The sequence below is a fragment of the Thermocrinis sp. genome (assembly GCF_036781485.1).
GTDB lineage: Bacteria > Aquificota > Aquificia > Aquificales > Aquificaceae > Thermocrinis.
The window spans coordinates 14,609-71,381 of sequence record NZ_DAIQAX010000002.1 but is presented as its reverse complement, the minus strand read 5'-3'; the positions used below and the strand labels follow the sequence as shown (position 1 = coordinate 71,381).

The window sequence follows — 56,773 nt, the reverse complement described above, 5'->3', positions numbered from 1 at the left end:
AAGGATTTTCTTGTTGTCAACCTCTAACAAAAAACAGCTGCCAGTAACACCTTCGACCCCACCATAAAAACCTACTCTCATTTGTAAAGGCCTTTGCTAAGTATATAACTTTCTACACACGCAGGAACAAGCCAAGTTATACTTTTTCCTTCTTTAACCCTACGCCTTATTTCCGTAGAAGAAATATCAATTCTTCTTATACTGAGGATGATGTAATCTGTATCCTCTATTAGCTCTGGGAACCTCTCCTTTAGGTAAGCCTTTACCTCTTTCCCCTTTGACCCTCTGTCTACAATTATGAACCTTGCTAACTTTACCAAAGTGGCTGGATCTTTCCAGAGGTGTAGGTTTAGGACACTGTCCACGCCTACCAAAAAAGTAGGTTTGTCCTTAAGCTCTTGAAAAAGCTCCTTTGCTGTATCCACTGTGTAAGATATACCCTTTCTGTTTATTTCTATCGAGCTTACAGAAAAACCATTAACATTCTCTATGGCAAGCTTTAGCATATGAAGTCTTTCCTCTGGACTTGCTTTGTGAGGTTCTTTGAGTGGTGCTTGGTAAGCAGGGACAAAGACCACCTCTTGCACTTTTAGCTCTTCCAGGACGTCCCTTGCCACTAAAAGATGTCCCAGATGAACTGGGTCAAAGCTTCCGCCAAAGAAGACTTTCATCTTTCCTCTTCCCTCGACCTAAGCACAAGCTTTATCGGAGAGTACTTTATATCTAAGTATTCCCTAAGCTTTCTCTCAAAGAATCTTTTGTAATTGCTCTTCCAGCCCTCTGGATAGTTCGTGTATAAAACTACGGTGGGAGGTTTTGTTGTTTCTTGATAGGCATAGTAGATCTTTACCTCCTTACCTTGATAACTTGGAGGGGCTTTTTCAGAGATAATCTTTTCGACTGCTCTATTTATGAACGAAGTTTTGTGCTGCTTGCAGTAATCTCTATAGACCAACAGGGCGCTTTCTAGCAACCGCTCTATCCCTTTGCGCTCCGTTGCCACTGTAAGCACCACTGGCGCATAATCCAAAAAGTAAAGTCTTTGTCTTATGTAAGCCTCTGCTTCTTTTTCTTTTAGATTAGTAAGGTCAAACTTGTTTCCTACTATTACGCATCCTTTGTATCTTCTTTCTACCAAGCTACCTATCTTTTGATCCTGATGAGTTACACCCTCCGATAGATCCACCACTAAGCACACTACATCAGACATTTCAATAGCCTTTATGGATCTTCCCACTGAGAAAAACTCTATGCCATATTCCACCTTTGAAGGTCTTCTTATTCCGGCGGTATCAACCAATATCAAAGACTCTCCCTCGTACTCAAAAAATATCTCTACGGCGTCCCTTGTGGTTCCAGCTATAGGGGAAACGATGACTCTGTCACTGCGGAGTATAGCATTTACCAAGGAAGACTTTCCAACGTTAGGCCTACCTACAAAGGATAGCCTTATACCTTCTTGTGGTATAACCTCTTTACTTTCTGCAACATGAGAGAAAACATCATCCAAAAGTTCTACTATACCTTTACCGTGTTGGGCTGATACTGGATAAACCTTTTCAAAACCTAAAGTGAAGAAATCATACAAGTTTGATTGTGCGACTTTTGTATCCATTTTATTCACAACTAAAAAGACCTTTTCTTTGTATGGATAAAGTAGTTTTGCCACCGACTGGTCCGCAGAGGTAATACCCTCTTTGCCATCAACTACAAAAAGAATGGCATCCGCTTCTTCTAAAAGTTTTTGTACTCGTTTTTTTATCTCCTTAGTTATGTATTCTTCACTTTCAACAAGACCTCCTGTATCTACCATCTTAAATTTTCTTCCCCTCCATTCTCCCACCGATTCTACAGCATCCCGCGTAACACCTGGCATATTATGAACTATGCTTATCCTTTTGCCCACAATACGGTTGAACAGTGTTGATTTTCCTACGTTTGGCCTTCCTACTATAACTAGTTTCACTTTTTAACTATATCTATTATAGCCATATCTGGTGGAGCAAATAGTCTCATGGGTGGTCCTCCCGTGCCTACCCCCTTGCTAACAAAAAGATGGCTTCCCTTTCCCAAATACACCCATCCTGCGTTTGCTTCAAAAAGCTTGGGAATTATAAACTTCCCTACTGGATAATAAACTCCCCCATGTGTATGTCCAGAAAGCATCAGGTCAAACATTCCCACAGCTCTTTTGTCCAACCTTGGTTTATGCTTTAGGAATAGCACAAATTTATCCCTTGTTGCATTTTTGATTAGGTCATACTCATTTATCGGACCTACGCAAGCATTGAAGAATCTACAGTCATCGTCATCCACGCCTGCCAACAGCATAAAGCCTAAATCTATTACCTCTCCCCTTAAAAGTTTAAACCCTGCAGACTGGGTAAACTCCACCGCTTGATCCACACCTCTGTAATACTCATGATTGCCAAGGACTGCAAACTTTCCCATAGAGGGATTGATATGCGCCAAGGCAAGCGCCAACCCGTCCTTCCTTTTCATATTTCCATCAACTAAATCTCCAGTGGATACCAGGATATCAGGTTTGTAGGTTTCATATACTCCTTTTATCAATTCTATCTTGTCCATGCCCATAACTGGTCCGAGATGAACGTCGGATATGTGCATTATTCTTACTCGTTCCAACGGAAGCTTCTGGGTTTCAAACTTAAAGTGATAGACCACTGGGTTCAAAGTTTCGTAATAGCTGTAAGCGGACAAGCTGAAGGATAGGATCAAGGCGATGGCGAGGGTTGTTTTTCTGGAAGGCTTGGGCAGAGGATTTATGCCAAAAACTCTGTGAGAGAATTTAACAAACAAGGCATAAAGGTCAAATAGAAGAAAGGAAAAGATCAAATATACCAAAAAGCCCATGTATAATAGGGCAAACAAACCCGCAAAGTAACTCAATTTAGGAGACAAATTAGCATCCGCATACCTCATAAGTAAAGGAGAAAGGTAGCCCAAAAGGATTATAGGAAGGAAAATTGGACGTTTTAGCTTTAAAAATACATAGAGGTTCATAAGAAAGTAAATTCCTAAGAAGGTTAAAATAAACCAACTCATAACGCTTCTAATTTATAACCCACACCTCTGATAGTTTTTATCCATTCGCCCTCTTTGCCTAACTTTTCCCTTAGGTTTTTTACATGAACGTCTATGGTTCTGTCGTAAACTTCTTTTTTTAGCACTTCTTCCAAAAGATACTCCCTACTTACAGGCTTTTGGTAATTTTCCAACAGAGTTTTTAAAATAAGAAACTCTGTTTTTGTTAAGTTAATCCTTTCGCTTCCTCTTCTGACTTCCATCTTTTCTAAATCTATGCTAAGACTTCCCAGATTGACAATTCCTCCACCTTTTAGTGTTCCGTATCTTTTTAAAACTGCCTTTACACGAGCCAAGAACTCCTTTATGGAGAAGGGTTTGGTTATGTAATCGTCCGCACCAAGCTCAAAGCCCTTTAGCTTGTCCTCTTCCATAGTTTTTGCAGTAAGAAAGATTATGGGCACATCCTTTGTATAAGGTAAAGATTTTAGAGAACTTGCCACTCTAAAACCGTCCAAAGAAGGAACCATTATATCCAAAACGAACAGATCTGGTCTTTCATCTTTTACCTTCTCTAACAGATCAATTCCTTTACTGAAACAGAGAACATTAAAGCCTTCCTTTTGAAGGTGATAGGCTATGAGTTCAGAAAGGTCTGTGTCATCCTCAAGCAGGAAAATCCTCATGCTTTAGGCTTGATCTTTACTACCACCTCGTCTGGGTTTATAGCTTCACCCACCTGAGCAAGCACCTCTTCCACGATCCCATCTATGGGTGAGTGGATTTCATTTTCCATCTTCATAGCCTCCACAACAAACAGAACGTCCCCTTCCTTTACCTCATCTCCAGGTTTGACCTTTATATTCACTATCCTACCGGATATAGGTGAAGCAACATCTCCCAGTCCTATGGGTTTGGACCTTTTGGGTTTTATTTCTGTACCAAGTGTGGAAATATCTCCGCTTACCACGTCGCTTGGCTTCATCTCCCTTATTGGTTTTAACAGCACCTCTTCCAACCTTCCGTCTAACCTTATAAAGAAAGTTTTTCCTTCCTGAGTGGGCTCTCCTCTTCCTGCTATTTGCACATGATACTGCTCTCCATGAACTGTGATCATGAACTCAACGGGAATGTTTTCCCTCTTTTCCTCTACCATTTCCTGCTCGGGTATGTAAGGCTCACCCCTTTCTCTCCACTCAAAAAACTCCTTTGCCACTAATGGAAACAGAGCGTAAGAAAGAATATCTTCCTCACTCTTTGCTCCAGCTTTTGTTGCCTCCTCTTTTACTTTATCCAACTCCGGCTCTAAAAGGTCTGCAGGTCTGATGTGATAGACGGGTTTTTCGTCTCCAAGGATTTTTTTGATGATTTCCTCCTTTATGGGTGCTGGTGGCCTACCGTATAGACCCTTTACGTAATCTTTAACTTCCTTTGTAACCACCTTATACCTCTCGCCGTGAAGCACGTTTAAAAAGGCTTGGGATCCCACTATCTGACTAGTAGGGGTTACCAAAGGTGGATAGCCAAGGTCTTCTCTGACCCTTATTACCTCTTCTAAAACTTCTTGTAGTCTTTCTTCCATACCCTGCTCTCTAAGTTGGCTTATAAAGTTGGTTATCATCCCACCGGGCACTTGATGCAGTAAAACTCCCACATCTGGATAGGGTGGTAGCACGTCGTATTTTTTATATTTTTTCCTTACATTTACAAAAAGGTCTCCTGCCCTTTGGTATAGCTTTTCATCCACATCCACTTTATATCCAAACTCCCTAAGGACGTATATCATCGTTTCTCCCGCTGGATGGGAAGTCTGAGAAGACAGGGAATAAAAGGCAGTATCTATCATGTCTGCACCAGCTTCTATACCTTTAAGTTGGGCCATCTCTGCCAAGTTTGCGGTGGTCTGAGTGTGAAGATGGACGGGGTATTTGGGAAATTCGGACTTTAACGCACTTACCAAGTCATAGCATACCTTTGGAGACAACAGACCCGCCTGATCTTTTATAGAAATAATATCTATTCCCATATCCACAAGCTCTCTTGCAACATTCACGTAATACTCCACATTGTGAACTGGACTTATGGTATAAGAGAGCACTCCCTTTACTATAGCCCCCACTTTCTTGGCAGTTTCTATCGCCTTTTTTAAGTTTCTGGTATCGTTAAGAGCATCAAATATCCTAAAGACCTCTATACCGTTATCGTAAGCCTTCTTAACAAACAGCTCCACCACATCGTCTGGATAGTGCCTGTAGCCAACTATATTTTGACCCCTAAGGAGCATTTCAAGTTTTGTGTTAGGTGTGCGCTCTTTGAACTTTCTTAAACGCTCCCAAGGGTCCTCTTTGAGGTACCTAAGACACACATCAAAGGTAGCCCCTCCCCAAACTTCCAAAGAGTAAAAGCCACACTTATCTAGGATCTCTATAACTTCAAGCATATCTTCTGTTCTCACCCTGGTGGCAAGCAGGGACTGGATACCATCTCTTAGAGATACATCTGTTATTTCTATTTTTCGCATCCTGAAAAAAAATTATAAATTAAACAGCTCTTCCAAAGCACTGGCAACCACCAAATATCCCTCCTCAGGCTTAACATCCAAAACAAACACTTTTTTAAACGGGATGAGCACTTTTCCACCATCTACTTCCAGATATAAGCTATCCTTTACTTCCACAACTCCGCTTACCTTTCCTAAGTATTTACCACTATCGCTCCTAACCTCTAAGCCTTCCAGTTCAAAAAAGTAATACTCTCCTTCTTTTCTCTTTGGGAGCTCCTCTGATGGAAGAAAAACCTTTGCACCTACTAATTTTTTTGCCTTTTCTTGGCTACTTATATCTTTTAACTTCAAAATGATCCACCTTTTACCGTGCACTTTTACTTTCTCAACTTCAAAAGGGATATAATCGCCACCCCTTTTTTTAAAGAATACTCTTCTTATATTCTTCCACTCCCTTTGGGGTAAGTATGCTTCCACCTTAAGATCTTGGTTCAAACCAAAGGTGTCTATCACCTTACCTACAACTACAAAATTTTCCATACTAAGCTTGCAACAGCTGTTAGTATTGATTAAATTATAGGACAATAAGCTTGTAAAGGAGTGCGATTATGTTAAAACCCTTAAAAATAGGAAAGATAGAGCTGGATGTTCCCATAATACAAGGTGGTATGGGAGTTGGTTTATCGTGGGAAAGGTTGGCGGGAGCTGTTGCAAGAGAAGGTGCGATGGGTGTTATATCTGCGGTTGGCACTGGATATAGATTTCCAGAATTAGTTAAAAGGGATAAATTTGGACGGCCCATAGGTTCAATATACACTCACAGCAAAGAAGCTCTTACATTGATGGTAAAGAGAGCCAAGGAAAGCTCCCAAGGCAAAGGTGCCATTGGTGTGAATATTCTTTACGCAATAACCGACTACGGCAGAGTGCTACAAGATGCAATAGAAGCTGGAGCTGATGCCATCATAACCGGTGCTGGATTACCTCTTAGAATGCCAGAGTACGCGCAAGGTGCAGATGTAGCTCTTATTCCCATAGTCTCTTCTGCAAGGGCTTTGAACTTAATATGCAGAACATGGGAAAAGAAATACAAAAGATTACCCGATGCGGTTATCTTAGAGGGGCCCAAATCTGGAGGACATCAGGGATTTAAATACGAAGAGTGCTTTATGCCAGAGTATCAATTGGAGAACCTTTTCCCTTCGGTGTTAGAAGAGAGTAAAAAATGGGGCGATATTCCCGTGATAGTGGCTGGTGGTGTTTGGAGTTATAAGGATATAGTATGGTATATGGAACGTGGGGCAAGCGGGGTGCAAATGGCAACGCGTTTTATCGCCACAGTGGAGTGTGATGCACCAGACATTTACAAAGAGATCATACTGAAAGCTGAGGAGGAAGACATAATTCTCTTTAAATCCCCGGTGGGTTATCCACTCAGGGTGGTAAAAACGCCTTTCATAGAGAGACTCTTGCTTGGATACAACGGTTGGAACGGGTGTATATCCCACTGTGTGATGCCTTGCAACAAAGGTGAAGAGGCAAAAAAGGTTGGCTTTTGTATAGCAGACAGGTTGGGCGCAGCATGGCTTGGGGATTACGAGGAGGGCATATTCATAAGCGGTGCCAATGGACATCTATTAAAAAAGCAAGGTATAATAACTGTAAGAGAATTAATAGAAATCCTTACTGGTAAAAGGGAAGATCCTGCATCGGTATAAGGATTATAATTACTAAAACTTTGGGTGAGAAATTAATTTAGAGCCAAAGTTTTGTAATAAAAACCTCTAACACCCAGCGGGATAAACAGAAATTCTTAAAAAAACAGGGATGCAGAAGATAAGGCGGCAGGGGTTTAACTTTGTGAGCGGATGGAGAAGGGGTATCACTTTGCTTGCTTGTTTGTATGCTTATGCAGTAGGCTACAGTTTATACAAAAAAATTATAATTATATTAAGCTGGAGTAAAGCTTAAGGGGGTCTAAGGTTGGATATAAAGTCCTGCCCACTGTATGAGAAACTCATTAAAAATGAGCCTCTGAATGAGTCTGAGTCTAAACTTCTGTTGGAGATTGTAAAAGAAGAGCTCAAGTTTTTATTGAAGAATAATATATTGCCAACTCCAAAAAACTACGAAAGATGGTTTTATATATTCTGTGCTTTAATTGCAAGTGGGCAAAAGTTAGAAGATGAAGCTATAATAAATATCTACAATACCTATAAAGAAGATGTGACAATTACGAACATAAAAATAGACATTAAACATACTATCCAAGCGTTAGGTGATATTGTTAATGAACTTCAAGGAACATTAAAAGAGAGCTACGAACATATTTCAATTAAGGAAGAGAAGTTGACAGAACTACAAGAAAAGAAAGAAACCAACCACTTTGTATCGTCAGTATTGTTAGATTTGCTGATGTACGTAAAAGACCTAAAGCAGCAAAATGAAAAATTCCTGAAGAGGATAGAGCAGCAGCAAAAAGTTATAAGTGAATTGAAAACTAAGCTTGAAATAGTTGAAGCTGAAGCAAATATAGATCCATTAACTAATTTGTTCAACAGACGATCTATAGAAAGATCTTTGGAAGAGTTTTTTAACCTTTGCAAAAAATCTCAGACCTCTTTTAGTATAGTAATGATAGACCTTGATAATTTTAAGCAAATAAATGACAATTACGGACATCATGTAGGTGATCTGGTCTTGGCAAAAGTGGCAAGAATTTTGAGAACCAGTATGCGGGCAAAGGACATAATAGGAAGGTGTGGAGGTGACGAGTTCATAGCTATTATGCCTAACACTAATATAGAACAAGCAACAGTCATAGTGCAGAGACTAAAGTCTAATTTAGAAAAAATGGAGATAATAGCAAAGGGTAAAAGATTTAAAGTATCCATAAGTGCGGGAGTTGTGGAGTGTAATCAGAGGTATAAGGATTGGCGTGATATGATAAAAGAAGTAGACGCCCTAATGTACAGAGACAAAAAGAAAAAGAATTAAACTAACTTAGAAATAGTCTTTTTATAAGCAAAGTAAAATATAGCTGCTCTTAGTGTGGTTTCTATACTCATAAAAACCCAGGGTACAAGGGGAGAAGGAAAAATTTTTAAAAAAATATATGATGGGATTATTCTGAAAAACCAGAAGGAGGTTATGTTAATTATAAGAGGGATTTGGGTTTTCCCCATGCCCTTTAAGGCTCCGGAGTATATGCTTGCATAAGCCATCTGAGGCTGGGACAGAGCTACAATTACCAGGTAATAAACTGCCAAATGTATGACCTCTTTGTCCTTCACGAGCAATTGCGAAAGCTTATCTGGGAATGCTATCAAAAAAACGCCAACCAGCCCCATTATAAAAGCGGTAAGGTGTGCGGTCGTAGATATTCCATATTTCAAACCTCTGTAGTTTTTAGCCCCAAAGTTCTGTCCAGATATCACCGTAGATGCAATCATAAAACCAAAGCCAATCATAAAAGATACACTTTCTACTCTAAGCCCCACTTGATGGGCTGCAAGAGCCTTATCTCCAAAGCTTGCTACCATACCAACGAATACATTAAAGGATAGACTGGTTATCCCTCTCTCCAACGCGGTAGGTGTGCCTATTCTGAGTATTCTAAAAAGAACCTCTTTCTCAAGACTAAACCGTATGGGAAAGGGTTTTTTATAGGATAGATAAAGATATAAGTAAGCTAAAAGTCCAAAGATTTCCGAGAAGGCTACGCCCCAGCCAGCCCCTTTCACTTCCAATTTCGGAAAACCAAATTTGCCGTAGATGAGCAGATAGGCAGAACTAATGTTTATAAAACTCATAAAGAGTGCTACTTTAAAAGGGCTTTTTGTATCTCCATAGCCATTGTAGGCGGCGTAAAATGTGTTTGTGATAAAACCAACGATGATAAACGTAAAAATGGGTTCTAAATATTCTGAAGATAGTTTGGCTACTTCCTCAGAAGCGCCAAACTTGACCATCAAAAAGGTTGTGAGATCTGTTCCAAAGAAGGTAAGGGGTAGGGCTATAAGGAATGATATGATCAAGCCCCATAGAAAGACGGGAGAGGGGTCTTTGCTCGCTCCGACCCTCTGAGCTACTAACACAGACGTACCAGTATAAGAGAGTGCCATAAGGGAGTATATAAACCACAGCATACTTGCGGAGTATCCCACACTGGCTACTGCGGTGGAAGAAATCCCAGACACTAAAACTATGGAAACCAAACTCTCTACTGTGTAAAGAAGGTTTGAAAGAATAATAGGTAGTGCAAGCTTTGTAACTTTTTTAGCTATTCTAGTCCTACTTTCTGAAGGATCTACAATAAGCTTATTACTCATATTTTAGTTCCTTCACAACCTCTAAACACTTCCTATAGCCAGCCTGATAAATTTCATCTATCTTCCACAAGTTATACAAACTATACTTTTCTAATTCTGGCACGATTAAGAGGTTGCATAATTCTCTCCTTTTCTCTGCGTTGGACCTGACGGCAAGCACAAAGCTCCTGAGTAGAATACTTATTATAGTTTTTGGTTTATCTATATTATCTGTGGGATTTACGTCCACACCTACCACCGGTATACCCCTTTCCAAAAAGGGTTCTACTGGCAGGTTATTAGTAATCCCTCCATCTACTAGTAGAAAATGTCTGTATCTGACAGGCTCAAAAATACCTGGCAAAGCACAACTTCCCAAAACGATTCTATAAAGATCACCTTCTGAAAAGTAAACGGTTTTTCCAGTAATTATGTCAAGAGCGCACACATGAAACTCTTTTTCCAAATCTTCTATCCTATCCACTTGCAAGTATTTTCTGAGAAACTTCTCTCCTTCCGAAAGAGAGAAAAAACCAAGCTTAGGTATCCTTGGTTTTATGTATTTAATCCACTCTTTAGCCTTTACTATCTCCAGCATCTCATCGGGTGTATAACCTGCGCAGTAGAATGCACCCACCAGAGCACCTGCGCTAACTCCGCTAACTCCGACTATCTCAAAACCAACCTCCTCCAAAGCCTTTATAACACCTATGTGGGCTACACCCCTTACTGCACCACCTGAAAGAACTAAGTTTATCTTCATAAAAGTTATAATTTTACCGAAACAATGATTATCCCAGAAGGAGAAAGATTTTTCAACTTTGAGGATTCTAAAAAACTCAAAGAGACCTTTGTAAAAGCCTGCCAACTTTTTGAAGATTACAAATTTATCCAGCTTCCTACTTTAGAGGTTTATTATCCAAAGGAGGCGGAGCTTTACAAACCCTTTCTGATAGACACTCAGTTTGATGGAAGTTATTTAGCTCTTAGATCCGATTGGACTATAAGCTTGATAAGGTATCTCAATAGCTTCAAAAAAGTTGATCTACCTCTAAAAGTTTTTTACTGGGGACCCGTCTTTACTCCAAAAGACTTAGAGAGGTTCCAAATGGGAGTAGAGTTGATAGGTTTTAGCTTTCCAGAGGGAGAGTATGAAGTCATAAGCAGGTTGGTGGAGTATCTTCTAAGTTTGGGACTGAAAGACCTATCCATTATACTGGGCCACATGGGCATAGTAGAAAGGCTTTGCAAGAGCGAGCAAAGCAAAGAAAGGCTGAGGAAAAAGAGCTTTTCTGGATTAGAGGAAGGGGACCCTTTGTATCACCTTCTGAGGGCTTACGGAGGGAGCGAAGTTTTGGACGAGTTTTCAAAAAAGTTTACTGAGTTTACCGCTGAATGTGAAGAGTTAAAGCGTTTGGGGGAGCTTTTAAAGGATTGCAAAGCTAAGGTTTTCTATGATCTTTCGGAAATTAGAAGGCAAGAATATTACACGGGTATAGTTTTTGAGATATTCCATCCAGGAGTGGGATACCCTATCGCTGGCGGCGGAAGGTATGATAATCTCTTTTTACAGTCTAAAGCCGTAGGTGGGGCGGTGTATCTTGAAGCCCTTTTGGACGTTTTATAATCTTTCTGTATGTTTTTAGAGTTTGAAAAAGAGCTGGCAGAGCTGAATCAAAAGATCGTACAACTTAAAAAACTTTATCAATTAGGGGAAAAAGACAAGGAAAGAGATCTTAGGAAACTTCAAAGGGAGTTTAGGAAAAAAAGTAAAGAAATATACTCAAAGCTTGATCCGTGGGAGAGGGTGCTGCTGGCAAGGCATCCACAGAGACCTCACACCTTAGACTACATAAAGCTCATCTTCAAAGACTTTATAGAACTGCACGGAGATAGAAAGTTTGGAGACGATAAGGCTATAGTGGCTGGCTTTGCCTATTTGGATGATATACCAGTAGCGATCATCGGACACGAAAAGGGAAGGACCACAAAGGAGAAAATGGAGAGAAACTTTGGCATGCCCCATCCGGAAGGCTACAGAAAAGCGGTAAGAATAGCCAAGCTTGCAGAGCATTACTGCTTGCCCGTTATTACCTTTATAGACACGCCAGGAGCTTACCCAGGTGTGGGTGCGGAAGAGAGGGGTCAGTCGGAAGCCATTGCGGATAGTCTTTACACCTTTGGATACCTAAAGGTCCCAGTGTTGGCAGTGGTTATAGGTGAAGGAGGTTCGGGAGGGGCTTTAGCTTTGGGTGTGGCAAACGTGGTTCTAATGCTTGAAAATGCCATATACTCTGTCATATCCCCAGAGGGTTGCGCTGCCATACTCTGGAAGGATCAGTCTAAGGTAAAGGAAGCTTCCAAAGCTCTGAAGCTAACCGCAAAAGACCTACTTGAGCTTGGTGTAATAGACGGAGTTATTCGGGAACCATTAGGTGGAGCCCATTGGGACTACGCAAGGATGGCAAGGCTTTTAAAACGATGTATAAAGGTTAATCTAAGAAGATTAATGGGTTTGAGCCAAGAGGAAATTGTAAGACACAGGATTGAGAAGTTTCGGAAAATTGGCTTTTTTGTGGAGCGATGAGGAACTTGATAATCCATGCCCATTTTTACCAACCTTACAGAGAAAATCCATACTTGGGCGAAATACCCATAGAGGACTCTGCCTTCCCTTTTGAGAATTGGAATGAAAGGATCTACAGGGAATGTTATCTGCCAGTAGCCTACGCCCATTACAGAGAGGAGGGTCTTACGAAGGACATAATAAACTGCTACCGTCACTTAAGCTTTAACATGGGATGGACCCTTTTGAGTTGGATAAAAAAGTATCACCCAGAGCTTATGGAAAAAATAAAAGAGGGGGCAGATCATAGTCTTGCCACATCCTTTAACCATACTATACTCCCCCTGGACCCTTTGGAGGACAAGCAGATACAGATATTCTGGGGCATAAGGACCTATGAGAAGTTTTTTGGTAGAAAACCTAAGGGGTTTTGGCTTCCAGAGCTGGCGGTGGATGAGGAAACCCTTGATCTTTTAAAAGAAAATGGCATAGAGTTTATTTTGCTCGCGTCCCACCAGGTTTCCGGTAAAGGAAATTACCTAAGGATTAACAATTTAGCAGTGTTTGTTTACGATGGGGAGCTTTCCCATGGTGTATCCTTTGGGGATTTACTCTGGGATGCGGAAAAGCTTTACAAAGCGATGATACACAAAGAGCCACCCGTTGTTATAGCTACAGACGGTGAAACCTTTGGCCATCACAAAAAGTTTGGAGAACTTGCCCTTGCTTACCTGTTTAAAAAACACTCAGAAAGCTTTACAACTTTGGAAGATTACTACAGATCTCACAAACCTACGGAAGAAGGCAAACTGGTCCCTTATACCTCCTGGAGCTGTCCTCATGGTGTGGAAAGATGGCGTTCAGACTGTGGATGCAGCACGGGAGGGCTGCCAGGCTGGCAACAAAAGTGGAGAAAGCCACTGAGGGAGGGACTGGAGGCAGTTAGGTATATGGTAAAAGAAAAGGCATACAGCATTTTGGAAAAGTACTTTAACGATCCCCAACTGGCAATTTTGTATTACATAGATGTATTACTTGAGGCTAATTCTAAGGAGGCAAAGGAAAATTATCTAAAAACCCACCTAAGGAAAAGTTTATCAGGGAGCGAGAGAATTAAGGTCTTTAAAGCGTTGTCTGCACTTACCTTTATGCAGTTTGCGTTTTCTTCCGACGGTTGGTTTTTTGCGGATATTTCTGGTATAGAAACGGTAAACAACCTCCTTTATGCCAAAAGGGCTATAGACTTGATGGATCTTAGGGAAGCGGAGGATGTTTTAACACAGTACTTAGCAGAGGCGCCCAGTAATCTTATAGAATACGGAAATGGTTTGGCTGTCTGGAACAAACTAGTCAAACCTAAGGTGTATAAACCAAGCGATATTGCTCACACAGCTCTCTTTCTTTATCTATCAGAAGCAAAGAAAGATAATCTTGGTTCTTGGAGTTTTAAAGTAAAAGAGAAAGGAGAAAGGTTTTTGGTTTACCTCAAAAACACTAACACGGAAGAAAGATTCTCATTTGAGTTTGGTTGGGACGAGCTCCACTTAGAAAAACTTCCTCCAAGCTACTTGAAAATGGTTCTAGAATCATGGATAAGGTCCTATGAAGACGCATACCTTAATTTTGTCTCTGATTATGCCTATCTTCTGGAAGAGATACTCTACTATGCTAAGTCTAAACATTTTTGGTCCTTAAAAGACGCTAAGACTCATCTTGAAACGCTTTACAAGTTAAAGCTGAAGAAAATGATAGAAAACAGAGACGTAAAAGGTATAAAACTTGTTATGCATAAAGCGGAGGAACTTGGTTTAGATTTGAGTATTCACGAATTAAAGCAGTCCTTTGTAAGGCTATGTATTGAAAAACTGGAGGAAGAGGAAGAACTTTTGGAACTAATAGAGCTTATAAAGAACTACAACAGAAAGGTAGGAAAATTTGAACTTATGATAGATCTTTGGGAGGTTCAGAACGCCCTTTGGGAAAGAAAAGAGAACATAAAAGACAGGAGAATTTTCAACGTCCTTAATCTTCAACCATATGCCACAGGATAACTAGCTCACCTTTTATTTCTCCTCTTCTGTTTAACTCGTCGAGCACTTCTACCACCCTTCCCCTTATATACTCCTCGTGGACCTTTGTGAGCTCCCTGGCTACGCACACGGTTGTATTGTCTCCATAAACCTCTTTAATATTTTCCAAGGTTTTTATTAGCCTATTGGGAGATTCAAAGGCAATTATGGTGCTCTCTTTGTAAGCCTTTAGCTCTTCTAAAAAGTTGGTTAATCCTTTTTTGGGTAGAAATCCTACGAAGGTAAAGCGATCGGTAGGCAGACCGGAACCTACCAAAGCGGCAATTACCGCACTTGGACCTGGGATTACTTCTACAGGTATGCCTTTTTCAATGCAAGCTCTTATGAGTTTGTAACCTGGGTCTGATATAGAAGGAGTGCCCGCGTCAGTAACCAAAGCTACATCTTCCTTTTCCAAAAGCTTGACTATCTTAGGCACCTGAACGCTCTCTTTTGGCTCATAATAAGAAAGCAGCTTTTTACCTTCTATCTTGTAGTGATTTAGTAGTATGGACGTTCTGCGCGTGTCCTCGCAGGCTATGAAATTTACAGACTGAAGAACTTCCAGAGCCCTTAGTGTTATGTCTTTCAAATTTCCAATAGGCGTGCCTACAACGTACAGTTTCCCCATTTTACTTCACCAAAAAGATAGGTATGTTTAAGTGGTGAATTACAAAACTTGTAACGCTTCCTAAGAAAAGCTCTTTCACCCTTCCCTTAGAGAACGCTCCCATAAACAACAAATCGATTTCCTCTCTCTTACAATATTCTACCAATTTTTCTTCTGGAATGCCCTGCACGGTTACGTATTGGACATCAACCCCCACCTCATCAGAAAGGTCCTTTTCTCCCACATGCACTGCATACACTTTACCTTCAAAAACCTTAGCCAAAGATTTTGCTATATCTAAGGCTTTTTTTGCCGAAGCGCTACCGTCGTATCCTACGCAGAGTTTTTTTATCTGCCTTTTCTCTTCCGGCACAACCAACACAGGACAGGGCGATCTTCTAATCACTATGTCAGTAGTTGAACCAAGTAAAAAGCCAGAGACGGGTTTGTGAGATTTTCTCCCTAACACTATCAGATCTTCTGGATCTGCTTGAGAAAGGATTATTTGATATGGTTTGCCCATGCTTTGGTAAGAAGACACCTTAACTCCTTTTTCCCGCCCCAGTGCTAAAAACTCATCCAAGAGCACGCTTGCCTGTTCTTCAAAAAAATCTTTTAACTTAGCAGATATACCCGCATAGTAGTTAAAACCTAAGACTCCAGCTATGTCTTCCAAAAAACCCTCCTCAAGAATACGCTCGTCTATGATGTGCATACCAACCACTGGTATGTCAAGCTTTTGGCCTATAGTAAAGGCGTAATCTGCTGCAGTCCAACTTGTTGGTGACCCATCCAAACCTACTAATATTCTCTTAAACATCTAAGTTCCTTACCTCTTTGGCATAGGCTTCTATGAATTCTCTTCTTGGTTCCACTTGTTCTCCCATAAGTATGCTAAAGATTCTGTCTGCCTCCGCTCCATCTTCTATGGATACCCTCAAAAGCCTTCTATTTTTAGGGTTCATAGTAGTTTCCCAAAGTTGTTCTGGGTTCATCTCTCCAAGACCTTTGTATCTCTGAATTTCAAAACTGGTTTTAGCAAGTTCTGTAATTGAATCAAGAATGCTATGCAGATTATTAACCACCTTACTCTTTTTCTCCACCCACACTTCCACCGGAAGCTTTAGACCTATGCCTTCCAAGATTTGTTTATACGTAATTGAAGACAGAAGATCTGCATCTACTATGATTTTTTTGCCCACACTCCTGTCGGTAAACACAAGCTCGTAGGCGCCTTCCTGCTGGTCGTATTTTGTGCTTATGTTATAGTTTTTCACGCAATCCTTCAAGTTGTTTAGCTTTGCCTCAAGATCCTTCTCTTGTCTTAGATCCTTTTCTGTAAGACGATGCCTTAGTATACATTCTATTATCTCCTCTCCTTTTTTTCTAACCAATATCCTATAACCTTCCTCTATCTCCTTTAGCTTTTTAAGAATGTCTATGAGCCTATCGCCTCTGTATTCTACACCATCTGCATCCTTTAAAAGACCTTCTTTTTTTATGTAGCCGTATAGAAAATTCTCTAACTCTCGGTCATCTTTAAGATAAAAAACCGACTTTCCTTTTTTGACTCTATAAAGAGGAGGTTGGGCTATGTATAAGTAGCCGTTCTCTATAAGCTTAGGAAGGTATCTGTAAAAGAAGGTCAAAAGTAAGGTCCTTATGTGAGAGCCATCCACATCTGCATCAGTCATAAGAATTATCTTGTGATACCTGAGCTTAGAAAGGTCCATCTCCTCCCCTATCCCTGAACCTAAGGAGCTGACTATAGCCTTTATCTCTTCGTTTGAAAATATCTTGTCAAGCCTTGCTTTTTCTACATTTAGAATTTTTCCTCTCAAAGGTAAGACAGCCTGAAATCTTCTGTCTCTTCCCTGCTTGGCAGACCCACCTGCCGATTCTCCCTCTACGATGAAGAGCTCGCATTTTTTCGGATCCTTTTCGGAACAGTCCGCAAGTTTTCCGGGTAGTGTGCTATCCTCAAGGGGTGACTTTCTTCTTACAAGCTCTTTAGCTTTCTTTGCCGCCTCTCTTGCTAAGGCTGCCTCAATGGCTTTTTCAACTATTAGCCTTAGGATGTCTCTTTTATCTTCAAAGTAAATGGAAAGATTTTCATAGACTATGGACTCTACTATGTTTTTAACGTTTTGATTTCCGAGCTTGGTTTTTGTCTGTCCTTCAAACTGTGGTTCTGGCACCTTGCAAGAAACCACCGCAACTAAACCTTCCCTTAGGTCCTCTCCCGTTATTGTTTCCTTAAGGTCCTTTTGTATTTTGAGGCTTGGCAGGGCTCTCATAACAGCCTTCGTAAGCCCGGATCTAAAGCCTGTAACGTGTGTGCCCCCTTCTACTGTTTTTATGTTATTTACAAAGCTTTCAACTATCTCCTTATAGTCCTTTGTGTAAGAGAAAGCTATATCAACTATAACACCATCTGCTTCCCCTTGAATTCTGACGATCTCTTCAAAAAGTGGCTCTCTACCTACTGAAAGATAGGATACGAGTTCTTCTATCCCTCTTGTAAAGTGATAAAGAAGTTCTTTGTTTATTCTTTCATCCTTTAGTAAAAACCTACAGTTGGGATTTAGATAAGCTAACTCTCTAACACGCTTTTCAACTATGTCGTACTTTATCTTTGTTGTTTCAAAAATCTCTGGGTCTGGTTTGAAGGTAACCTTTGTGCCTCTCTTGGTGGTTTTTCCTACCGGCAAAACTTCTGTTAATGGTTCTCCTCTTCTGTATTCTTGTCTGTATATAATACCATCCCTATATACTTCAACAACGAGCCACTCAGAAAGGGCATTAACCACCGACGCACCCACGCCGTGAAGGCCACCAGAGTACCTATAAACCTTCTTGTCAAACTTTCCCCCTGCTCCCAGCATAGTAAATACCATCTGAACTGCAGGAATACCAGTTTCGGGGTGGATATCCACAGGAATACCTCTTCCGTTATCCTCTACGGTTATGGAGTTATCGCTGTGTATTATTAAAGATATCTGGTCAGCATAGCCTGCCATATGTTCATCTACAGCGTTGTCCAGGATTTCCCATATCAGGTGATGCAGACCCCTCTCTCCCACATCCCCTATATACATAGAGGGTCTTGTTCTTACGTGCTCTAAACCGGTTATTGCTTTGATTGCTTCTGCTTTATATTCTTCGGAGAAAATTTCTTTATCGCTCATGCTGTGCTTTAAAACACCCCCGGCGGGATTTGAACCCGCGTTCTCCGCCTTGAAAGGGCGGTGTCCTGGACCTGGCTAGACGACGGGGGCTAACAACATTTTATTTTAGCATATATCTTATCAGCAGTCAAGCGTTTCTGGAGGCTGTTCGAAAAATCCTTTCAAAGTGCGGAGCAGGTTAGTTCCCTTAGAGGTTGGGGGGACGGCCCAATGAGGGATTTTTCGAACAACCTCCTGCCGGGAGTTTCCTGAAAACTAATTTATAATTTTCTCTAAGTTTTAATGAATTACTGGCGAGGAATTATTCACCACTATAGGGAATATTTGCCTGTCAGTGACAGGACGCCTGTAATAACTCTTTGTGAAGGAAACACTCCTCTGATAAAGGCAGATAACCTGGCTAAGGAAATCGGTTTTAAGGGAGAAATATACCTAAAGTACGAAGGGCTAAATCCCACTGGGTCTTTCAAGGACAGAGGTATGACCCTTGCCATATCAAAGGCTGTAGAAAGTGGGAAAAAGGCTGTTATATGCGCCTCTACTGGAAATACCTCTGCCTCTGCTGCCGCATACGCTGCCAAAGCTGGGCTAAAGGCCTACGTGCTTCTTCCAAAGGGTGCGGTGGCTCTTGGAAAACTCTCGCAGGCTGTTATCTACGGTGCGGAGGTTTTGGCAATTCAAGGAACTTTTGATGATGCTTTGGAAATAGTCAGGAAGTTAGGGGAGCTTCTTCCAGTAGAAGTGGTCAATTCGGTAAATCCGTACAGGATAGAGGGGCAAAAAACAGGTGCCTTTGAAGTGTGCGATGCGCTGGGATTTGTTCCAGATTATCACTTTATACCAGTGGGGAACGCAGGAAACATAACAGCCTATTGGAAAGGCTACAAAGAGTATTACGAAAGGGGAAAGATTGAAAAACTACCAAAGATGATGGGATGGCAAGCGGAGGGAGCGGCGCCCATAGTTAAAGGCTACCCTATAAAGAATCCTCAGACAATAGCCACTGCTATAAAGATAGGCAATCCTTACAGTTGGCAGTCTGCCCTTCAGGCTTCTAAGGAATCTGGGGGAATGATTGATGCAGTTAGCGATGATGAAATACTACATGCCTATAAGTTGGTGGCTTCTAAAGAAGGTATATTCTGCGAACCAGCATCCGCAGCTTCTGTGGCTGGACTTATAAAACTCTGTAGGGAAGGCTTCTTCCGCGGTGGTGAGGTGGTGGTCTGTACCCTTACCGGCAATGGGCTAAAGGACCCAGACACCGCCATGAAGGTATGCCTACAACCTAAGGTTTTACCACCAGTTTTAGAGGAGGTTCTAAAGGTTATACACGTATAGGGTAAGAACTTACCTCATAAGATATAATAGCAGTCTGTAATGCACAGATTTTTTATTCACAGACCAGTTACATCCTGGATGTTTATGTTTGCCTTCATCCTCTTAGGTCTTTATTCCCTCCGAAACATACCCATAGATAGACTGCCAGACGTGGATTTTCCCACAGTTAGCGTAGTTACCACCTATCCTGGTGCTGATCCTACGGTGGTAGATGTGAACGTAACCAGGGTTATAGAAGAGCAGATATCAACCATTAGCGGTATAGAGTCTATAGTTTCTCAGAGTTTCTCTGGCACATCCAGGATAACTATCACCTTCTCCCTTGAAAAGGATATAGACGTGGCAGCTCAGGAAGTCAGAGACGCGGTCCAGAGGGCTATGAGGAGACTCCCAGAGGGCGTGGATCCTCCCATAGTCAGAAAAGTGGACACATCTTTAGCACCCATACTGGCTATCCTTCTTCACTCAAAGACTGCGGACTATCAGACTTTGGCATACTGGGCTGACAAGATAATAAAGAGGGACTTTGAAAGGATAGATGGGGTCGGGCAGGTGGATTTGGGAGGATTCAGAGACAACGTAATGTGGATAAGGATAGATCCTGAGAAGCTATATTCAAGGAACTTAGCCATTCAGGAAGTTGTGGAAGCGGTTGTCAAAAATCACTTAGATTCACCTGCAGGTGCAATATACGGAAAGGAAAGAGACTACATAATCCGTTTTTACGGGAAGGCAAAGGACGCCAAGGAGCTGGAAAGTATTTTCATAAATCCCAACCTCAGACTTGGGGACATAGGCTACGCGGAGTTTGGGGAGGATGAAAAGAGGGGTATGGCAAGGTACATGGGAGAGCAAGCCATAGCTTTTGTGATTTACAAACAGTCTAAGACAAACACCGTCGCCACTGTGGATAGAGTAAAACAAAGAATGGAAGAGTGGAACAGACAGCTTCCACCTGGTATGAGGATGGACATAACCTTTGATGCCAGCGTGTTTGTCAAAGACAGTGTAAAAGCTGCGTTGGAGGAGATAATCATAGGAAGTCTATTAACTTCCTTAGTGGTTTACTTTTTCCTCGGTAGCGTGAAGCTTACCTTTGTTCCCGTCTTTGCCATACCTGTGGCTCTTTTGGGAACAGTTTTCTTTTTGTATCAGACAGACCAATCTTTGAACACCTTTACCCTTTTGGGTCTTGCTGTGGCGGTAGGCATAGTTATAGATGACGCTATAGTAGTCTTAGAGAGCATCTACAGAAGGCGAAAAGAGGAAAATCTACCTCCTTTAGAGGCAGCAGAAAGAGGCACAAGGGTGGTTATCTTTGCACTGCTTGCTTCAACGGCCTCTTTGATAATCGTATTTATACCGATCATATTCCTAAAGGGTGTGGTAGGCAAGCTCTTTGGGAGTTTTGCCCTGACGTTGGTGGTGGCTATAGCCCTTTCATACCTGGTTGCCATAAGTTTTACGCCTATGGCGGTTTCTAGGTTGGTAGATAAAGTGCCAGTAGAAAACCCTTTCACTAAAGTTTATGCAAAGTTTGAAGGCTACTTTGATAAAGCCCTTAGGTGGTCCTTGGACCACAAAGCTATTGTTATAGGCCTCTCTTTGGTCAGTGTGTTGGCTGGCTTTCAGCTCTTTAGGATGACCAAGAGAGAGTTCTTCCCACTGGTGGATGAGGGTAGGTTTTTGGTTAGGTTTGAAACACCGGTAGGATCGTCCTTTGAATTTACGGAGCAAAAGACGAAAGAGGTTGAGGAGATAATCAGAAAGAATCCATATGTAGACAGGTTTGGCTTAGCTATGGGTCAAGGAGTGGCAGGAAGGCCCACTGTAAACGGTGGTTTAGCCTTTGTTTATCTGGTGGAAAGGGGCAAAAGACCCCATCAAAGACAAGTTATGGAGATGTTAAGGAAAGAATTTGCAAAGTTAAGAGATGTAAAAGTTAGCGTAGAATCAGCGGGCATAATCGGTCCTGCTGGCGGAAGGCAGGTGGATATCCAGTATGTGATTAAAGGTCCAGACATAGAACAGCTTCAGAGTATATCAAACAAGCTTTTGGCGGAATTTAGGGGAAAACCTGGATACAGGGATGTGGATACGGACCTTAGGCTAAATGAGCCACAGGTGCATATAAAAGTTAACCGAGAGAGGCTTGCAGACCTTGGCATAAGTGTGGAGCAAGTGTCTATTACACTAAGGGTACTGTTTGGAAAGCTACAGATAGCAACCTACGAGCTTGGCTCAGAAAGCTACGACCTTTATATAAAGGCTATACCATCCTTTGTGCAGAACCTGGAGAATCTAAAAAAGGTTTATCTGAAAAGCCCCACAGGAGCCTTAGTGCCACTCACTGAGGTGGTGGAGATAGAACAGAGGACTGGATATCAGTACCTGAACAGATACAACAGGCAGTATGCTTTTTCCTTCTTTTCAAACCTATCTGGGGAAAAATCTCTGGCGGATGCAGTAAAGGATCTGGAGGATTGGTTTAAGAGTAATCTTCCTCCTGGCTACACTTACGAAGCCACAGGACAAGCTAAGGAATTTGCCAGAGCCTTTCAAGGCTTGGGCATGGCTTTAATAGCTGCTTTGGTTGGGGTTTATATGGTCCTTGCGTCCTTGTTTGAGAGCTACAGACATCCCTTTACCGTTTTGGTGATGGTGCCTTTGGCTGTAATGGGTGCCTTTGGGCTTTTGTGGCTAACAAACACTTCTTTGAGCGTCCCTTCTTACTTCGGAATAATACTGCTTGTGGGTATCATCGTCAGAGATGCGGTGCTTTTTATAGAGCGGATCATCCAGCTCAGAAAGGAGGGCCTTCCTACCAGAGAGGCTATACTTAACGCAAGAAGGGAAAGGTTAAGGCCTATACTTATGACAACAATAACCATAATATCGGCGTTAATTCCAGTAGCCCTTGGTCTTACTGCCGGCTCAGAGCTTAGAAAGCCTCTTGCCTTGGTGGTTATAGGTGGGATAATTACAGGACTACCTTTGAGTCTTTTCTTGCTTCCCGTGCTTTACGAAATCTTTGACAGGGTTGATTACTTCAGAAAGAAGGCTTTAACGAAGTCCTCGTAGTTCTTCTGATTTAACATTCTTCTGGCTCTTTGCATAACTTCCGAGGAAGCGCCTTTGGGAAGGTCGTAGGTCTTTAGCCAATTTAAAAACTCGTAGCGCGCCTTCATACTTGCACAGGCTACCTCTACTTTTTCTTCTGCCTTGTGTTCAAAGCTTGCCAAACTTCCGAAGGGATTTCGGTGAGAGTAAGCATCTACCGTTATCTTAGCCTGAGGATACTTTTTAAGAACCTCTTTTATAAGCTCTGAGTATCCCCAATCCAGTATGCGGTTAAGGTTTGGCTTTTCCCTGTAGATTTGGTTAAGTTCTTTTGGACTTAAGAGGATACATCTAAACTCCACCAAATTTTCCAACGCCTGAACCTTCCTAAGGAGCTCCTCGTCTTTGATTTTTTTGGAATCTTTTGGTGACAAGCTTAGGACTTTCTCAAAGTTTTCCGGTCTTAAGATGCAACAGCACAGCACCAATGGACCAAAAACGTCCCCTTTCCCCGCCTCATCACATCCAACAACCACATGCTCCAGTTTTATCAAGCCTAAAATCTCTTCTTTTAACCTCTCCGCCTCCTTACCTTGAATAAGAAGAATACCAGAAGCGTAGAAGTTTACGAAGTTATTCTTTCCGTCTGTCATTGATAGGATTGTATTAGCTACATCCCTTTTACAAAAGCCCTTTGACAAGAGAAAACTCACGACCAAATCCCAATACTCTTTTGGAAGCTTTAGGCTGACCTGAGCTTTGCTTGAAGACACGGCAGTAGTATTATAGTCTTCCCATTGCGTTCTGCTTCTTTCCGTAATACCTTCCACCCAGAGTTGTGTAGTTTAGTATCTTTTTTTGATTTCTGATACCTTTTAAGTCTTCTGGAGAGGTTAGCTTTCTTTCCCTACGTCTTCTTATAATCTCCTTTGCAGATGATAGTCTGCGGTGTTTAGTTCTATGGGGAAAAGGTCCCAGTTTAGAAGAGCCCAAGCCTCCTAAGACACTAAAGTAAACTCTGCTCAGCCTGTATTTCTTATGAAGAAAATGGACTACGTTTATTATCTCCTCGTCTTTTTCTCCATCAACACCTGTAATTCTGAAGAAGCCTAAGGTGTATGTAGCCCTTAAAATCGTATTTTTCTTCCGCATTTCCAAATATGCCAGAGGATAAGAATAGACCTTTCACTAAGCCCTTTCTGTAGAGTTCTATAAAACTTTTTGCCAGCTGTTCTGGCGGTATGTAAATCCTAGGAGTATGTTCCCTATCCCTCCTAAAGACGCAGTAAAGACAGTTTTTATCGCACATAGTAGTTTGCATAACTTTAAGTATAGGAACCCTCCCCTTAGGTGTGGAGGCCATGTAGATACATCTTTCCAAGTCCACATCCCCATCCCTTTCAAAGGTCGACAACCAAGATGTTAGAACGCGCAATTGAAATTTCACGCTAAACTTCTCAATCTGTTCTTTATCTGAAAACAGAATTATAATTTTATTTCTAACATGCTACCTGTTGAGATTGAACAAAGATTAGAAGCGTATGCAAATTATTTCCCAAAAAGGGAACAGGCTATACTGCTTTGTCTGCATGAAGTACAAGATTTTTATGGGAATATTCCTTCTTTTGCCTTAGAGAGAATAGCTCAGATCTTGAACCTTCCACTGAACCACGTGGAGAATGTGGTGTCTTTCTACGACATGTTTGACAGAGGCCAGCCTGCCAAACACAGAATAAGGGTCTGCGTTAGTATAGTTTGCAATCTGATGGAGAAGAAGAAGCTTTTGGACGCTATAAGGAAATACTTAGGAATAGGCGTGGGAGAGGTTAGCAAGGATGGTAAGTTTAAACTCATAGCCGTTCAGTGCTTAGGTGCCTGTTCTGAAGCACCAGTTTTCATGGTGGATAACGACACTTACAAATTTGAAAGCGAGGAGAAGCTCTATGAGATCCTATCCAAATACACCTAACATTTATGCAGAAACGACTTTAAACCTACTTCTTAGAAGAGCCAAAAAGCCAAAAGTCCATACCATAGAGGATTACCTAAAGGATGGGGGATACCAAGCATTAGAAAAAGCTCTTAATATGAGTCCAGAGGAGATAATAGATTGGGTGGATAAAAGCCAACTCAGAGGCAGAGGTGGTGCAGGTTTTCCCACGGGTAAAAAGTGGAAGTTTGCTGTCCAGAATCCAGCGCCTAGGTATTTAATATGCAACGCAGACGAATCTGAACCGGGCACCTTCAAAGACAGAATACTCATAGAGAGAGATCCCCATCTGCTCATAGAGGGTATGATAATATCCGCATACGCTATAGGTGCAAACCAGGCTTTCATATACATAAGGGGTGAATATCCTGCGGGATATTACATACTCAGGGACGCCATAGAAGAAGCAAAGGCTAAGGGCTTTTTGGGTAAAAACATACTAAACTCTGGCTTTGACCTTGAAATATACGTAGCAAGGGGTGCGGGTGCTTACATCTGTGGGGAGGAAAGTGCTTTGATAGAGTCTTTGGAAGGGAAGAGGGGTTTTCCCAGGATAAAGCCACCCTATCCAGTCCAGTATGGACTCTTTGGAAGACCCACAGTAGTCAATAACGTAGAAACTCTTTGCAACATACCGTTGATAGTCAGCATGGGCTGGGAAGAATACAGATACATAGGACCGAGTGACTATCCGGGACCAAAGCTCTTTCCGGTTAGCGGAAAGGTTAAAAAGCCCGGCGTTTACGAGCTTCCTATGAACACCACCCTTAGGGAGGTTATATACAAGTATGCTGGCGGAACCATAGGAAACAAAAAGGTTAAGGCTGTGTTTTCTGGAGCCTTAGATTGTTTTTCTGCCGAGGAGCTGGATACACCCATGGACTACTCTCCCTTTGGTTTTGGTGGCACTGGAACAGTTATAGTACTAACTGAAGAGGATGATATAGTCAGGGCATGCTTGGACATAGCCGAATTTTACGCTCACGAAAGCTGTGGTCAATGCACCCCATGCAGGGTAGGAACACATGAACAGGTTTATCTCTTAAAAAAGATCGTTGAAGGGAAAGCTGTAGAAAGGGATTGGGAAGGGTTTAATTTTGTAAATCAGCACATACAGCCAACATCTATATGCGGTTTGGGTGCGGTGGCAGGCAGGCTCATCAGACAAGCTATGCAAAAGTTTCCCAAAGATTGGGAAAATTACCTTAGCAAGCTAAAAAAAGAGGAGGTTGTTTATGGAACATCTTAAAAAGACAGATCCAGAGATTTACAGGGTTGTGGTAAAGGAATACGAAAGACAGTTCTACCATCTGGAGATGATAGCTTCAGAGAACTTCACATCCCTCGCAGTTATGGAAGCTCAAGGGTCTGTTCTGACGAACAAGTACGCGGAAGGATTGCCCGGTAAAAGATACTACGGCGGTTGTGAATGGGTGGACGAGGCGGAAAGGTTGGCTATAGAGAGAGTTAAAAAACTTTACGGTGCAGAGCATGCCAACGTCCAACCCCACTCTGGAAGTCAGGCAAACATGGCAGTTTACATGGCTGTTCTCAAACCAGGGGATACTATCCTTGGAATGGACTTAGCTCACGGCGGACACCTCACCCACGGGGTTAAGGTAAACTTTTCAGGAAAGCTCTATAATGCCATATACTACGGCGTAAACCCAGAGACAGAGCTCATAGACTACGATCAGGTCTACAGGCTTGCAAAAGAGTATAAGCCTAAGATGATCGTGGGGGGTGCGTCAGCTTATCCGAGGGTAATAGACTGGGAAAAGCTTGCGGAGATAGCTCAAGAGGTGGGAGCGTACCTGATGGTCGATATGGCCCACTATTCTGGGCTTATTGCAGGTGGGGTTTATCCAAACCCAGTCCCTTATGCCCACTTTGTAACATCCACCACCCACAAAACTTTAAGAGGTCCAAGAAGTGGGTTTATACTCTGTAGGCAGGAGTTTGCAAAGGAGATAGACAAGTCAGTATTCCCAGGCATCCAAGGTGGTCCATTAATGCACGTGATCGCAGCAAAGGCGGTAGCTTTTAAAGAAGCTATGACGGAAGAATTTAAAGCCTATGCCAGACAGGTGGTTCTAAACGCAAAGGCACTGGCAGAAGAATTGCAAAGGGAGGGATTTAAAATAGTTACAGGGGGAACAGATAGCCATATAGTGCTTGTGGATTTAAGAAACACCGGACTTACGGGCAAACAGGTGGAAGATGCCTTAGGAAAAGCTAACATAACTGTAAATAAAAACGCAGTTCCCTTTGATCCACTACCACCCACAAAAACGAGCGGTATAAGGTTGGGCACTGCAGCTTTAACCACGAGGGGTATGAAGGAAGAGGAGATGAAGCTCATAGCAAGGCTCATATCTCAGGTTGTAAAAAACTTGGAAGATGAAAGTGTTATAGAAAGGGTTAAGAGCCAAGTTTTAGAGCTCTGCGAGCAATATCCTTTGTATCCAGAATTAAGAGAAGATCTCCATGAGTTTTTTAATAACAAAACAGCCCATCTTTGACAAAAAGGGCAATATAGTAGCATACGAGGTATACCTTAAGAAGTTCCTTATAACAGAGCCGCTTACATAATAATAGAAATTCTAATGGAGCATGGTGTTAATAAAATAGGTGAAGGCAAGAGAATCATGTTAAATGTATCCATAGACTCTCTTCTTAATAAAGCTCTTGAAAATCTGCCCCCAGAAAAGCTGATATTTGAGCTGGTACCATCTCAGATACAAATAGGATCTGTTGTTATAAACCAGGCGCTTAAAAGCGCACAGAAATTTAAAGAAGCCGGAATACTGGTAGCTGCATCCTACGATATTCTTTTGAAAGACTCCTATCAACAATTTGTTGAAGAAGCCTTTCTTATAACCGTAGATTTTCGCCATCTGACTGATCCAAAGGTGACAAGCTTAAAGGCTAAAGGCAAAAAACTGCTAATTACAAAAATAGAAAATGAGAAAGAGTACAGTAAAGCGCTTGAAATTGGAGATTTTTTTCAAGGCAATTACTTAGAGTCGCCTTATGTTTTAAAAGAATTCGAAATAGCGCCCTATTTGAAAAATACTTTAGTAAGACTAATAGCTATGCTACTCTTTTTACTTGCCATGAATGATTACATAATCGCAGAAAACCCTAACCTTTGGAAGAAAGCTCTAACAAGGGCTTTCTTGGCAAGCGAGATGGCAAGGCGTATAATACCAGATTTAGAAAGTGCAGCCTACCTCATGGGACTTTTCTCGCTTATAGATGAAATTTTGAGAATTGATAAGATAAGGTTTCTGAAGGAAGTTAATATAGATAAGGTAATATTGGATGGATATACTGGTAAACATAAAAAACTAAGGGAGTTACTTGATTTTGCTTCTCAGCTGGAGGAAAAGTATTCAATTATTCAATCTTCGGAAGATCATTACGACTCTCCTATGCTAACCAACATAGAAAAGGTCAGTGGGATACATAGATTGGAACTTCTTCAGATGACAAGGGATGCTTACGAGAAAGCAGAATATGTTTTAAACCTTTAAAGGCATAAATTAATAAACTTATGAGAACGATTTTTAACAAAGAGCTAATAGAGAAGTATGATAAACCTGGACCAAGATACACAAGCTATCCGCCTGCCACAGAGTTTAACGCTGGGGTTGGAAAAGAGGATTATAAGAAAAAACTGCTGGAGAGCAATGGCAAGAAAAGACCGCTTTCTATTTACGTGCACATTCCCTTCTGCGAGAGTGCTTGCTGGTTTTGTGGTTGCAACGTGATCATATCCCATAGGAAAGATGTATCCAGAAGATACTTAAATTACGTATATAAAGAGATAGATCTCGTCAGTCAGTATCTTGACTTATCTAGACCTGTGGTCCAGCTTCATTGGGGCGGTGGCACTCCAAACTTTTTGACCAACGATGAAATGAGGGAGCTATACACTAAGCTAAGTCAGGCCTTCCTTATAGATAAAGAGGGTGAGATAAGCATAGAAATAGACCCGAGGTATCTTTCTGAAGGTCAGTTAGAGACAATAAAAGAGTTGGGTTTTAACAGAGTAAGCATGGGACTGCAAGACTTGGACGAAGATGTGCAAAGGGCAATAAACAGAATACAGCCAGAATCTCTGATGAGAGATGTTATGAAGAGATTAAGAGATCTTGGCTTTAAAAGCATAAACATAGACCTCATATACGGACTTCCTTATCAAACACCAGAAAAGTTTAAAAGGACCATAGAGAAAACCATAGAGCTTGACCCAGACAGAGTGGCAGTTTATAACTTTGCCTACGTGCCCTGGCTAAAGCCCCTGCAAAGGAAAATAGACCCAAATACCTTACCCCCTCCAGAAGACAAACTGACCATATTAGAAATGACCATAGAACTCTTTCAGAAAGCAGGTTATCTATACATTGGTATGGATCATTTTGCAAAGCCGGAGGACGAACTATCCTTAGCCCAACAAAATGGAACCCTTTGGAGAAACTTTCAAGGATATACTACCAAAAAGGGCGTGGACCTAATTGGTATAGGTGCCACATCCATAGGCATGCTACACGATGCTTACTTTCAGAACTATAAAACAATAAGAGAATACTATTTAGCTTTGGATCAGGGGGACCTTCCCACCATGAGGGGGTACCTGTTAAACCAAGAGGATCTGATTAGAAGAGAGGTTATCATGGACCTTATGTGCAACTTCCGATGCGATTTTGATAAGATAGAAAAAACCTTTGGCATATCCTTTGAAGATCACTTTGAGGAGGAGCTTCTCAAGCTTAGGGATATGGAAAAGGACGGGCTTTTGGAGATTAAAGACAGATCCATAAGAGTATTGCCGGTGGGACGCCTTTTAATAAGAAACATAGCCATGGTCTTTGATCAATACTTACCAAAGAAGAAAGAATTTAGCTTTTCCAGAACAATATGAATCTTTTGTCCATCCAAAACATAAGCAAGGCATACAGGTTGTATGTGGGTCCTTTTAAAACCAAAGATTTTTTCGCCCTCAGGGATGTTAGTTTACAAGTTAAAGCTGGAGAAATATTGGCTTTGGTGGGAGAGTCTGGCTCTGGAAAAACTACTTTGGGAAAGCTCGTTTTAAGGTTGGAAAAACCCACGAAAGGTAAAATTCTTTTTGATGGTGTAGAAATTTCAAACTTTGGCAAGGAGTACACACGCTACGTTTCTGTGGTCTTTCAAGATCCAGCTTCTTCTTTAAATCCACGTATGAGTGTAAAAGAAACATTGGAGGAACCTTTAATAGTTCATGGATACAAAGGAAGAGGGGAAAGAATTCTAAATGTTCTTTTAGAGGCTGGTTTAAGTGAAGAGTATCTACACAGGAAAACCTATCAATTGTCTGGGGGTCAAAAGCAAAGAGTTGCCATAGCAAGGGCTACTGTGTTGGGACCAAAGCTTTTAGTGGCTGATGAACCAACTGCTTCTTTAGATGCAAGTCTCAGAAGAGGTATTCTCGAGCTCTTTTTAAAGCTGAAGCTGAAGGGTGTGTCTGTCCTTTTGATAACGCACGATATAAGGTCTGTGGAGTACGTTGCAGATAGAGTGGCAGTCCTGTATAAAGGCAGACTTTTAGAGTTGGGGACAAAGGAGCAGGTTTTGAAAACACCTCTACATCCATATACTAAGTATCTTATACAGAACATACCCGCAGAGCATCCTTCCCAGAGAAAAACTATACAAGCTTTTGAATTGGAAACTCATACAGAAGAGGCTTGTCCCTTTTATCCTCTGTGCGAGCATAGGATGGAAGAATGCAGGACAGAACTAAAGGAGGCATTCATAGATGGAAGGCTCGTTCTTTGTAATATATACTGAGCTGGCTCTGTTTATATTCCTTTTATATCTTTCTGGTTTCTTTTCCTCGTCAGAGGTGGTCTTTTTTGGTGCTAATCGGTATCTTCTGAAGAAATACTCCGGAAACAGACTCTATAACTTAGCAAATAAACTTCTTTCAAAACCTCGCGAAGTTTTGCTATCTATCCTTATAGGAAATGAAGTAGTCAATGTGCTCCTTTCAGCTTATGGAACAAAGTTATTCGTATCGCGCTTTGGAGAGGGTGGAGCTACCCTTTCTGCGTTGCTTGTAAGTTTTCTGATATTTATCTTTGGTGAAGTTTTACCAAAAAACATAGTTTTACACTTTGCCACACGTTTATCCTTGTTTTATTCAGTACCTTTCTACTTAATACATACCTTACTTTATCCTCTGAGAGTTCTATTCAGTAGGTCAGTCCGTAATCTTTTACCTATGACCGATGGAGACGAGGGTGTGGATAAAGAAAGTGTCTTTTGGGATATATTTGACATGGGTTATGGAAAGGGATTGTTCAGTGAAGAAGAAAAAAAGATGGTAGAAAAGGCTATGTCTATAAAAGAAACTACAGCTAAGGAGATTATGACGCCAAGACCAGACCTTTTCCTATTGGACGAAGAAAAAACTGTGCAAGAAGTATATCCAGAAATCATAGAAAGAAAGCACAGCAGAATTCCAGTGTATTCCCAAAGTCCGGACAACATCACCGGTATTGTTCTTGTAAAAGAACTTGTTCCTTTTGAAGAAAACCTAAACAAAAGGTTAAAAGAATTCAAAAAAGAACCGCTGATCGTTCCTGAGGTAATGACCTTGAGAGATTTAATAGTAGAGATGCGTATAAATAACTCTCAAATGGTTATCGTGGTGGGTGAGCACGGTGAGCTTGCCGGTATAATAACCATAGGAGATATACTTGAGTTTCTCTTTGAAGAATTCCCAGAGAGTTGGGAAGAGGACTTTCAGCAAGTTGGCAAGGGAGTTTATAAGATTTACGGTTGGGTCGATGTGGAAACTGTTTCCAAAAGGCTAGGGATTGAACTCCCAGAAGATTATGAATATGACACAATTGGGGGCTTTGTTATGAAAAACCTCGCCAAAGTTCCAGAAGAGGGGGATGAGTTTGAATACGGCGGATATAAATTCGTGGTAGATAAAATGGAAGGCAACAGGGTAATAAGTCTACTGGCATTAACTTTGGAAGAGCAAAGAGTTTAGTCCATTAAACTTACCTTCTCCCAGATTATGGGAATAAAACCTCTTTCCTTTGTCCATTTCTTTGCTTCTGGGTAGTTTACTACGTTTAAATACTTTACTCTTAAGGATAGGTTTTTTTCCGACTCTTTTTTCAATTCCGCAATTTTGCTGACGTATTCCTTAGCCACTTTTATAGAATAGGCGGAATAAAGAAGATTCAAAGCTATAAGCATGAGTGAGAAAATAATATACTTCATATCTTCACCCCCGCTCTTAGTTTAGCACTTCTGCTTGCTGGGTTTTGCATTACTTCCTCCCTTTTTGGAGTTATCGGCTTTTTTGTGAGTATCTTAAACTGATTGGAGTGTTCTTTGAAAAAATTTTTTACTATCCTATCTTCAAGGGAATGGAAGGATATAACTACTAACCTACCACCACTTCTTAAATAGGCTGGCACTTTTTCCAAAGCTATTTTTAAATGTTCCAACTCCCTATTTACCTCTATTCTTATAGCCTGAAACACTTTTGTGGCGGGATGGATTTTCCCACGCCTTTTCAAGACTGAAAGTACTATATCCGCAAGCTCTTTAGTAGTTTCTATGGGTTTTTTACTCCTCTGCAGGACTATAGCTTTGGCAATAGCTTTTGCTTTTTTTTCTTCCCCATACTCCCTTATTATTCTCTCCAATTCCTTTTCTGAATATCTGTTGATCACCTCATAGGCTGTTAGTCTATCCTCTGGATCCATTCTCATGTCCAACGGATCATCCCTATGGAAAGAAAAACCCCTTGGGCTTTTCAGCTGATACATGGATACACCCAGGTCAAACAAAAAACCATCAACCAATGTTATACCCTCCTCTTCTAAAACTAAGTCAAAATCGGAATAATTGGCTTTGTATAGGCTAAATCTTCTTTCAAACTCCTTTAGGTTTTCCTTTGCAATTTCTAAGGCAAAAGGATCCCTGTCTATACCTATGAGAAATGCCTGTGGGTTTTTCTGCAGTACTCTTTTTGCATGCCCCCCAAGCCCTACGGTGCAATCTACAAAGAGCTTTCCACCACCCCCCAAAAGCAAATCTGTAGCTTCTTCAAGAAGAACGGGTTTGTGCATACATATCCATCTGCTTTATAGGCATAAAGCTCTTTCTGTGTATTGGGGTCGGTTTATACTTTCCAAGCTTTTCGATGTGTTCCTTAGTTGGATAGCCTTTGTTTTTTTGAAAGTTAAATTGAGGGAAGAGCTGATGATAATGATCCATAATTTTGTCCCTTAGTACCTTTGCTACTACAGATGCACACGCACAGCTAAGACTCTTTTCATCCCCTTTTGTTAGAGGTATGCAGTTATAGTTTTCTAACCTAACATGGTCTGTGATCACTACATCAAACTTAGTTTTTAGATCCTGCAGAGCCCTTTCCATCGCCAATTTTGTAGCTTTTAGGATGTTTAGCCTATCAATTACCACGCTATCCACTACGGCTGTGCCTATAGCCAAAGCTATCTGCTTTATGTATTCGTACGCTTCTTCTCTCTCCTTCTTAGACATATTTTTTGAATCGCCCTTTAAGAAATTTTCTGTAAAAGGGGGAATAATTATCGCACAGGCGACTACAGGACCTGCCAGGGGACCCCTTCCTGCCTCGTCTACACCCGCCACTATTAGTCCTTTTTCCCATAAAGGAAGTTCCCAGTTTAGCATTATTTTTTCTTTATTTCCCAAGCTTTTATTTCCTTGACCTTACCAAGTGCCTCCTTACCCCTATACTTTCTAAGGAAGTAGAGCTTTGCCCTACGTACTTTACCGTACTTAACAAGCTCTATCTTCTCAATGTTAGAGCTGTAATATGGGAACGTTCTTTCAATACCTACACCATACGATTCTTTACGAACTGTAAAGGTCTTGCCCAGGCCGGACCCCCTTATTCTTATCACCACACCCTCAAAAGGCTGTATTCTCTCTTTATCCCCTTCAACTATTTTGTAGTAAACTCTGACTGTATTTCCTACCTTTAGCTCCGGATACTCTTTGGCTGGAGTGTATATTTTTTCTATCTCCTGTACTAAACTACTCATGGCTTTACCTCCGCGTTTGAAGATATTTATTATAACACAACCTAAGGTCTAAACTTGATAAAATGCTAAAACTTAGAAGGAGAGTTAAAGTGCGCCTAAAAAAGCGCTATGGACAGCATTTGTTAATTTCAGCAGGCGTGGCTAAGAAAATCTTGGACGTGGCGGAGTTGGGAGATGGAGATATAGTAGTAGAGATAGGTCCAGGTACTGGAAGCCTAACAAAAGAGATTTTAAAAACTCCTATCAAAGAACTCCACTGCATAGAAATAGACCCAGAGATGATCAGCGAATTAAAAAAGTTGGAAGATGAAAGGCTAAGGATCCATCAAGCGGACGCTTCAGAGTTCGATTACTGCGAACTTGGAAAGGAACTAATACTCTTGGGAAATCTACCCTACAACGTGGCAAGCCTTATAATTGAAAAAACAGTATTCTGTCACCATTGTGTAAAGCTGGCGGTCTTTATGGTCCAAAAGGAAGTTGCGGAGAAGCTCATAAAGTGCTCTTCTTGGCTTGGTTGTTTTGTAAATACTCTTTTCCAAACCAACTACGTTATGACAGTGCCACCCAGATTTTTCCTACCCCCACCAAAGGTTCAATCTGCGGTTATAAAGCTTGTCAGAAAGGAAAATAAAACAGAGATAGATCTAAAGAAATACAAAGCCTTTCTGACTACGCTCTTTTCCTTCAGAAGAAAAACTCTAAGGAATAAGTTTACGGAGGATCTGCTACAAAAAGCTTTAATAGATCCTCTAAAAAGGGTTGAAGAATTGTCCTTGGAAGAAATACAAAGACTGTTCTTTGTATATCAGCTGGAGGGAGCTTAGGGTCTTCTTGTGCCCCAAAATCCCTTTCCTTCTTGCATAGCTCTTTTTTGAGCTTTCAGAAGTCTCTCTTGATATTTTACGTTTGGCGGTATAGTGTAAACCTGTGCCATCCCTTCCATTACCAACAGTTCGTTAATCATTCTACCATCCTTTAGCCACACGTAAGCTAAGACCCTACCGTACCTATCTGTAGGTTGGACATCCTGTTCCAGATAGACTACCTCTCCCTTCGGCAACAACTTCTTTGTATATTCTTTAGCCTCTTCTCCCATCTTTATGATCTCTTCCCTACTCAATCCGGTCCTATCTACATCCTTTTCCAACTTAGGACTTTCCCTAGTTTCTGGAGTATCCACTCCTATCATCCTAACCTTTATCTCTTCTCCATTTTTTAAGGTGCATGTAAAAGTGTCTCCGTCTATAACCCTTACCACACGACAGGGTGTTTTGTTTTTAACTTCTCCCTTATCCGCTTGTACGTCTTTGCTGCATGAATAAGATAACAGTAAAAACAAAATGGAGAAAAATAAAAGCGCTCTCATCTGGCTTTGTCCAGCTTTGCTCAACAATTCACCCGGTATTCCCGAGTGATGCCCCCGCAAACAGAGCGGGAACTAACGAACTTGTCCGCTCCCCTACGCCAGCCACATCTCCTCAGAACTTGCCAAAGACTTTGACTGGTTTTACCCAGTCCCTGTTTTGGATTCCTTCCCTTGGCTCCCTCACGGAAACTTGGCTCGCTCTGAGGGTTTTTAACAAACATCATATTTTAGTATAACACAGCTTTGGGGTTATAATTAGATGGGATGGGGAAATCACCCTCTGAGAATTATTGGACAGAGCCCAAAATGCCCCAAAACCTCACTAAGGAAGAAAAAAGAGTTATTTTAGGTATCTCCTTTGCGGTAGCAACCAGGATGCTCGGGCTTTTTCTGTTATTGCCCGTTCTCTCTCCTTATCTTAAAAATCTTGAAGGTTCCACACCCTTTTTAATAGGTCTTGCCATAGGTATATACGGCTTTGCGCAGGCCATTTTGCAAATACCCTTTGGATATATTTCAGACAAAATCGGAAGAAAGCCAGTAATAGTTTTTGGGATGATAACTTACATCTTGGGGAGTTTGATTGGAGGGTTTGCCAAAGGTATATGGATAATGATTTTGGCAAGGTTCATTCAAGGTTTTGGTGCTGTCTCTTCTGCCATGACTGCCCTCTCTTCAGACTTGACCAGAGAGGAGGTAAGGACCCGCGCTTTTGCCATAATAGGATCCTCCATCAGTCTTGTCTTTACCTTTAGTGTGGTTTTTGCTCCAGTTATTGCAGGAATGGTCGGCGTGCCAGTCCTATTTTACCTTACCGCCTTTCTAAGTTTGCTGGCCACTCTATACTTAGCGTTTTTTATTCCAGAACCAAAAAATCACCACAGAGAGATAGAACCATCTTTGAAAAACTTCCTTATAGTATTAACAGATATAAACCAAATTTTTCTGAACCTTTCAGTAGCTGTTTTGCATGCTTTTTTGGTTGCGATCTTTACCACCATACCTTATAAGTTGGTATATGAATACAGCATACCTAAAATAGAGCACTGGAAAATCTACCTGCCAGCCTTAACACTGTCCTTAGCTCTAATGGCTCCAGCTGTTATCTTGGCAGAAAAGAACAAAAAATTCAGAGAAGTTTTTCTGGTTGGTGTAGCTCTAATAGGTTTGGGCTTTTTGGTTTATAAAATTTTAAACTCCCTTTATGGAGCGGTCTTTTTTCTTTTCCTATTTCTGATAGGCTTTCACTTTTTGGAACCCATAATCCCTTCCCTTCTTACCAAGCTAACCCACAGAGACTTAAGGGGTCTATCTTTGGGATTTTTCAACACTTCCCAATTTTTGGGGGCCTTTTTGGGAGGTTTGCTTGGCGGATTGGCTATAAGGCACGATACTTTTCTTCTTACGTCCTTCGGCGTGCTACTTTCAGTGCTTTGGTTTTTTGGTGTTTATTTGTGGTTTAAAAACCTAAGATTCTGAACCAGGAACGGATTCCTCTTCAGGGATTTTACTAACCAAGTAAATTAGCTCATAAAGCACCGCATTAAGGGGAAAGGTATATTCGTGGTAGTTTCTTTTTATTTTCAAGTAGTGTGTCTTTTTTCTTTGCCAAAGGTCAAGTTTGCTGTATGGCGTTTGAAAGGCTTCGCTTTGATAAAAGGATAGAGCAAGCACTGTAAATAGGAACAAACTCTTTTCCTCTGCATAAACTTCTTCCTTTTCCCAGCCCGGACCCTTGGTGGAAAAAACTTGGAGTGCGGAATGAAAGTAAAGTTCGTTATTTGCTAATTTAAATCTTTCAATGGCACCTGGTTCTGCAGGTTTTAGAGCCAAAGCGGCAGAATATCTGTCGTCCCTTATCTTTAGCTTTTCCTTTAATTTTTCAAATTCACTCGTGTATATAACAAAACAATCTTTTTGGGCTTTGTCCGACACATAAGCAGTAGGAAACTCTGCATACTCAACAAACAGACTCTTTGATCTTATCGATTGCGACTGTTCCGATAGATTTATGACCTCTTCAAGGTAAGACTCTTCCCAAGACCCTGCGGTTATAAAGCAAAACTTCGTCTGCTGGTCCTTTACCTTCTCCTCTAACCACTTTCTGAATCTCTGCTTTTCCGCATCCACACCGCTGGTAAGCAGTATGCGTTTGTCCAAGAGTTCAACCTTAGCATTATTTTCGTTTATATCTATCAAATACACTTCATAAAGAAAGTGCCTACTGCCCCTGCTCTCTTTATCCCCTCTTTTGTAGCAAAAGCTTACCGACGGCTTTTCAAGAATTGCATAAATGTTAAGCTTGGAAGGAAGGTTAAAACCTTCAAACTCTAAATTTAGACTTTTGTAGTCCTTTAAAAGGCTTATAAAGAGATTTTTAAACAAGCCCGTCAGTTGTTTTGAATTAGCGCTTATTATCTCCTCTATTGTAGGTCTGTTTAGTGTTTGAACTGGTAGTCCAAAAAAGTCGTAGATAAAGCTAAAGTAATCCCAGAAGGAGTATCCTCCATTTTCTTGTCTAACATCCGTATCCAGCAGGATCAGAATGCTTACGATTTCTTTATTCTTCTTTCCGTAAGCCTCCCACAACTTTAACTTACAAGCAAAGTCCATAAGACTTAGAAGAAGCTCTACAGAGTCCTCGTGCCTGAGCTTTTCCATATCCTTGTTCTTTAGCTCGTTGAATTTGTATATGAGACGCTCTATAGGATACACTTTTTCAGCAAAGATTATTTTTGCGTTCCCTATATACTTTTCTAATGCATTTGCTACCTTTTCAAAACCTTTCATGAAATCTTTTACTTTGTCTTTTAGAGTGTCTTCGTAAAAAACAAAAAGTTTTATCGTATCGCATGGAGAATGGAATTCTCCGTAGCTGATCTTACCTTCTTCACTATTACTTTTGGCTACAAAAACAGAGAAAAAGTCTTTACTTTCTTTTTTGAGCACATCCTTTAAGAACTCCTTCCAGTCCTTCCTCAGCTCAAACAAAAAGTTCTCGTCTTCTAAGCGTTTTAAGAATTTCAAAAACTCTTCTTTACTTATTCCTTCCTTATTTTCCAAGTAATAGATAAAATCTTCCCAAGCGTTTTTGTCCAAAGTTTCCACTTCTTGTAAAAGCTCTTCTGCCTTTTTCTTTTTTTGAAACAGCCTTGCTCTACTCAGAAGTAAGCTGTCTCCAAAACTCTTAAAGTCAAAACTTGCTATGTATCCAAAAAGTTTTAAAATTGAAGGGGGAATAGCTGTGCCCTCAGGGTATAGTTCAGAAATTACTTTTCCAACACGCCTGACCCGAGCAAGGTATTCTTTCACTCGCTGATCCTTCGTCAAGCTTTCCCAAACGCGCACAACTTCTTTTCTTGCATAAAATAGTTTTTCTCTATCCACAGTTCCACCCTCTACCCCTAAAAGCTTTAAAAACACAAGCCCAGCCCTATTGTCTATTTTTGATGTATCTACTACTCTACCAGAAACAAGGTTTATTTTTTCGTTTTTTCTAAACCTATAAAACCTCAGTTTATTCTCTCTATCCCAGCTCTTTTTCCAAATTACCTTGTCTTTATCGTACAATGCCCTCCCTTTTAGACGGTAATCTGGGTACCTCAGGACATTGTCTAATTCTTTCTTAAGGTTTTCTTGTTTTTCCCTGTTTATCAGTTTGTGTAAGATTATGGAAAAGTTTTTGATGTATTCCTCACTTCCTGTCCAGAATAGTCCTCCGTAAATGAAATCTTTTGACAGCTCTTTAGCTTCAGAAAAGTAAGTCATACACTCTACTATCCCCTCACTCCTTATTTCAACCATTCAACAACCTCCTTATAAATTCTACAGGAAACTTAGCAAATCTGCCACTTAAAACCTCTTTATATGGATAATCTTCTCCCAAAGGTATGCACGCATATTCGTCTGGAATGTTTTCGCCTTTAAAACAATAAGTAGTAGGCCTTGTGCTTCCCAAAACCGTATCTGCCCCACCTCTTCCTACGGTTTTGCTTATTTCGAACCTTAGCTTTTCGTTTTTACGCAAAATGTGTTTGGTTAAAACATAAGAATATACAGGTATTAAAACTGGCATTTTGGTTTCGGTATCCAAAAAGTTCATTATGCGTTTTTTAGCAAGATCGGCTTTTTCTTCGTTGTGCTCTTTTAGAATGCCTTCCACCTTCTTAAACAGGTTGTATATGTTTCCTCTTAATCTATCCTCAAAGTAGGTCCTAACCTCTTGTCTTTCAAAAAGTATGTAAGGATGATAGTAGCTGTAGGAGTTTTTAAAGTCTATTTTTACCGCAGAGACCGACATTGCTTTGAGTATTAACTCGTATAACCTTTGTAAATTTTCTTCTTTTGTTAGTCTGCGGATGTTTTCTATGAAACTAAGGGTTTCTTCTATTTCTGCTATTGGGTTTGGTATGTATTGCGTTTTGTATTGCTTAGGGATGGGGATCAAAACCATCTTTTCACTTTCTGGACTTTTAACAAACTGTGCGATTATTGTAGATACCACATGATCAAGCTCAAGGATTTGCTCCAAAGCTTGTCTGTGGAGCAAGAGATTTATTAAATCCCTATCCACCTCTTCGTCTATGTATTCAAGGATACTGTCTGTTGCACTTTCCCAAAAATGGACTAAGTAAATTAGGTGGATTTTCTTATCTGATTTTTCCGTTATATCATCTCCCCTTGCCCTTGATATGGTTTGAATGAGCTCTACTAAATTACTTTCTATCCCCCAGCTGTGTATTATTACGTATATCTGATTTATTGGTTTGTGTTCTCTGGAAAGGTCTATACCTCTTGATAGCGTGGAAGTCGAAAGAAGCACGTCTTCGTCGCCTTTGTTTATTCTCTCCTGACTTTTGCGAGACTCTGCGGTAGCTATTAACGTTTTAAGACCCTCTTTTTCAAGCATCTCGTTTATTTTGTAAAGGATACTCTTATCTTGCACGTAAACAAAGGCTGTGCTGTTTTTGTCTGCGGTGCTTTTGATGTAATTGACTACTTCCTTGGCAACTTTTTCTTCCATTTCTCGTTTGTTTTTGACACTCAAAAGGTTTATAAACTTTCTTTTTAAGATTATTTTTGGAGAAGGGTATCCGTGTTTGGTATGCACATAAACCTTTATACCCTCGTGTTCAAAAATTTCGCTTTCCTTGTAATCACAAACAACTATAGCGTCTGGCATAACTTGGAATTCTTTATACTCTTCCAATAGCTTTTTCATAATAGAAGCGCTGTAGCCGTTAGCATCAAAGATGTATAACTTTGCTTTTCCTTGTGCCTTCTTTATTAATTTGAACATTTGTTCAATGGCAAAAAGCCCGTTGCTGTATCCTAAGAATTCGTCAAGAATTATGTGAAGGTTGTATTTATCTATTATTCTTGGAGTTATTAGATACTTCATGTGTTCTGCTGTGCTTTTGCCGTTTTCTGTGGTGGTCAGTGCTTGCTGGGTGCAAAGGGCCCATATAAACCTGTGTCCGTTTTCCGCGAGCATTTTAACTTGCTCCACGGTGCGCTTTATGATGCCTGGAGAAACTTGCGTATGTTTGAACGTATCTCCTATGTGTTCCACAAACTTAGAATTTTTGGTGTCCCTTTCTTCATATACCACAGCCACATTCTTAGCTTCCAGTTTTTCTTTCTCTCTGCTGAGAAGGACCTTTCTTGTTGCCATGTAAAACACTATGTGGTTTCCTTCCAGCTCTAAAATGGCGTCCCTGGTTTTGGACGTTTTCCCACTTCCAGCGGAGTGTAGAAGACACAAAGCTTTTACTCCGTCTTTTTCCTTTAAAAACTCCCTTATACGTTCTTCTACGTCCAACCTTGGGACTTCTTTATTGGTTGTTTCTATTTCATCTTCCTGAGACTCCAACTGCCTTATTTTTTCGTTTAGCTCTTCTATCTTTCTGAATGTTTCATTGTGAATTCTTTCAAATCTTACCGCTGATGGCTTTTCAAGGGCTGAGAAGCTCCAATCTTTTTCGCTGAATTTGTGGTAAATTTCTTTTATCTGTTCTCTGTATTGGTTTAGGTTTTCCCCTTTCCAGTAAAAGCGCGCACAAAAAGGCTCTGCTAAGGGATACAGCAAGAATACGTTTATTTCCGAAAGGTTTTTTTCTGGTTTTTCTTCACAAAGGTAATCCACCGCATAAGAGAGTGTTTGAAGAAAACCCTTGATTTCTGGATTTACGCTCTGAAGGTTCAGAAGTTTGTCTTCTAGCCTAATAAGACTGTCCAAAAAGCCTTCTAAACTCATTTCACCCAAAGACAGGTTTATGGGCACCCCCGGCGTTCTGAAAGGTATGTTTTCCTCCTGACCACTGAGAATATACTTAGCCTTGTGCTGTGCTCCTCCAAGTTTGAAATCCACAACATATAGAGCCGAACCGTCTATAAATATAAGGTCTGCATTTAGATACCTGCCCGCTTCAGCTTCTTCGCCTATGGCATACTTTATAAGGTGCGATTTTTCAAATTGCCCGCCAAAAAACAAACCTTCGTAAAAACCTGTTAAAAACAGAAAGTAGAGAAGTTTTTTATCCGTATAGTCACCAATTCCCAGCTCCCTAAGCTCTTCCAATCTATCTGGAACTATCTCTTCAAGCTCCATCCAAGCTCGGACCAAATCTTCCAAGACATATTCATACTTCTGAGCCACATAAAGAAAAACCCCTTTTTTCTTGAAGTCTTCGTAATCCACTATCTTATCTTTTAGAAATCCCAGCTTAAAGGCCCCCTCAAAAACGTATCCTAAAAACTGAGATTTTACGCTCCCCATTTTCAATAAAATTTTATAACCCTCCTACTTTCAAAGATCTGGCATTAAAATCTATTCTGAAATGAAACAAGTTATAGTCATACCATCAAGGCTCAGCTCCACTAGGCTTAGGGAAAAACCGCTCCAGCTTATAAAAGGCAAACCTTTGATAAGGTGGGTAGTGGAAGGATGTGTAAAAACAGGAAAAGAGGTTGTACTTGCCACAGACAGCGAAAGAATAGCCAAAGTAGTCCAAGATCTGCCCATCAGGATTGTTTTCACACCCTCAGAGCTCCCTTCTGGAAGTGATAGGGTAGCTTATGCCATAAAAGATATAGAGGCGGATTATGTGATTAACTACCAAGGTGATGAGCCTTTTGTTTATAAAGACGATGTGGAAAGCCTTCTTTCCGCTTTGGACGAATACCCTGTAGCTACCCTTGCTATACACGATCCGGATTCGTACACCAGTCCTTCTTGTGTGAAAGTAGTCTTGGACGAAAACCAAAGGGCTTTATACTTTTCCAGAAGCCCCATCCCTTACATGAAGGGAAATTCCTCTATCTATCCTCTAAAACACGTAGGTATTTACGCTTTTAGAAGAGAAGTTCTTATGGATTTTGTCAATTGGAAGCCATCCACTTTGGAAAGGCTTGAATCTTTGGAGCAACTTAGGCTATTGGAAAAGGGAGTTGATATAAAGGTCTTACTTAGCTCAAACTACTACCACGGCGTTGATACAGAAGAGGACCTAAAGCTCGTGGAAGAGAAGATTACTTTTTACCTTTAACGTACTGCTCCCAATTTTCTGGATTGAAGGGAGAGAGTTCTCTTAGCAACTTTACCGTCTTTGGAAACTCTTCTGCCACGTAATCCACGTCCTCCTCCGTGTTGTCCCTTCCAAAGCTGAAAACCAAAGAACCGTTGGCAACCTCCTTGGGCACGCCTATAGCAAAAAGCACGTGAGATTGCTTTAAGGCTAAGGATACGCAGGCAGACCCAGAAGCGGTTTCCACACCCATAAGGTCAAGCCTTAGGAGCATAGCCTCCCCTTCTATAAGATGGACAATCAAAGAAAGGTGATGTGGCAGCCTTTGGGTGGGATGTCCGGTAAATTCCACATAGTCAAGCTTTTCCTCTATGGCTTTTTTTAGTTTGTTTCTGTAATAGGAAAGTCTTGTCATTCTGTCTTCTAACTCTTTTTGAGTTAGCTCTGCCGCCGCGCCAAAACCCACTATACCAGGCACATTCTCCGTCCCCGCTCTAACTCCCCTTTCTTGTGTTCCACCTTCAATCAAAGGTCTAACTTTTACTCCTTTTCTTGTCCATAGAGCGCCTACCCCTTTTGGTCCATACATCAGGTGAGCTGTAAAGGATGCACAATCCACTCCCCAATCCTTAAGATCTACAGGATAGTGTCCCAGGGTAGGGCAAGCGTCCGTGTGGAATACAACCCTTGGGTTTTTCTCCTTAGCTGCTTTAACAAGCTCCTTTATGTTCTGTATTGTGCCTATCTCTCTGTTTGAGTGGCCTATGCTTACCAAAACGGTGTCCTCTCTTACCGCTTCCCTTACCTGATCCGGATGAATGATTCCATAGTGGTCTGGCTTTAGGTAGGTTACTTCCCAACCTTCCCTTTCCAAGCTCTTTAAGGGATGAAGTATGGAGTGATGCTCTATCTCCGTAGAGACTATGTGTCTTCCCCTTTTCTCATAAGCTTTTGCTATACCTTTTATAGCAAGATTGTTAGCTTCTATTCCCCCAGAAGTGAATATGATTTCCTCCGGAGAGTTGGCGCGTATTAAACTTGCTATCTTTTCTCTTGCTTCGTTTATGGCTTTTTTTGCCACTTGGCCAAAGCTGTGCAGAGAAGTGGGATTGCCAAAGTGTTCTCTAAAGTAAGGAAGCATAGCGTCCAGCACTTCTTGCGCCACTGGAGTAGTGGCTATATGGTCTAAATAAACAACTCTCTTTCCAAGTTTCTTTATAAACATTGCTTACCTCCTTTCTAATTCTTCCGCGATAATCTTTGCTATACTAAGGAAAGCTTTGGCAGACTGAGAATTGGCAGAGCTTTCCACTATTGGCACACCACTGTCTGAGGTTTCTGCAATTTCAGGCTCTATGGGAACAGAGCCAAGCACTTTGAGCCCATAAGCTTGAGCAAAAGCCAAAACTCTTCCTTTGCCAAATATGTAATACTTGTTGCCTGATTCTGGACAGACAAAGTATGCCATGTTCTCTATTACCCCAAGCACTGGGATACCAACTTCTTTAAACATCACCACCGCCTTCTTTACGTCCGCAAGGGCCACATCTTGAGGAGTGGTAACCACTATGGCACCGTCAATTTCCACTGTTTGAGCTAAAGTTAGCTGAACGTCTCCCGTACCTGGTGGTAGGTCCAAGACCAAGAAGTCCAAACTACCCCACTTTACGTCAAACAAAAACTGAGTCAGAGCCTTCATTAGCATTGGGCCACGCCATATAAGCGGCGTATCCTCGGAAGGAAGCAAAAAGCCCACAGACATTACCTTCATCCCAAAGGCTTCTGCAGGTATAATTCGGTTAAATTTATCCACTTCTACCCTTTGATTTTTTAGGCCCAGCATAGTTGGGATGCTCGGACCGTATATGTCTCCGTCCAAAAGACCCACTTTGTATCCAAGTTTGGATAAAGAGAGAGCGATGTTTGTAGCTACAGTAGATTTGCCCACCCCACCCTTTCCGCTACCAACCACTATTAAATGTTTAACCCCAGGAAGTCTGGTTCTATGAAAAGCGGGACTTTGAACAGGTTGTCCCATCTCAGTAAAGCTTATTTCAACGTCCTGCAGCCCTTCCACATCCTTTAAAACGCTCAAGGCCTTTTCCCTTATCTCCTTTTCCAAACTTTTGTTGGGCAGCATAAAAACCAACTCAAGCTTATCACCCACTAGCTTTATGTCCTTTACCAATTCGGAGAGTTTCTTGTTATTCACAGTTTGCTTTGCCAAAGAGTCCATTATTTCTTTTACTGCCATATTATACCTCCAAGAAAATAAATATAATTTATAGACAAACTTTCATTATGAGTTTTCTCAATGAGCTTTGGTAGGCTCAAGAGGTGGTATTACAGGAAAAAATATAGAGAAGCCTTTGAGAGGTTCAACTGGGATTTGGACTTAAAAAAAAGAGTAAAGGATAGTTGTTTTGTGGTTTTTGACACAGAAACGTCCCACACTGATTTCAAAACTGCCAAAGCCTTAAGTTTGGGTGCTTTTCGTTTGGAAGGCTTAAACCTAAAGCTTTCTGATCACATAAGCTTTAAGATAAAAAATCCTGTTCAGAGCTTGGAAAGCGTAAAGGTGCATGGTATATTACCTGACGAGCTAAAGGGGGGAATAGAGCCCAAACAAGCCTGTAAAGAGTTTATTGAATTCTCCCGGGGATGCTTGCTTGTAGGCTACTTTACACAGATAGATGTTTGGGTAATGAGGAACATAGTAAAAGAAGCATGCGGGGGAGTTTTCTATCCTTACTACATGGACATAGTGGATCTGCTGGAGGTTGAGAGTAAAATTCCTACCTTAGAGGAGCTTACCAAAAAACTAAACTTGCCCCTATCAAACCTTCACGATGCTTTGGAGGATGCTTACATGACTTCTTTGGTATTTCTTAAGCTGGTAAAAAAGCACGAAAACCTCCCATTAGGAAAGCTCCCACTCAGAGTGTGATGTTTATAATAATTCCTGTGAGGCTTCTTATATTAGCTTCTGAGTCAAAGAGGAGGGTGGAGATACTTAAAATGCTCGGGTATAGCTTCTTTGTTATACCATCTATGATAGAAGAGGGATACGAGCAAAATCCTCTGATAGCTGCCAGAAGACTAGCATACCAAAAGGCCTTTAAGGTATGGAAAGAGTATAAGTTTTCCACAGTCTTGGGTGCGGATACCGTAGTGGTATTAGGTGAAAAAATCCTTGGGAAACCGAAAGACGAAGAGCAAGCAAGAAATATGCTCATAAGTCTATCTGGCAGATGGCACAAGGTTATAACTGCGGTAGCCATTCTATCCCCCAAAGGAAAGGTTATCTTTCATGATACCGCGTGGGTTAAATTTAGAAAAATTGACGAGGAAGAGATTGATGAATACATTAAAACAAAAGAGCCGTTGGACAAGGCCGGTGCCTATGGAGTGCAAGGATTGGGTGCTAAGTTTGTGGAAAGGATCAAGGGGGACTTTTACACTGTTATGGGTCTTCCTGCATCCAAAACGGATAGCTTTCTTAAGTCTTTGCTTGATTAGCTTAAGCTCATGCGCCTTTGTATCAGCAAGCGTAGGCACAGATGGTTCAGGGGTAGAAATTGGTGGGGGTGTTCAGATAAAGCTTCAACACAGGAGGTGAAGGAGGATGAAGGACTGTATATTTTGTAAGATCGTCAGCAGAGAAATACCCTCTAAAGGCGTGTACGAAGATGATTGGGTGTATGCCTTCCACGACATAAACCCGGTGGCTCCAGTTCATATACTAATAGTTCCCAAAAAACACATATTTGGTATTCAGTCTTTGGAGCAGGAAGATGAACAGTTAGTAGGACACATGTTTTACGTAGCGAGAAAGATAGGGGAAAGTTTAAACTTGTCCTCTCCGGACAGCACAAAAGGTGGTTATAGATTGGTCTTTAACGTCGGTGAGCACGCAGGTCAGAGCGTGTTTCATCTGCATCTTCACCTAATAGGTGGAAGATCTATGAGCTGGCCCCCTGGCTAATGCCCTTCTTGCTCTATAGCTTTCTGTTAAACAAAGGACTTGAAAGAAGGGAAGCACAGGAGAGGTTTTTTGATATTGTATCCCATACCATAGAAAATGGCGGGATAAGCATAATTCAGGCACCAACAGGCACCGGCAAAACTTATGGCTACCTTATACCCATATTGGAAAAAGGGCAAAAGGCTATAATATCTACCGGCACCAAGCTTTTGCAAGAGCAGTTAAGAAGGGATATTGAAACCTTAAAGGTTTATCACTCCTACTTAACCGGTGAGAGTGTAGATTACTTGATTCTGAAGGGAAAGAACAATTACCTCTGTCTTGATAGGTTCTACCAACAGCCACCAGACAAAAGACCTTCCCAGATAGAGGATCTTCTGGAGAGCGAGTGGGACGGGGATTGGGAATTCGTGCAGGTGGATGTAGAGCTTTGGAAAGATCTTTGCGTAGAGGATGATTACTGCACTTCACATTACAGAAGTATTTGCAAATACAGTGAAGAGTGCTACTACTGGAGTAAGTTGAAAAGGAGAGAAAAGAACGCAAGGATAATCGTAGTAAATCATGCCCTTTTGGCACTCAAGGAGTTTGAAAACCCAGAGGATAGGCTTTTGGTGATAGACGAAGCCCACGAGCTTGACAAATACGTAACCTCTTCCTTAACAGACGGTGTATCTACCTATACCCTAAGGGTGGAGATAATGGAAAGAATAGTCCAGTTTTTGCCAGATGCACAGGCGCGTGTAGAAGAATTCTTTGAGCGCCACTTTTCAGAGATGTTTGATGAGGAAACACAACAGAAACCACTTCAAAACTTAGCTCCATACTTAAAGGACTTTGAAGAGCTGATAATAAGACCGATAAGCACATACCACAAAAGAATAAAGGAAAAGCTCATATCAGAAATCGGAAACTACCTGACCTCCAAGCTGTGGATCAGTCTGAAGCTTAAGGATTACCTTCAGCGGTCCAGCCTCTTAAACTGGGAAGAATACTTCCAACTTAACGTAAGCTTTGATGAGCCCACAGAGGAAGAAGAGAGAGTTATAAAAAAGCTAAAAACTTATGAACTCTTGGAAAAGAAGATTCAAAGATTGAAGGACTTTTACAAGGTTATGAAATCGCCTCCCGCAGACGTGGGATTTTCCATCAGTAGAAAGTGGAGCAGTAGGCTTAAAGGCTTTAACTATAGGCTGGAGAGGTTCCCTGTCTTTCCCGCTGGATACTTTGACCTTAGCGGTTATAAGGGAGTGATCATAACCTCCGCTACAGTTGACCCAGAGGATCTTTACCAAACTATGGGTATAGTGGGGGAGTTTTACGACCTTCCCCACACATTCCCATATCACAGAGTGGAGTTTGTAGTTTATAACGCAAACCCAAAGGAGAAAGAAGAGTGGGAACTGTGTCTAAAACTTGCCTACAAAAAACTAAGAACTCTTCACGATAGAGTCTTAGCCCTGCTAACAAACAAGGAACAACTAAATCTTTTTAGAGACGAAGAAGGTATAGCTTTACAGGGGGAAGATAAATTGTCCCTTCTCGTTGAAGCTCTGAGAAAAGGAGAGATAAAGGCATTGGTTGGCTTAGACAGTCTTTGGTTTGGGATTGATGTTAAGGGGGAAAAGGGAATACTGATGGCTAAACTTCCCTTTGACAGCCCAGAGGATCCACTTACCTATCACAGAATAAGATACTTAAAAGAGATTGGGGAAGAGCCTTTTGAATATCAAAAGATGAAGGCGCTTATAAAGTTCAGGCAGGGGCTTGGAAGGATGATGAGAAGCTCTCAAGATTTTGGCACAATCATTCTGTGCGATAGAAGAATTTTCAAGTTCAAGGAGTTTAGGCAGGCAGTGGAGGATCTTGGGATGAAGATAAAATATATCAAACATGTTTAGAATTGTTTCTGTAATAGGATCCTCTCAGGCAAATGAGGAAGAATACCAAGTGGCATATCAGGTGGGTAGATTTTTAGCTAAAAAAGGTTTGGTAGTGGTCTGTGGTGGAAGGGGTGGTGTTATGGAGGCGGTTTGCAAAGGAGCAAAGGAGGAAGGGGGTTTAACTGTGGGAATAATGACTACCTACACAGGGGAAGAAGCAAACCCTTACGTGGATATTAGGATAAACACGGGTATGAACTGGAACAGAAACCCTATAGTTGTTGCTAGCGGGGAGTTTGTTATAGCCATAGGAGGACACTGGGGGACACTTTCTGAAATAGCCTACGCTCTTATACTTAATAAGAGGATCATAGGCTACAAAACATACAACATAGAAGGGGTGGAACAAACAGAAAGCTTAGAAGAACTATTAAACCGTATAGAGTCTATGCTTGCAAATCTGTAGAACTTGATTATCTTTCTCAATTAGGAGAGCGCTATGGAGAAGAGTGTGCTGATATTGGAGGATATGCTATTTAGAAGTCTTTCAAAAGAGATAGAGGAAAGATACAAAGAGGTGATTTCTCTATACAAGCACGATCCTGAAATTAAAAGCATAGCCAACACCATAAAGAGACTGTGCGATTACGTACTTGAAATTTACAAAAGCATTCCAGACCCAACAAAAAAACTCGATGATAATCTGTATTCAACCCTATACTACCTACTAAAGGACCTTGGTCTTACTTTGTATGATCTAACTATAGCGGAAGGTGAACAGCTCTATTATGTTATCTCCTCTGCCTATCAAAAGATAAGCGGTGCTAATGCCCTTCTTGAGAAGTTAGTTTGAGTATTTCATCTACTACAATCTCTGGCGGGATTTCTAAACATTCATAGGTCTTATACTTACACTCTCCCTTTCCGTGGAGTGTGCAGGGCTGACATGGTAAGTTTTTTATGATAACTTTTCCTTCTTCTGGAAAGAGGGAAAAACCAAGGGTAGGATGGGTTCCCCCGTATATTTGCACCGCTTTGGTTTTTACAGCCCTTGCAATGTGCAATAGTCCAGAATCATTCCCCACGAAAATCTTAGCAAGCTTTATAATCCCAGCTGTGTCTATTAAAGAAAGCTTTCCGCATAGGTTTTCTGCATCCTCTACACCATCACACTCTCCTTGGGCCCCAACAAAAACTACCCTAATGCCCTTTTTCCTTAACTTTTCCGCCACTTTTACGAAATATGGATATCTCTTCTTCTTATATCTAGCTCCTGAAGATATGGCTACAAAACCCTCTCCGTAAGTTTGCTTTAACCTGTTGAGCCTATCTTCAGACAGGACGATGGAAGGTCTATATCCCTTTTCTCCGATGGCTCTTAGGTAAGAATCTACCACGCTGTAGGGAGTTCTAAACGCTTTAAACTTAATAGCAAGCCTTCTTCTTATGCTCTCTTTTGAATAGCTTTTCCAGGTGCCACCCAGTATTAGCTTAAGCAAAAGAGTCTTTAGGTTTTTGTGCATGTCCAAATACAGGTCAAAACCTTTAAGCCTTTCTAAGTTTTTGAAAAGTTCATCCTTTCTTAGCTCTATCACTTCAACCCTGGGATCGTCCTTAAAGATTTCTCCATAAGGCGGATGTGTAAGCAAGTATGGTTTATAGCTTCTGTCTATAAGTGGCTGAAAAAGGCAAGAGGTAAGAACCACATCACCCAAAGAGGAAAACCTGATTATCAGTGCCTTTTTATCCACCGCTAACAGGGGGTATTACCGCTACCTTTTCTCCCCCTTTGAGTATGAAGTCTTCTCCAACATATTCGTAATCTACCGCAAAAAGGCAAACCTTTAAAACATCTTTTAGCTGGGGGTATAGCTCTGTAAGCTTTTTCCTGAGCTCCTTTACGCTTCCAACAAAATCTAAGTCTTCTTCTTGCTTTCTTATCTTCTCTTTTAAGATGGCAAAGTAAAGAAGTTTTACCATGTTCAGTCCACCCTTAGCACGCTCAGAAAAGCTTCCTGAGGAAGCTCTACCTTTCCAAATTGCTTTAGCCTCTTTTTGCCTTCCTTTTGTTTCTCTAAAAGTTTTTTCTTCCTAGTTATGTCCCCTCCGTAGCATTTGGCAGTTACGTTGGCACGCAGTGGTGGTATTCTTTCAGAAGCTATTATTTTACTGCCTATTCCTGCCTGCACTTTAATCTCAAAAAGCTGTCTTGGAATTACATCCTTTAGCTTTTCTACGATCTGCCGAGCCCTTCTGTAAGCCTTATCTCTGTGAACTATGAAAGAAAGGGCATCCACCGGCTCGTTGTTTATAAACACGTTTAACTTTACCAGATCTTCCTTTCTAAAACCTATAAACTCGTAGTCATAAGAAGCATATCCCTTAGAAAGGCTTTTTACTTTGTCGTGAAAATCAAGGAGTATTTCACTCAGTGGCATGTCATACTCCAGTATAGCCGTGTTTGGGTCTAAATACTTAAAGCTCTTTTGTACTCCTCTCTTTTCCTGACACAGGTTCATAATACTTCCTACGTATTCTTTCGGTGTGATTATGGTTATACTTACAAAGGGCTCCTCTATAGCTTCTATCAAGCCCCAGTTTTCCGGAAGTTCAGAGGGATTTTTTATCTCCTTCACTGTCCCGTTCTTAAGCCTAACCCTGTATACGACGCTTGGTGCGGTTGTAATCAAACCTACGCCGTATTCCCTCTCCAACCTTTCCTGCACGATCTCCATGTGCAAAAGTCCCAGAAAACCCACCCTAAAGCCCATACCTAAGGCTGGAGAACTCTCTGGTTCATAATACAGCGCAGCGTCGTTTATAGCGTACTTTTCCAAAGCATCCCTCAGCTCTTCAAAGGTGTATCCTTCAGAAGGATAAAGCCCCGCAAAGACCATAGGTTTTGCGGGCCTAAATCCTGGCACTGCCTCCTTTGCAGGTCTTTTTGCATCAGTTATCGTATCCCCCACTCTTATATCCCTCACATCCTTTATGGATGCTGCAATGTATCCTACCTCACCTGCAGACAACTTTTCAAACTTGGTCATTTTGGGCGTCTGCGCACCCACTTCTGTAACTTCAAACTCTTTGCCCGTTGAAAAAAGTCTTATCTTCGTGCCAGGCTTTACCTCTCCATCAAAAATTCTGACAAAGGCTACCGCTCCCCTGTAGGGATCATAGTAGGAGTCAAAAATAAGAGCCTTTAAAGGTGCCTGAGGATCACCCTTTGGAGGTGGAATGCGCTTTATTATTGCATCTAAGATCTCCTCTATACCTATGCCTTCCTTTGCAGAGGCAAGGATAACATCATTTGGGTCTAATCCTAATATTTCTTCTATTTGTTTTTTTACCCTCTCTGGCTGAGCTGCGGGAAGGTCTATTTTGTTTATAACTGGTATGATAACTAAATCTTGCTCCACAGCCTTCCAAAAGTTAGCTACCGTCTGGGCTTCTATGCCCTGAGTGGCATCTACCAAAAGCACCGCCCCTTCGCAAGCAGCTAAAGCACGAGAAACCTCATAAGAAAAATCCACATGCCCCGGCGTGTCTATAAGGTGAAGAACGTGTCCCTTGTATTCCATCCTAACCGCTTGAAGCTTTATTGTTATCCCCCTCTCCCTTTCTATCTCTAAGGTATCCAACATCTGTTCTTTTAGTTCCCTCCTTGAGACAGCACCCGTAAATTCCAACAGCCTGTCTGCCAAAGTGGATTTGCCGTGATCAACGTGGGCAATGATGGAGAAGTTCCTGATCTTATCCAGCATGAAGTTAAAAATTATACCAATTTGAGAGGAAAGGGCATAAAGTGGGGCATTTGCCCCACTTTTTTGTTAGTGTATTATGAATACCTTAACAGCTCTCTGATCAGAGTATTTTTTACCCAATAAATCTGCCACCTCTTTTCCGTAAGATGCTATCCTCATTTTGCCTATATCTACACCTTTTTGGGCTAAGTAGCTGGCAACCATCTGAGCTCTCCACATTGAGAGATTAAAGTTGTAGTTGGAGGGTCCTCTTTTGTCCGCAAACCCAACCACCAACACTTCCTTACCCGAGTCTTTTACTTTGCCAACTATCTCGTCTAATTTACTTGCCTCCGAAGGTTTTATGTTGAACTTGTTAAAATCAAAATACACGGTGCCTACCTCTTCCAATTGCCACTTGTAAGGTCCCACTTCGGGTTTAGGCACTTCCACTTTTCTTCCTTCCAATGCCCTTATTCTTCTCTCATGATCGTCTGCTATACCTTCAAGTTTCCCCACCCTTCTTTCTAAATCGCTAACTTTTCTGTTTGCTTCATTTACCAATCTAAGGGCTTCATCTGCGTTCTTCTTTGCCTCCATTATAGCTTTAAAGTATCCCTCATAGCACTTGTCCAGCATATACTTTGAATAAACCTCCTTTGGGCTACCGCATGGATCCAACGGCTTTTCTTGCTTGCTTTCAGCAAACACTACACCGCCCATTAGTAGTAGTGCTAAAGATACCTTTTTCATTTTCCTACCTCCTTATTACCAGATTATAACAAAATTTATGAAAATTTTGTGAAAATTTTTCAAGTCTTCGTCTTCAAAACTCAATCGTATTTTTCTTTTCTTATACTGTCCTTATCCACACCCAACCTTTCAAGAATGGAGCTCATATCATCAACGAAAGCTGGAGGACCGCACAGGTAATAAACTTTACCGCTTAGTTCTCCAACTTCCTTTTTTATCATGTCTTCGTTTATTCTTCCAGTATAACCATTCCAACCTTCAGGTGCGCCCCTTGTAAGAGTATGAACTATCTTGATGTTAGGAAGGCCTTTCATAGCCTCAAGCTCATCTCTGTATATGATCTCTTCGTAGTGGGTGTTTGAATAAAGAAGTGTAGCGGACACGTCAGAAAGGGAGGAATCTCTTATATACCTTAGCATGCACATAAGTGGCACTATACCACTACCTGCTCCTATGAGCACTATGTTTTTGGAAATTTCCGGTAGCCATACAAACTTTCCGTAAGGACCCTTTATTCTAAATCGGTCTCCTACTTTAACTTCCTGCGTAAGGATAACCGAAGCCTTTCCCTGGGGCGTGCGCTTTATGGTAAGCTCTAATAAATTTTTTTTAGCGGGAGAGTTGGCTATAGAATAGGCTCTCTTTAATATCTCCCCTGTAGGTGGATAGGGGACCTGAAGCATAACATACTGGCCTGGATAGAAGTTAAACTCTACATCGCTTATATCAAAAACAAGGGTTTTTGTGGTGGGCGTTTCAGTTTTGATTTCAACTATCGGTGCTTCAAACTCAACTATTGGAAGCTTCTCAAGTTCCATGGATGAAATTATATACTATCCATTAGTTTTAGCTTTTCCAATTCTATAGCCATTCCTAACTCTTTGCCCTTTAGACCTGCAAACTTTGACACATCCACCTTGACTTTACTGAGTTTTTCCATGTATAAAACTACTTTCTGTCTTACTCTCTCGTCAAGGGCAATAAGTAGGTAAAAAGGCTCAGGAAGCTTTTTTAGGACCAAGTAGATTTCGGAATTTTTGTTAGCTTGTTGGAGTTTTCTTATTATTTGAATGGCTTGAGTTTTGTATAGATTGTATAGCTCCCTCACCCAGCCTGGCGCACTCATTCCTACCAAAAAATGTTCCCCATTTACATCTTCCAAAAGTATTATTAGATATAACCAGCCGTATTCTATAGCTCTGTCTGCAAATTCTATATGATGCCATGAAACAATCTCCCTCAACTTTTCCAGCTTAGCCTCTAAGTTAGGTGTCCATTGGAAGCCTTCTATCAACTGTTCTAAGATCCCATACTCTCTATACAGCTTTAGAATGTTGAGAAGTTTCTCCTCTCTGAACACAAGCTTTAACTCGTTTAAAAGTCTGCCCTTTGACGCGTGCTTAATAACACCTAAGGCTAAAGCATTTTTTAAAGCCTTTTCAGTGCTTTTGGACAACTTGAAATCAAACCTACCTGCAAAGCGCAAGGCTCTGAGTATTCTAACAGGGTCCTCCACAAAGCTAAGGGGATGTAGTATTCTTATTAACTTATTCTTTAAGTCCCTTAGTCCTCCAAAGTAGTCTATGAGCGTTCCAAAGTCCTCTTCCATGACTGATATAGCCATAGCGTTTATGGTAAAGTCCCTTCTTAGAAGGTCCTCTTTTATGGAAGCTGGCTCCACTTCAGGATAGGCGCCGGGATGGGGATAGGTTTCCCTTCTTGTGGTGGCAAACTCAAGCTTAAAATCTCCCACTTTCAAGTGGGCCGTTCCAAATTGGGGAAAGGGATGGATATTTACACCGTAGAGCTGTGCCACCCTTTTGGCAGTTTCTAAGCCATTCCCTTCTATAACAAAGTCCAAGTCCCATATATTTTTTCCCATAAGTATGTCTCTGACAACTCCCCCTACAAGGTATCCTCTAAAGCCAAGCTCTTTACAAACTTCGCCTACCTTCTTTGCTATTTCTTCCACTTTTGAAGGAAGCTTTACCTTTTTATGCAAAGACTTTAAGGGCTGAGTTTGTCTTCTTATAGCCTGCATCAAGTCTAACCGGGTAACCACACCAACCAGCTTGCCATTTTCTAACACCGGTATTAACTTCTCACCAAAAGTAGAAAGGATCTTCTCCGCATCCCATATAAAATCTTCTGTGGAGAGAGTGTGAAAGTCAGACTGGATAAAGTCCTTTACTTGCCTTAAAGGAAAGAGCTTATGAACCTTTAGAAGCACTTTCTTATAAACTACACCCACCAATCTGCCCTTCTCGTCTACCACAGGAGCACCTGCATAGTTTCTTTTCGTGAGTTCAAAAAGAGCCTGCTCTACTGTAAGATCTTCTTTGACTGCAAAGGCTGGAGTGTTCATAACATCCTTTACCTTTATGGCAGGGTTTTCTCCTTTTAGCACCTGCACCAAGATGGTTTTGACTCTCTCTGCCTCCACGTTTTCTAACTTTACCGCACTGGCAAAGGAGTGACCTCCTCCTCCAAACACCTCCAAAACCTTTGAAGTGTCAAATTTATCTTTTAATCCTCTACCAAAAAGGTAAGTTTTGCTTCCCGCAGAGACTATGACAAAAAAGGCGTCTGAATCTTTTATGTCCTCTAACCTGTATATGACCTGCAAAAATTCGGGATTATAATCTTCGGACTTTAGAACAAAGATAGTTATCTTGGAACCATTTAAGAAAAGTTTTTCAACTGCAGTCAAACTTTTAGCTAAAAAATCTATCTCATCTCTACTTAAGCTTTCCCTAAGGTATTCTCTTATAGTCCTCAAAGAGGCACCCATTTTCAAAAGCCAAGCTAAAGCTAACGCATCTCTTTCTGTGGTTCCCTCATAAGTCAAACTACCCGTATCCTCGTATATGCCAAAGGCTAATATGGTTGCATCTTCTGGAGATATGCTTTTGTTTAACCTCTGAAGCTCTTCTACAATCAGCGTTGTTGCACTTCCAACCGTATCCACCTTACCTTTAAACCCTTTTGGAGCCTTGGGATGATGATCGTATATGTATATTTCCTCCAAACCTGGAAGTTTATAGTCTTCCACATTGTGAGAATCTACCAGGACGAGCTCAAACCTATCAGGGAGGTGGTCTAAAATCCTAAACTTATCCCTAAACCTTTTGAACACCTCGCTTGCCCTTCGGGACAGAAGGGAAGGTTTAAGCAGGTATGCGTCTTCATACAAAAGTAAGACCCCGTAAGCACTTGACAGGGCATCAAGGTCCGCACCTTCTTCTAAGATCACTACTTTCACAAGTATATTTTACTTTCCTTCAAGGAACAGTTCTTTCTCTATTTCAAAGTAAAGGTGATAGGCGTTTACGGAGTTGACCTGGAAAAAGACAGGAAGTTGGGAATAGGTGGGGTCTATGTTTAACATCTCCTGATTTGCCATAGAACGCACAGCCTCCACGTCCAAACCCTTCTCGTAAAGTTTTTTAACAACCTTCCTTATATCTTGGATGTATTTCTTGGTCATTAGCACCTGTTTTCTTATGTTCTCCTTTCCAATCAGAGGCTCGCCATGTCCGATCAAAAGTATCTCCGGCTCCAGCTCAAGGATCCTGTCCAGGCAGTCTATCCAAGTCTTTGAATTTCCAGAACCCAAGAAGGGTACCCTACCCCCAAAAACTATATCCCCTGAGATAAGGATCTTCCTTGAAGGTAGCCAAAGGACCATATCCCCATCTGTGTGGGCCTTGCACCAGTGATAAACCTCA

Annotated in this window: 53 protein-coding genes and 1 tRNA gene; 23 read left to right on the top strand and 31 right to left on the bottom strand. The window is 41.2% G+C overall.

What is annotated here, in order from left to right:
• Positions 1-77 precede the first annotated feature (77 nt).
• From nadD to rimM, 6 genes are read right to left on the bottom strand one after another with little or no spacing between them, the layout of a single operon-like run.
• Positions 78-671 carry a nicotinate (nicotinamide) nucleotide adenylyltransferase gene (gene nadD / locus V7P40_RS01925; RefSeq protein ID WP_333784283.1) on the bottom strand — a complete coding sequence of 198 codons (594 nt, stop codon included), beginning with the start codon at positions 669-671 and terminating at the stop codon, positions 78-80.
• Positions 668-1,966, bottom strand: coding sequence for a ribosome biogenesis GTPase Der (gene der, locus V7P40_RS01920; RefSeq protein ID WP_333784282.1), 1,299 nt, complete (start codon positions 1,964-1,966; stop codon positions 668-670). The genes nadD and der overlap by 4 nt, the downstream gene beginning before the upstream one ends.
• On the bottom strand, positions 1,963-3,066 hold the full coding sequence (locus V7P40_RS01915; RefSeq protein ID WP_333784281.1) for a metallophosphoesterase: 1,104 nt from the start codon (positions 3,064-3,066) through the stop codon (positions 1,963-1,965). The genes der and V7P40_RS01915 overlap by 4 nt, the downstream gene beginning before the upstream one ends.
• Entirely contained in the window at positions 3,063-3,731 is a 669-nt protein-coding gene (locus V7P40_RS01910; protein WP_333784280.1) for a response regulator transcription factor, read from the bottom strand. The genes V7P40_RS01915 and V7P40_RS01910 overlap by 4 nt, the downstream gene beginning before the upstream one ends.
• Positions 3,728-5,566 (bottom strand): sodium-extruding oxaloacetate decarboxylase subunit alpha, encoded by a 1,839-nt coding sequence (oadA, locus tag V7P40_RS01905; protein WP_333784279.1) that lies wholly within the window; start codon positions 5,564-5,566, stop codon positions 3,728-3,730. The genes V7P40_RS01910 and oadA overlap by 4 nt, the downstream gene beginning before the upstream one ends.
• A 12-nt stretch (positions 5,567-5,578) precedes the next feature.
• Positions 5,579-6,088, bottom strand: a complete 510-nt coding sequence (rimM, locus tag V7P40_RS01900) for a ribosome maturation factor RimM (protein ID WP_333784278.1) — start codon at positions 6,086-6,088, stop codon at positions 5,579-5,581.
• A 65-nt stretch (positions 6,089-6,153) separates the two neighbouring features.
• On the opposite strand from rimM, the gene V7P40_RS01895 reads away from it, so the two are divergent.
• A complete protein-coding gene (locus V7P40_RS01895; RefSeq protein ID WP_333784378.1) occupies positions 6,154-7,266 on the top strand; it encodes a nitronate monooxygenase family protein in 1,113 nt (370 codons plus the stop codon).
• A 391-nt stretch (positions 7,267-7,657) separates the two neighbouring features.
• Positions 7,658-8,545 (top strand): GGDEF domain-containing protein, encoded by an 888-nt coding sequence (locus V7P40_RS01890; RefSeq protein WP_333784277.1) that lies wholly within the window; start codon positions 7,658-7,660, stop codon positions 8,543-8,545.
• Here the strand turns inward: V7P40_RS01890 and V7P40_RS01885 are convergent.
• Both V7P40_RS01885 and V7P40_RS01880 read right to left on the bottom strand, forming a co-directional pair.
• Positions 8,542-9,879, bottom strand: coding sequence for an MATE family efflux transporter (locus V7P40_RS01885; RefSeq protein WP_333784276.1), 1,338 nt, complete (start codon positions 9,877-9,879; stop codon positions 8,542-8,544). The two genes, V7P40_RS01890 and V7P40_RS01885, sit on opposite strands and share 4 nt — an antisense overlap.
• The gene (locus V7P40_RS01880; RefSeq protein WP_333784275.1) at positions 9,872-10,621 is read right to left on the bottom strand and encodes a patatin-like phospholipase family protein; all 750 of its coding nucleotides are present in this window, start codon (positions 10,619-10,621) and stop codon (positions 9,872-9,874) included. Before V7P40_RS01880 ends, V7P40_RS01885 begins: the two co-directional genes overlap by 8 nt.
• Before the next feature lie 24 nt (positions 10,622-10,645).
• Here V7P40_RS01880 and V7P40_RS01875 point away from each other — a divergent pair, with 24 nt between their 5' ends.
• Genes V7P40_RS01875 through V7P40_RS01865 form a run of 3 tightly spaced genes read left to right on the top strand, consistent with a single transcriptional unit; the run spans position 10,646 to position 14,475 of the window.
• Positions 10,646-11,485 (top strand): ATP phosphoribosyltransferase regulatory subunit, encoded by an 840-nt coding sequence (locus V7P40_RS01875; RefSeq protein WP_333784274.1) that lies wholly within the window; start codon positions 10,646-10,648, stop codon positions 11,483-11,485.
• 9 nt (positions 11,486-11,494) lie between these two features.
• Positions 11,495-12,445, top strand: a complete 951-nt coding sequence (locus tag V7P40_RS01870) for an acetyl-CoA carboxylase carboxyltransferase subunit alpha (protein ID WP_333784273.1) — start codon at positions 11,495-11,497, stop codon at positions 12,443-12,445.
• Positions 12,442-14,475: a DUF3536 domain-containing protein gene (locus tag V7P40_RS01865; RefSeq protein ID WP_333784272.1), complete on the top strand. Its 2,034-nt coding sequence runs from the start codon at positions 12,442-12,444 to the stop codon at positions 14,473-14,475. The genes V7P40_RS01870 and V7P40_RS01865 overlap by 4 nt, the downstream gene beginning before the upstream one ends.
• Here the strand turns inward: V7P40_RS01865 and rsmI are convergent.
• From rsmI to V7P40_RS01845, 4 genes are all read right to left on the bottom strand, one after another.
• Positions 14,447-15,124, bottom strand: coding sequence for a 16S rRNA (cytidine(1402)-2'-O)-methyltransferase (rsmI, locus tag V7P40_RS01860; RefSeq protein ID WP_333784271.1), 678 nt, complete (start codon positions 15,122-15,124; stop codon positions 14,447-14,449). The genes V7P40_RS01865 and rsmI overlap by 29 nt on opposite strands.
• A 1-nt stretch (position 15,125) precedes the next feature.
• The gene (locus V7P40_RS01855) at positions 15,126-15,923 is read right to left on the bottom strand and encodes a universal stress protein (RefSeq protein WP_333784270.1); all 798 of its coding nucleotides are present in this window, start codon (positions 15,921-15,923) and stop codon (positions 15,126-15,128) included.
• Positions 15,916-18,291: a DNA topoisomerase (ATP-hydrolyzing) subunit B gene (gyrB, locus tag V7P40_RS01850; RefSeq protein WP_333784269.1), complete on the bottom strand. Its 2,376-nt coding sequence runs from the start codon at positions 18,289-18,291 to the stop codon at positions 15,916-15,918. Before gyrB ends, V7P40_RS01855 begins: the two co-directional genes overlap by 8 nt.
• A 14-nt stretch (positions 18,292-18,305) precedes the next feature.
• Positions 18,306-18,381: transfer RNA gene (locus tag V7P40_RS01845), tRNA-Glu, on the bottom strand.
• Between the two features lie 192 nt (positions 18,382-18,573).
• Between V7P40_RS01845 and thrC the strand changes: the two genes are divergently transcribed.
• On the top strand, positions 18,574-19,632 hold the full coding sequence (thrC, locus tag V7P40_RS01840; protein WP_333784268.1) for a threonine synthase: 1,059 nt from the start codon (positions 18,574-18,576) through the stop codon (positions 19,630-19,632).
• A 39-nt stretch (positions 19,633-19,671) separates the two neighbouring features.
• Positions 19,672-22,713, top strand: coding sequence for an efflux RND transporter permease subunit (locus V7P40_RS01835; protein WP_333784267.1), 3,042 nt, complete (start codon positions 19,672-19,674; stop codon positions 22,711-22,713).
• On the opposite strand, the gene rnhC is transcribed toward V7P40_RS01835, so the two are convergent.
• From rnhC to V7P40_RS01820, 3 genes are read right to left on the bottom strand one after another with little or no spacing between them, the layout of a single operon-like run.
• Positions 22,677-23,465, bottom strand: coding sequence for a ribonuclease HIII (rnhC, locus tag V7P40_RS01830; RefSeq protein WP_333784266.1), 789 nt, complete (start codon positions 23,463-23,465; stop codon positions 22,677-22,679). The genes V7P40_RS01835 and rnhC overlap by 37 nt on opposite strands.
• Before the next feature lie 10 nt (positions 23,466-23,475).
• Positions 23,476-23,844, bottom strand: coding sequence for a hypothetical protein (locus tag V7P40_RS01825; RefSeq protein WP_333784265.1), 369 nt, complete (start codon positions 23,842-23,844; stop codon positions 23,476-23,478).
• Positions 23,777-24,139 (bottom strand): hypothetical protein, encoded by a 363-nt coding sequence (locus V7P40_RS01820; protein WP_333784264.1) that lies wholly within the window; start codon positions 24,137-24,139, stop codon positions 23,777-23,779. Before V7P40_RS01820 ends, V7P40_RS01825 begins: the two co-directional genes overlap by 68 nt.
• Positions 24,140-24,196: 57 nt before the next feature.
• On the opposite strand from V7P40_RS01820, the gene nuoE reads away from it, so the two are divergent.
• The 7 genes from nuoE to V7P40_RS01785 all read left to right on the top strand — a co-directional run bounded on the left by nuoE (position 24,197) and on the right by V7P40_RS01785 (position 31,730).
• Positions 24,197-24,661, top strand: a complete 465-nt coding sequence (gene nuoE / locus V7P40_RS01815) for an NADH-quinone oxidoreductase subunit NuoE (protein ID WP_333784263.1) — start codon at positions 24,197-24,199, stop codon at positions 24,659-24,661.
• Positions 24,636-25,931, top strand: a complete 1,296-nt coding sequence (nuoF, locus tag V7P40_RS01810) for an NADH-quinone oxidoreductase subunit NuoF (RefSeq protein WP_333784262.1) — start codon at positions 24,636-24,638, stop codon at positions 25,929-25,931. Before nuoE ends, nuoF begins: the two co-directional genes overlap by 26 nt.
• Positions 25,918-27,204 carry a serine hydroxymethyltransferase gene (gene glyA, locus V7P40_RS01805; protein ID WP_333784261.1) on the top strand — a complete coding sequence of 429 codons (1,287 nt, stop codon included), beginning with the start codon at positions 25,918-25,920 and terminating at the stop codon, positions 27,202-27,204. Before nuoF ends, glyA begins: the two co-directional genes overlap by 14 nt.
• Before the next feature lie 84 nt (positions 27,205-27,288).
• Positions 27,289-28,218, top strand: a complete 930-nt coding sequence (locus V7P40_RS01800) for a hypothetical protein (protein ID WP_333784260.1) — start codon at positions 27,289-27,291, stop codon at positions 28,216-28,218.
• A gap of 20 nt (positions 28,219-28,238) precedes the next feature.
• Entirely contained in the window at positions 28,239-29,609 is a 1,371-nt protein-coding gene (gene hemN, locus V7P40_RS01795; RefSeq protein WP_333784259.1) for an oxygen-independent coproporphyrinogen III oxidase, read from the top strand.
• The gene (locus tag V7P40_RS01790) at positions 29,606-30,517 is read left to right on the top strand and encodes an oligopeptide/dipeptide ABC transporter ATP-binding protein (protein WP_333784258.1); all 912 of its coding nucleotides are present in this window, start codon (positions 29,606-29,608) and stop codon (positions 30,515-30,517) included. The genes hemN and V7P40_RS01790 overlap by 4 nt, the downstream gene beginning before the upstream one ends.
• Positions 30,486-31,730: a hemolysin family protein gene (locus V7P40_RS01785; protein ID WP_333784257.1), complete on the top strand. Its 1,245-nt coding sequence runs from the start codon at positions 30,486-30,488 to the stop codon at positions 31,728-31,730. Before V7P40_RS01790 ends, V7P40_RS01785 begins: the two co-directional genes overlap by 32 nt.
• Here V7P40_RS01785 and V7P40_RS01780 read toward each other — a convergent pair.
• Genes V7P40_RS01780 through rplS form a run of 4 tightly spaced genes read right to left on the bottom strand, consistent with a single transcriptional unit; the run spans position 31,727 to position 33,786 of the window.
• Positions 31,727-31,966: a hypothetical protein gene (locus tag V7P40_RS01780; RefSeq protein WP_333784256.1), complete on the bottom strand. Its 240-nt coding sequence runs from the start codon at positions 31,964-31,966 to the stop codon at positions 31,727-31,729. The two genes, V7P40_RS01785 and V7P40_RS01780, sit on opposite strands and share 4 nt — an antisense overlap.
• Entirely contained in the window at positions 31,963-32,823 is an 861-nt protein-coding gene (gene rsmH / locus V7P40_RS01775; RefSeq protein ID WP_333784255.1) for a 16S rRNA (cytosine(1402)-N(4))-methyltransferase RsmH, read from the bottom strand. The genes V7P40_RS01780 and rsmH overlap by 4 nt, the downstream gene beginning before the upstream one ends.
• Positions 32,801-33,412: a ribonuclease HII gene (locus V7P40_RS01770; RefSeq protein ID WP_333784254.1), complete on the bottom strand. Its 612-nt coding sequence runs from the start codon at positions 33,410-33,412 to the stop codon at positions 32,801-32,803. The genes rsmH and V7P40_RS01770 overlap by 23 nt, the downstream gene beginning before the upstream one ends.
• On the bottom strand, positions 33,412-33,786 hold the full coding sequence (rplS, locus tag V7P40_RS01765) for a 50S ribosomal protein L19 (RefSeq protein ID WP_333784253.1): 375 nt from the start codon (positions 33,784-33,786) through the stop codon (positions 33,412-33,414). The genes V7P40_RS01770 and rplS overlap by 1 nt, the downstream gene beginning before the upstream one ends.
• Positions 33,787-33,848: 62 nt before the next feature.
• Here rplS and rsmA point away from each other — a divergent pair, with 62 nt between their 5' ends.
• Positions 33,849-34,613, top strand: coding sequence for a 16S rRNA (adenine(1518)-N(6)/adenine(1519)-N(6))-dimethyltransferase RsmA (rsmA, locus tag V7P40_RS01760; protein WP_333784252.1), 765 nt, complete (start codon positions 33,849-33,851; stop codon positions 34,611-34,613).
• On the opposite strand, the gene V7P40_RS01755 is transcribed toward rsmA, so the two are convergent.
• Complete coding sequence (locus V7P40_RS01755) at positions 34,610-35,155, bottom strand: thermonuclease family protein (protein WP_333784251.1); 546 nt, start codon at positions 35,153-35,155, stop codon at positions 34,610-34,612. The two genes, rsmA and V7P40_RS01755, sit on opposite strands and share 4 nt — an antisense overlap.
• 306 nt (positions 35,156-35,461) lie before the next feature.
• Here V7P40_RS01755 and V7P40_RS01750 point away from each other — a divergent pair, with 306 nt between their 5' ends.
• The gene (locus tag V7P40_RS01750; RefSeq protein WP_333784250.1) at positions 35,462-36,634 is read left to right on the top strand and encodes an MFS transporter; all 1,173 of its coding nucleotides are present in this window, start codon (positions 35,462-35,464) and stop codon (positions 36,632-36,634) included.
• On the opposite strand, the gene V7P40_RS01745 is transcribed toward V7P40_RS01750, so the two are convergent.
• Both V7P40_RS01745 and V7P40_RS01740 read right to left on the bottom strand, forming a co-directional pair.
• Positions 36,623-38,959 (bottom strand): hypothetical protein, encoded by a 2,337-nt coding sequence (locus V7P40_RS01745; RefSeq protein WP_333784249.1) that lies wholly within the window; start codon positions 38,957-38,959, stop codon positions 36,623-36,625. The genes V7P40_RS01750 and V7P40_RS01745 overlap by 12 nt on opposite strands.
• Entirely contained in the window at positions 38,952-41,933 is a 2,982-nt protein-coding gene (locus V7P40_RS01740; RefSeq protein ID WP_333784248.1) for a helicase, read from the bottom strand. The genes V7P40_RS01745 and V7P40_RS01740 overlap by 8 nt, the downstream gene beginning before the upstream one ends.
• A gap of 61 nt (positions 41,934-41,994) precedes the next feature.
• On the opposite strand from V7P40_RS01740, the gene kdsB reads away from it, so the two are divergent.
• On the top strand, positions 41,995-42,702 hold the full coding sequence (kdsB, locus tag V7P40_RS01735; RefSeq protein ID WP_333784247.1) for a 3-deoxy-manno-octulosonate cytidylyltransferase: 708 nt from the start codon (positions 41,995-41,997) through the stop codon (positions 42,700-42,702).
• Here kdsB and V7P40_RS01730 read toward each other — a convergent pair.
• Positions 42,686-43,906 carry a cysteine desulfurase family protein gene (locus V7P40_RS01730; protein WP_333784246.1) on the bottom strand — a complete coding sequence of 407 codons (1,221 nt, stop codon included), beginning with the start codon at positions 43,904-43,906 and terminating at the stop codon, positions 42,686-42,688. The genes kdsB and V7P40_RS01730 overlap by 17 nt on opposite strands.
• A gap of 3 nt (positions 43,907-43,909) precedes the next feature.
• Positions 43,910-44,935, bottom strand: a complete 1,026-nt coding sequence (locus V7P40_RS01725) for an Mrp/NBP35 family ATP-binding protein (RefSeq protein ID WP_333784245.1) — start codon at positions 44,933-44,935, stop codon at positions 43,910-43,912.
• 60 nt (positions 44,936-44,995) lie between these two features.
• Here V7P40_RS01725 and V7P40_RS01720 point away from each other — a divergent pair, with 60 nt between their 5' ends.
• The 6 genes from V7P40_RS01720 to V7P40_RS01695 all read left to right on the top strand — a co-directional run bounded on the left by V7P40_RS01720 (position 44,996) and on the right by V7P40_RS01695 (position 49,402).
• Positions 44,996-45,628, top strand: a complete 633-nt coding sequence (locus V7P40_RS01720) for an exonuclease domain-containing protein (RefSeq protein ID WP_333784244.1) — start codon at positions 44,996-44,998, stop codon at positions 45,626-45,628.
• 17 nt (positions 45,629-45,645) lie between these two features.
• Entirely contained in the window at positions 45,646-46,200 is a 555-nt protein-coding gene (locus V7P40_RS01715) for a Maf family protein (RefSeq protein WP_333784243.1), read from the top strand.
• Positions 46,201-46,306: 106 nt separating this feature from the next.
• Positions 46,307-46,666, top strand: a complete 360-nt coding sequence (locus V7P40_RS01710) for a histidine triad nucleotide-binding protein (protein ID WP_333784242.1) — start codon at positions 46,307-46,309, stop codon at positions 46,664-46,666.
• Entirely contained in the window at positions 46,666-48,567 is a 1,902-nt protein-coding gene (locus V7P40_RS01705) for an ATP-dependent DNA helicase (protein ID WP_333784241.1), read from the top strand. Before V7P40_RS01710 ends, V7P40_RS01705 begins: the two co-directional genes overlap by 1 nt.
• Entirely contained in the window at positions 48,560-49,015 is a 456-nt protein-coding gene (locus tag V7P40_RS01700) for a TIGR00725 family protein (RefSeq protein WP_333784240.1), read from the top strand. The genes V7P40_RS01705 and V7P40_RS01700 overlap by 8 nt, the downstream gene beginning before the upstream one ends.
• Before the next feature lie 33 nt (positions 49,016-49,048).
• A complete protein-coding gene (locus V7P40_RS01695; RefSeq protein WP_333784239.1) occupies positions 49,049-49,402 on the top strand; it encodes a hypothetical protein in 354 nt (117 codons plus the stop codon).
• Here the strand turns inward: V7P40_RS01695 and V7P40_RS01690 are convergent.
• From V7P40_RS01690 to V7P40_RS01660, 7 genes are all read right to left on the bottom strand, one after another.
• A complete protein-coding gene (locus V7P40_RS01690; RefSeq protein ID WP_333784238.1) occupies positions 49,374-50,300 on the bottom strand; it encodes a glycosyltransferase family 9 protein in 927 nt (308 codons plus the stop codon). The genes V7P40_RS01695 and V7P40_RS01690 overlap by 29 nt on opposite strands.
• Positions 50,293-50,529: a molybdopterin converting factor subunit 1 gene (gene moaD / locus V7P40_RS01685; RefSeq protein WP_333784237.1), complete on the bottom strand. Its 237-nt coding sequence runs from the start codon at positions 50,527-50,529 to the stop codon at positions 50,293-50,295. The genes V7P40_RS01690 and moaD overlap by 8 nt, the downstream gene beginning before the upstream one ends.
• A gap of 2 nt (positions 50,530-50,531) precedes the next feature.
• Positions 50,532-52,313: a translation elongation factor 4 gene (gene lepA, locus V7P40_RS01680; protein WP_333784236.1), complete on the bottom strand. Its 1,782-nt coding sequence runs from the start codon at positions 52,311-52,313 to the stop codon at positions 50,532-50,534.
• A gap of 66 nt (positions 52,314-52,379) precedes the next feature.
• Complete coding sequence (locus V7P40_RS01675; RefSeq protein ID WP_333784235.1) at positions 52,380-53,045, bottom strand: OmpA family protein; 666 nt, start codon at positions 53,043-53,045, stop codon at positions 52,380-52,382.
• An 80-nt stretch (positions 53,046-53,125) separates the two neighbouring features.
• Positions 53,126-53,863: a ferredoxin reductase gene (locus V7P40_RS01670; RefSeq protein WP_333784234.1), complete on the bottom strand. Its 738-nt coding sequence runs from the start codon at positions 53,861-53,863 to the stop codon at positions 53,126-53,128.
• A gap of 8 nt (positions 53,864-53,871) precedes the next feature.
• Complete coding sequence (locus V7P40_RS01665; RefSeq protein ID WP_333784233.1) at positions 53,872-56,307, bottom strand: CBS domain-containing protein; 2,436 nt, start codon at positions 56,305-56,307, stop codon at positions 53,872-53,874.
• Between the two features lie 9 nt (positions 56,308-56,316).
• On the bottom strand, positions 56,317-56,773 hold a 457-nt coding region (locus tag V7P40_RS01660; RefSeq protein WP_333784232.1), incomplete at its 5' end, for an MBL fold metallo-hydrolase.

Coding starts and splice junctions, on each gene's coding strand:
- nadD (WP_333784283.1), bottom strand. CDS start 671: ATGAAAGTCTTCTTTGGCGGAAGCTTTGACCCAGTTCATCTGGGACAT.
- V7P40_RS01915 (WP_333784281.1), bottom strand. CDS start 3,066: ATGAGTTGGTTTATTTTAACCTTCTTAGGAATTTACTTTCTTATGAAC.
- V7P40_RS01910 (WP_333784280.1), bottom strand. CDS start 3,731: ATGAGGATTTTCCTGCTTGAGGATGACACAGACCTTTCTGAACTCATA.
- oadA (WP_333784279.1), bottom strand. CDS start 5,566: ATGCGAAAAATAGAAATAACAGATGTATCTCTAAGAGATGGTATCCAG.
- rimM (WP_333784278.1), bottom strand. CDS start 6,088: ATGGAAAATTTTGTAGTTGTAGGTAAGGTGATAGACACCTTTGGTTTG.
- V7P40_RS01885 (WP_333784276.1), bottom strand. CDS start 9,879: ATGAGTAATAAGCTTATTGTAGATCCTTCAGAAAGTAGGACTAGAATA.
- V7P40_RS01880 (WP_333784275.1), bottom strand. CDS start 10,621: ATGAAGATAAACTTAGTTCTTTCAGGTGGTGCAGTAAGGGGTGTAGCC.
- V7P40_RS01875 (WP_333784274.1), top strand. CDS start 10,646: ATGATTATCCCAGAAGGAGAAAGATTTTTCAACTTTGAGGATTCTAAA.
- V7P40_RS01870 (WP_333784273.1), top strand. CDS start 11,495: ATGTTTTTAGAGTTTGAAAAAGAGCTGGCAGAGCTGAATCAAAAGATC.
- V7P40_RS01865 (WP_333784272.1), top strand. CDS start 12,442: ATGAGGAACTTGATAATCCATGCCCATTTTTACCAACCTTACAGAGAA.
- rsmI (WP_333784271.1), bottom strand. CDS start 15,124: ATGGGGAAACTGTACGTTGTAGGCACGCCTATTGGAAATTTGAAAGAC.
- V7P40_RS01855 (WP_333784270.1), bottom strand. CDS start 15,923: ATGTTTAAGAGAATATTAGTAGGTTTGGATGGGTCACCAACAAGTTGG.
- gyrB (WP_333784269.1), bottom strand. CDS start 18,291: ATGAGCGATAAAGAAATTTTCTCCGAAGAATATAAAGCAGAAGCAATC.
- thrC (WP_333784268.1), top strand. CDS start 18,574: ATGAATTACTGGCGAGGAATTATTCACCACTATAGGGAATATTTGCCT.
- V7P40_RS01835 (WP_333784267.1), top strand. CDS start 19,672: ATGCACAGATTTTTTATTCACAGACCAGTTACATCCTGGATGTTTATG.
- V7P40_RS01825 (WP_333784265.1), bottom strand. CDS start 23,844: ATGCGGAAGAAAAATACGATTTTAAGGGCTACATACACCTTAGGCTTC.
- nuoE (WP_333784263.1), top strand. CDS start 24,197: ATGCTACCTGTTGAGATTGAACAAAGATTAGAAGCGTATGCAAATTAT.
- nuoF (WP_333784262.1), top strand. CDS start 24,636: ATGAGATCCTATCCAAATACACCTAACATTTATGCAGAAACGACTTTA.
- glyA (WP_333784261.1), top strand. CDS start 25,918: ATGGAACATCTTAAAAAGACAGATCCAGAGATTTACAGGGTTGTGGTA.
- V7P40_RS01800 (WP_333784260.1), top strand. CDS start 27,289: ATGGAGCATGGTGTTAATAAAATAGGTGAAGGCAAGAGAATCATGTTA.
- hemN (WP_333784259.1), top strand. CDS start 28,239: ATGAGAACGATTTTTAACAAAGAGCTAATAGAGAAGTATGATAAACCT.
- V7P40_RS01790 (WP_333784258.1), top strand. CDS start 29,606: ATGAATCTTTTGTCCATCCAAAACATAAGCAAGGCATACAGGTTGTAT.
- V7P40_RS01785 (WP_333784257.1), top strand. CDS start 30,486: ATGGAAGGCTCGTTCTTTGTAATATATACTGAGCTGGCTCTGTTTATA.
- V7P40_RS01780 (WP_333784256.1), bottom strand. CDS start 31,966: ATGAAGTATATTATTTTCTCACTCATGCTTATAGCTTTGAATCTTCTT.
- rsmH (WP_333784255.1), bottom strand. CDS start 32,823: ATGCACAAACCCGTTCTTCTTGAAGAAGCTACAGATTTGCTTTTGGGG.
- V7P40_RS01770 (WP_333784254.1), bottom strand. CDS start 33,412: ATGCTAAACTGGGAACTTCCTTTATGGGAAAAAGGACTAATAGTGGCG.
- rplS (WP_333784253.1), bottom strand. CDS start 33,786: ATGAGTAGTTTAGTACAGGAGATAGAAAAAATATACACTCCAGCCAAA.
- rsmA (WP_333784252.1), top strand. CDS start 33,849: ATGCTAAAACTTAGAAGGAGAGTTAAAGTGCGCCTAAAAAAGCGCTAT.
- V7P40_RS01755 (WP_333784251.1), bottom strand. CDS start 35,155: ATGAGAGCGCTTTTATTTTTCTCCATTTTGTTTTTACTGTTATCTTAT.
- V7P40_RS01750 (WP_333784250.1), top strand. CDS start 35,462: ATGCCCCAAAACCTCACTAAGGAAGAAAAAAGAGTTATTTTAGGTATC.
- V7P40_RS01745 (WP_333784249.1), bottom strand. CDS start 38,959: ATGGTTGAAATAAGGAGTGAGGGGATAGTAGAGTGTATGACTTACTTT.
- V7P40_RS01740 (WP_333784248.1), bottom strand. CDS start 41,933: ATGGGGAGCGTAAAATCTCAGTTTTTAGGATACGTTTTTGAGGGGGCC.
- kdsB (WP_333784247.1), top strand. CDS start 41,995: ATGAAACAAGTTATAGTCATACCATCAAGGCTCAGCTCCACTAGGCTT.
- V7P40_RS01730 (WP_333784246.1), bottom strand. CDS start 43,906: ATGTTTATAAAGAAACTTGGAAAGAGAGTTGTTTATTTAGACCATATA.
- V7P40_RS01725 (WP_333784245.1), bottom strand. CDS start 44,935: ATGGCAGTAAAAGAAATAATGGACTCTTTGGCAAAGCAAACTGTGAAT.
- V7P40_RS01720 (WP_333784244.1), top strand. CDS start 44,996: ATGAGCTTTGGTAGGCTCAAGAGGTGGTATTACAGGAAAAAATATAGA.
- V7P40_RS01710 (WP_333784242.1), top strand. CDS start 46,307: ATGAAGGACTGTATATTTTGTAAGATCGTCAGCAGAGAAATACCCTCT.
- V7P40_RS01705 (WP_333784241.1), top strand. CDS start 46,666: ATGCCCTTCTTGCTCTATAGCTTTCTGTTAAACAAAGGACTTGAAAGA.
- V7P40_RS01700 (WP_333784240.1), top strand. CDS start 48,560: ATGTTTAGAATTGTTTCTGTAATAGGATCCTCTCAGGCAAATGAGGAA.
- V7P40_RS01695 (WP_333784239.1), top strand. CDS start 49,049: ATGGAGAAGAGTGTGCTGATATTGGAGGATATGCTATTTAGAAGTCTT.
- moaD (WP_333784237.1), bottom strand. CDS start 50,529: ATGGTAAAACTTCTTTACTTTGCCATCTTAAAAGAGAAGATAAGAAAG.
- lepA (WP_333784236.1), bottom strand. CDS start 52,313: ATGCTGGATAAGATCAGGAACTTCTCCATCATTGCCCACGTTGATCAC.
- V7P40_RS01675 (WP_333784235.1), bottom strand. CDS start 53,045: ATGAAAAAGGTATCTTTAGCACTACTACTAATGGGCGGTGTAGTGTTT.
- V7P40_RS01670 (WP_333784234.1), bottom strand. CDS start 53,863: ATGGAACTTGAGAAGCTTCCAATAGTTGAGTTTGAAGCACCGATAGTT.